The organism is Moorena sp. (assembly GCF_982860115.1).
In genome coordinates, this window is the sequence record NZ_CEYLVT010000016.1 from 1 (window position 1) to 41,856 (window position 41,856).

At 44.7% G+C, this 41,856-nt stretch carries 29 protein-coding genes and 2 pseudogenes; 8 read left to right on the top strand and 23 right to left on the bottom strand.

Translation table 11 applies throughout. The features are described from left to right. On the bottom strand, positions 1–1,281 hold a 1,281-nt coding region (locus AC4II3_RS04865; protein WP_488015867.1), incomplete at its 3' end, for an NF038122 family metalloprotease. Between the two features lie 288 nt (positions 1,282–1,569). On the opposite strand from AC4II3_RS04865, the gene AC4II3_RS04870 reads away from it, so the two are divergent. Both AC4II3_RS04870 and AC4II3_RS04875 read left to right on the top strand, forming a co-directional pair. Next, a complete protein-coding gene (locus tag AC4II3_RS04870) occupies positions 1,570–2,763 on the top strand; it encodes a DNA double-strand break repair nuclease NurA (RefSeq protein ID WP_488015865.1) in 1,194 nt (397 codons plus the stop codon). A gap of 39 nt (positions 2,764–2,802) precedes the next feature. Further along, complete coding sequence (locus AC4II3_RS04875; protein ID WP_488015863.1) at positions 2,803–3,411, top strand: hypothetical protein; 609 nt, start codon at positions 2,803–2,805, stop codon at positions 3,409–3,411. Between the two features lie 6 nt (positions 3,412–3,417). Here the strand turns inward: AC4II3_RS04875 and xseB are convergent, their stop codons facing one another. The 5 genes from xseB to AC4II3_RS04900 all read right to left on the bottom strand — a co-directional run bounded on the left by xseB (position 3,418) and on the right by AC4II3_RS04900 (position 10,700). Then, positions 3,418–3,681, bottom strand: a complete 264-nt coding sequence (gene xseB, locus AC4II3_RS04880) for an exodeoxyribonuclease VII small subunit (protein WP_488015861.1) — start codon at positions 3,679–3,681, stop codon at positions 3,418–3,420. Between the two features lie 21 nt (positions 3,682–3,702). Beyond that, positions 3,703–3,966: a hypothetical protein gene (locus AC4II3_RS04885; protein ID WP_488015859.1), complete on the bottom strand. Its 264-nt coding sequence runs from the start codon at positions 3,964–3,966 to the stop codon at positions 3,703–3,705. Beyond that, entirely contained in the window at positions 3,935–9,040 is a 5,106-nt protein-coding gene (locus tag AC4II3_RS04890; protein ID WP_488029227.1) for a WD40 domain-containing protein, read from the bottom strand. Before AC4II3_RS04890 ends, AC4II3_RS04885 begins: the two co-directional genes overlap by 32 nt. Continuing rightward, on the bottom strand, positions 8,986–10,347 hold the full coding sequence (locus AC4II3_RS04895) for a P-loop NTPase fold protein (protein WP_488007959.1): 1,362 nt from the start codon (positions 10,345–10,347) through the stop codon (positions 8,986–8,988). Before AC4II3_RS04895 ends, AC4II3_RS04890 begins: the two co-directional genes overlap by 55 nt. A gap of 77 nt (positions 10,348–10,424) precedes the next feature. Next, positions 10,425–10,700, bottom strand: a complete 276-nt coding sequence (locus AC4II3_RS04900) for a hypothetical protein (protein WP_488007961.1) — start codon at positions 10,698–10,700, stop codon at positions 10,425–10,427. Positions 10,701–10,914: 214 nt separating this feature from the next. Between AC4II3_RS04900 and AC4II3_RS04905 the strand changes: the two genes are divergently transcribed. Continuing rightward, entirely contained in the window at positions 10,915–12,420 is a 1,506-nt protein-coding gene (locus AC4II3_RS04905; protein ID WP_488007963.1) for a GTP-binding protein, read from the top strand. Between the two features lie 170 nt (positions 12,421–12,590). On the opposite strand, the gene AC4II3_RS04910 is transcribed toward AC4II3_RS04905, so the two are convergent. Beyond that, complete coding sequence (locus AC4II3_RS04910) at positions 12,591–14,198, bottom strand: mechanosensitive ion channel (protein WP_488007965.1); 1,608 nt, start codon at positions 14,196–14,198, stop codon at positions 12,591–12,593. Positions 14,199–15,171: 973 nt separating this feature from the next. Here AC4II3_RS04910 and AC4II3_RS04915 point away from each other — a divergent pair. Next, entirely contained in the window at positions 15,172–15,636 is a 465-nt protein-coding gene (locus tag AC4II3_RS04915) for an SRPBCC family protein (RefSeq protein ID WP_488007999.1), read from the top strand. A 132-nt stretch (positions 15,637–15,768) separates the two neighbouring features. Here the strand turns inward: AC4II3_RS04915 and AC4II3_RS04920 are convergent, their stop codons facing one another. After that, positions 15,769–17,154: an alkaline phosphatase family protein gene (locus tag AC4II3_RS04920; protein ID WP_488007967.1), complete on the bottom strand. Its 1,386-nt coding sequence runs from the start codon at positions 17,152–17,154 to the stop codon at positions 15,769–15,771. A gap of 42 nt (positions 17,155–17,196) precedes the next feature. On the opposite strand from AC4II3_RS04920, the gene AC4II3_RS04925 reads away from it, so the two are divergent. Beyond that, complete coding sequence (locus tag AC4II3_RS04925; protein WP_488007969.1) at positions 17,197–17,817, top strand: TVP38/TMEM64 family protein; 621 nt, start codon at positions 17,197–17,199, stop codon at positions 17,815–17,817. A 37-nt stretch (positions 17,818–17,854) separates the two neighbouring features. Here the strand turns inward: AC4II3_RS04925 and AC4II3_RS04930 are convergent, their stop codons facing one another. From AC4II3_RS04930 to AC4II3_RS04980, 11 genes and pseudogenes are all read right to left on the bottom strand, one after another. Next, on the bottom strand, positions 17,855–19,876 hold the full coding sequence (locus AC4II3_RS04930) for a hypothetical protein (RefSeq protein WP_488007971.1): 2,022 nt from the start codon (positions 19,874–19,876) through the stop codon (positions 17,855–17,857). A 59-nt stretch (positions 19,877–19,935) separates the two neighbouring features. Further along, positions 19,936–21,279, bottom strand: coding sequence for a hypothetical protein (locus AC4II3_RS04935; protein WP_488007973.1), 1,344 nt, complete (start codon positions 21,277–21,279; stop codon positions 19,936–19,938). 75 nt (positions 21,280–21,354) lie between these two features. Next, entirely contained in the window at positions 21,355–22,362 is a 1,008-nt protein-coding gene (locus AC4II3_RS04940) for a hypothetical protein (protein ID WP_488007975.1), read from the bottom strand. Between the two features lie 124 nt (positions 22,363–22,486). Then, positions 22,487–23,704: a metabolite traffic protein EboE gene (gene eboE, locus AC4II3_RS04945; protein WP_488007977.1), complete on the bottom strand. Its 1,218-nt coding sequence runs from the start codon at positions 23,702–23,704 to the stop codon at positions 22,487–22,489. A gap of 535 nt (positions 23,705–24,239) precedes the next feature. Continuing rightward, on the bottom strand, positions 24,240–25,436 hold the full coding sequence (locus AC4II3_RS04950; protein ID WP_488008001.1) for a 3-dehydroquinate synthase: 1,197 nt from the start codon (positions 25,434–25,436) through the stop codon (positions 24,240–24,242). A gap of 11 nt (positions 25,437–25,447) precedes the next feature. Then, positions 25,448–26,371, bottom strand: coding sequence for a UbiA-like protein EboC (gene eboC / locus AC4II3_RS04955; RefSeq protein ID WP_488007979.1), 924 nt, complete (start codon positions 26,369–26,371; stop codon positions 25,448–25,450). A gap of 2 nt (positions 26,372–26,373) precedes the next feature. Then, a complete protein-coding gene (locus AC4II3_RS04960; RefSeq protein WP_488007981.1) occupies positions 26,374–26,508 on the bottom strand; it encodes a hypothetical protein in 135 nt (44 codons plus the stop codon). 230 nt (positions 26,509–26,738) lie between these two features. After that, a complete protein-coding gene (locus AC4II3_RS04965) occupies positions 26,739–27,662 on the bottom strand; it encodes a TatD family hydrolase (RefSeq protein WP_488007983.1) in 924 nt (307 codons plus the stop codon). Positions 27,663–27,730: 68 nt separating this feature from the next. Continuing rightward, positions 27,731–28,755: pseudogene (locus AC4II3_RS04970) on the bottom strand (transposase); the annotation flags it as partial. A 231-nt stretch (positions 28,756–28,986) separates the two neighbouring features. Then, entirely contained in the window at positions 28,987–29,868 is an 882-nt protein-coding gene (locus AC4II3_RS04975) for an EboA family metabolite traffic protein (protein ID WP_488007985.1), read from the bottom strand. Between the two features lie 410 nt (positions 29,869–30,278). After that, entirely contained in the window at positions 30,279–31,100 is an 822-nt protein-coding gene (locus tag AC4II3_RS04980) for a SirB1 family protein (RefSeq protein WP_488007987.1), read from the bottom strand. A gap of 346 nt (positions 31,101–31,446) precedes the next feature. On the opposite strand from AC4II3_RS04980, the gene AC4II3_RS04985 reads away from it, so the two are divergent. Further along, complete coding sequence (locus AC4II3_RS04985) at positions 31,447–33,060, top strand: NHLP bacteriocin system secretion protein (protein ID WP_488007989.1); 1,614 nt, start codon at positions 31,447–31,449, stop codon at positions 33,058–33,060. A gap of 58 nt (positions 33,061–33,118) precedes the next feature. Further along, on the top strand, positions 33,119–35,344 hold the full coding sequence (locus tag AC4II3_RS04990; protein WP_488007991.1) for an NHLP family bacteriocin export ABC transporter peptidase/permease/ATPase subunit: 2,226 nt from the start codon (positions 33,119–33,121) through the stop codon (positions 35,342–35,344). Positions 35,345–35,692: 348 nt separating this feature from the next. Here AC4II3_RS04990 and AC4II3_RS04995 read toward each other — a convergent pair. Beyond that, a pseudogene (locus tag AC4II3_RS04995) lies at positions 35,693–35,815 on the bottom strand (formyltetrahydrofolate deformylase); the annotation flags it as partial. Positions 35,816–37,408: 1,593 nt separating this feature from the next. Here AC4II3_RS04995 and AC4II3_RS05000 point away from each other — a divergent pair. Beyond that, complete coding sequence (locus AC4II3_RS05000) at positions 37,409–38,395, top strand: aldo/keto reductase (protein WP_488007993.1); 987 nt, start codon at positions 37,409–37,411, stop codon at positions 38,393–38,395. Positions 38,396–38,621: 226 nt separating this feature from the next. On the opposite strand, the gene AC4II3_RS05005 is transcribed toward AC4II3_RS05000, so the two are convergent. The 3 genes from AC4II3_RS05005 to AC4II3_RS05015 all read right to left on the bottom strand — a co-directional run bounded on the left by AC4II3_RS05005 (position 38,622) and on the right by AC4II3_RS05015 (position 41,356). Beyond that, positions 38,622–39,863 carry an SH3 domain-containing protein gene (locus AC4II3_RS05005; protein WP_488007995.1) on the bottom strand — a complete coding sequence of 414 codons (1,242 nt, stop codon included), beginning with the start codon at positions 39,861–39,863 and terminating at the stop codon, positions 38,622–38,624. 84 nt (positions 39,864–39,947) lie between these two features. Further along, the gene (locus AC4II3_RS05010; protein WP_488007997.1) at positions 39,948–40,826 is read right to left on the bottom strand and encodes a universal stress protein; all 879 of its coding nucleotides are present in this window, start codon (positions 40,824–40,826) and stop codon (positions 39,948–39,950) included. Positions 40,827–41,179: 353 nt separating this feature from the next. Then, the gene (locus AC4II3_RS05015; protein WP_008178810.1) at positions 41,180–41,356 is read right to left on the bottom strand and encodes an NblA/ycf18 family protein; all 177 of its coding nucleotides are present in this window, start codon (positions 41,354–41,356) and stop codon (positions 41,180–41,182) included. Positions 41,357–41,856: the final 500 nt, after the last annotated feature.

Genomic DNA, 41,856 nt, shown 5'->3' on the forward strand with positions numbered 1-41,856 from the left:
GCCACTGCCGCCACTGCCACCACTGCTACCACCACCGCCACTGCTACCGCCACCACCACCGCCATTATGGCCCCATTCGTACATATCGATCACATCGTCGATCCGGTCTTCACTTAGCCAGGAGCCTGCTGCTTCGTTCTTAGTGGCGATATACCAGTCGATGGATGAGGCATTCACGCTAGGATTATTCAGATAGTTACCGATTTTGTCAGCTAAGGTATTCTTGGCGTTGTTGAGCAAGTTATTGAAATTTAAGGTCATATTGGAGTCACTAGGGCGTCCATCTGAGCCAAACACAACGGAGTTAAGGTCCCAGCCAATCACATCAAAGGCTCGTAAATCCATTGCTGAGATATCGGATCTCTCTCCCCAACCTAGGGCTGGCTTCATAACGCCCAAATCATTGCCCAGACCGTCCCAGTGGCTGGCTTGATAGCCATCACCTCCGAATCCTAAATTGGTATCCTTACCTTCGGAAAAGTATGCCAGTGCTGTATCACCCCCATCAATGGAAAAGAAGGCGTTGACACCATAGGCTAAGTCAATCTTGTTCTGATTTGCGCTCCAGTTAGTAAAGCGGTACATATCCAAGGAGGTAGTACGCATCAGACGGTCAATGTTCATCTGATAACTAGCGTCATTATCCGCGAGTATGGTCGAATCGACACCACTGACATAGCCCAAGATATGACCAATTTCATGGATGCCCACACTCAGAAAGTCTATGGCGTTTGATGGGGTTGAAGCGTTACGTAGGTAATCATAGCTCCAATTGAAGTCCCTATTCATGACGATATAGCCATCCAGCAGGGAGTTATTGCTGTGGTAATTGATGGCTTTGGCATTGGCACTGGTCAGAGCAATGTTTTTGTTGTACCATCCTTGTCCGCTTTCAAACACCGAATGATAGCGAGTATAGCCATCCTGATAATGATGGGCTTGCAGACTATCATAAGCCGTATAATCATCTACCGATGTTCTATCGTTATAGAGCTTATTCCGATAGGTGCCGTAGTTTTTATACTTTTCCAGACCAGGGAGTGCCCCACCCAGGATGTTTGAGGGCAAGGCGTCGGTCATCTCAACGTGAATTTTGACGGTGACATCATCGGTTAAATAGTAAGACCAAATCTCACCAGCCATTTGAAACCCCAGCATTTGTTCGAGGGACGTTCCTGGTTGATAGCTGAAGTCGAAGTCTATGGCTTGAGCTGGGGCGTTACCACCAATTACTGCTGCAGATGCTAGGGACAAGGACTTGATTAACTGGCGATTCTTCATAAAATCTTACCTCGTAGAAATTACTGACGAAATTACGGACATGGATACTGTCAGTATGAAAAGGTAATGTATGCAATCATGTTTGTGATCTGAGGCTGGTGTATAGAATCGCGTTTGTTATTGGAGCCTGATGTATGCAATTGTGTATATTTATTTATGGTTGTTTATGATCACTGAATGAGTCGTTTAGGATCACTGAATGAGTCGTTTAAGATCACAAGAAACCTGTGTTACAGATCACTAGTTTGAAATTCGTAAATCTACGGTAAATCTACTGATGAGCTCTCCATGCTTGATCTGGCAAAACTGGCAGGACAAATCCCTGGTATTAGTCAGCACCTGAGACTAGAAGCGGTGGCGTCTCGCCAACGCCTAGAACGGGCTGAACAATTACTGGCAAAGGCTAAAACACAACAAGAGAGTTTGGTCAAGTCTCATCAAGAATGGCGCGATCGCATGATCTTCACGGCGGCAACACCGGTAGAATCTCTGGATACTTGTGTTGATATCAGTATTCCCCCAGAAAGCCATAGTGTTTTCGCTACCGATGGGTCTCAAATTTCCCCGTCTCACCACGAAATCCTCTACTGTTATGTGATTAATGTGGGTCGGGTAATGTTGCACTATGGACAAAGTCTGTATCCTCTGTTGGATAGTATGCCGGAAGTATTCTACCGACCGGAAGACTTATATATTTCTCGTCAGTGGGGGATTCGCACGGAGGAGTGGATGGGACATCGGCGCACCATTTCCGAGGTATCGATGTTAGCAGAAATGGCTTGCCGTTGGGTGAATCCACCAGCTCCCCACAGGGATACTCCCAATTTAGCGATAGTAGATGGTTCCCTAATTTACTGGTTTCTTGATGGGATGCCAGGGGAAGCACGCGATCGCATCTTGCCTCCGATTCTAACAGCTTGGGAGCAGTTGCGTGCTGTTAATGTACCCCTGATCGGCTACCTGAGTGCTTCTCGTAGTGTAGAAATGGTTAATTTCCTGAGATTACCAGCTTGTCCCTATGAAACACCAAAATGTATCACCCAATGTGGTAATGTCACTGACAAGTTGCCCTGTCAGGTGATAGACCCCTTGCGGGATACGACTCTCTGGGCAAGTTTATTGCAACCAGGACAGCGTAGCCCTTTATTTCAGAGTTCGGCACGGATTCTGGAATTATACGACCATCACCGGATCTATTTCTGTTATGTCCATGTGGGTACAGAAATTGCTCGGATCGAGATGCCAGAATGGGTAGCCCAGAATTCCGCATTGCTCAATCAAGCCTTGAGTTTAATGCTGGGGCAGGTCTATAAAGGCTATGGTTATCCCATTGCTGTGTCTGAAGCTCATAATCAGGCCGTGATCAAGGCCGGTGACCGGAATCGCTTCTTTGCTTTGCTTGAACAACAAATGATTCGGGCAGGTGTCAAGAATGTGGGAATATCCTATAAGGAAGCTCGTAAACGGGGTAGTATTAGTTGATTTGTACCTTACCCAATAATTAAAAACCGGTATAGTGTCATGGCAAATGTATTAAGAATTCTGTTTAAGCAAGATAGCTATCTCAAGCAAGAGCCGATTCAATCGTCGCAATTGCCTGATAATAAACGTCAGATGATACCAGCAGGTACTATATTAGTACTTCGCTATTATGGTCAGGAATCTGGCAATCACCTTAAACTGGGTTTAAAAGATATTGCGTTTAAGGGGTTCAGTGGTGATTGGTATGCCTTTGAGGACCATGTAGCAATTATGATGGAGAGTATTCAACCGGTAGAGACTGTTAGTAATGTAGTCTCTAAACAAGAAGATCAGACTGTTTTCAACATTCCTATTTATCAGAATACCTTAGTCAATCAACCCGTTTTACTTAACCTTTTCTTTAATCAAGATACGGTAATTAAGCGAGCTCCTGTTCAATCTAATATGTTGAATGAAGCATCAAAGCAGGAAATTCCAGCAGGCACTGATTTGGTGATTGTGACAGAGCAATCTAATGCTGATAATACGGTTAAGTTTACTATGGAGGAGAATCACGTAAAATTTACCCTGAAAGATCTGGAATTCAAGGGCTTTAGTGAAGATTGGTATGCCTTTGGTGGACATGTTGGTATTCAAGGGATGGGGTAATTACTGTTAAAAATCCGCATCATTATTCAGCGTCTCAATCAACAAATCCATCTGTTGCTGTCGCTGATCGAGGAAATCTTCACATTGATGGAGATATTCGACAGCAGCAGAGAACTGATCAAACACGTCTGCTAATTCTAGTTCTCCCGTTTCTATTTGCCTAATAATAGTTTCCACTTTAGCCACCGTCGCTTCATAGTTCCAGGTTTCTCCAGAAGGGATTTTACTTAAGTTTGAATCAGTTAGGTTTGAATCAGTTTTAGTTTCCATAGATAGCAATTTTTTTTGATTTTAGGGAATCGGGAATTGGGAATCGGGAATTGGGAATCGGGAATCGGGAATCGGGAATCGGGAATCGGGAATCGGGAATCGGGAGAAGAGGCAATAGGCAATAGGCAAGAGGCAATAGACAATAGGCAATAGGCAATAGGCAAAAGTCAAGAGTTCATAAACTATAGCACTACTCCCTACTCCCGACTCCCGACTCCCGATTCCCGACTCCCTACTCCCTATTCCCTTGCAGTTAAAATCCACAAAGCTGATCCCTTTGAGCATCACGGTTATGATGCCAATAATCGTACAACCAACTACAACCGCGCTCTAGCAAATAATCCACATCCAAATTCCACAAAATCATTGTTTTGTCTTTACTAGCAGACGCTAGCCACTTGCCATCGGGACTGAAACTGACTCCAAATACCGAATCGTTGTGTCCCTTAAAGGTATTAATTAAATGTCCATCCCGACTCCAAAGATTAACTGTTGTATCACCACTAGCAGATGCGATTAAGGTTCCATCGGGACTAAAACTAACCCAATTCACGGCACCATTATGGCCTTTCAATGTATTGAGCAACTTGCCATCACGATTCCAGAGTTTTACCGTGCCATCACTACTAGCAGAGGCAATCATCTCGCCATCGGGACTGAAACTGACCCAATTAACACCATCATTATGCTCTTTCAAGGTATTGAGCAACTTGCCATCACGATTCCAGAGTTTTACCGTTCCATCATTACTAGCAGAGGCAATCTGCTTGCCGTCTGGGCTAAAACTGACTCCCCAAACTTTATCCTGATGCCCCTCTAAGGTCTTGACTAAGGTGCCATCTAAAAGCCAAAGTTTAACGGTTTCGTCAGCACTAGCAGAAGCAATTAACTTACTATCGGGACTAAAACTAACTCCCCAAACCTGATCCTGGTGTCCTTCTAGAGTATGAAGCAAGGAGCCATCTAAATTCCAGAGTTTCACCGTTTTATCTTCACTAGCGCTAGCCATAATCGTGCTATCAGGGCTGAAACTAATTTCAGTCAACCCTTCACCATGAGCCGAGAAGGCTTTTCTGCTACGATCCTTACGGTTCAACAGTTGAATGGTATTGTCTGCACTAGCAGTAGCAATCATTTCACCATCAGGGCTGAAACTTACACTCCTGACAGCTTGATTATGGCGGATCGGTGCCAGTATCCCCCCGTCACTGGCCCAGAGTCTAATAGTTTTGTCTACACTAGCCGATGCAATGGTCTTGTTGTCCGGACTAAAACTGACATCTACCACCATTTCGCTATGTCCAGCTAAGGTTTCGATTAATTCCCCATCACTGTTCCAGAGTTTGATGGTGTGATCAGCACTAGCCGTAGCTAGCCTCTTACCATCGGAGCTAAAACTGACATCGAGAACCCAATTACGATGACCTTCCAGGGTATCGATTAATTCGCCATTAGTTTGCCAGAGTTTGACAGTGTTGTCTGTACTGGTAGAGGCGATAGTTTTACCATCAGGACTAAAACGGACACTCACCACTGGTTTTGTATGAGCTTGCCAGGTTTTCAGCAGTGTTCCGTCCCTGCGCCAAAGTTTGATAGTTTTGTCCTTACTGGCGGAAGCAATTAACTGACCATTGGGAGAAATACTAACCCCCAACACTGAATCACTGTGACCGGTTAGAGTCTGGAGTAAAACACCATCTTTACGCCATAGTTTGACGGTTTTATCCTCACTAGCCGATGCGATCATTTCGCTATCAGCGCTAAACCTAACACAATGGACTGTTTTGGTATGCCCATCTGGCCCATCTAAGGTCATTACCAGGGATCCATCCTTACGCCACAGCTTCACAGTTTTGTCTTCACTACCACTAGCGATGATCTGACCATCTTGACTAAAACTGACACTGTGGATTCCAGCCCGATGACCTCGGAAACTTTTGAGCAAGGTACCGTTTTTGCGCCAAAGTTTGATAGTCTTGTCTCGACTCCCAGAGGCAATCAGCTTACCATCTGGGCTAAAACTGACACTACTGACCCAATCCCGATGTCCCTTTAAACGGTTACGTTCTCTGACCCCATAAACTGCCTGCTGTAGAGCAGTGACTACCCGTGTCTGGGTTTCTGGATTAACCCCAAGGGATTGCTGCAATTCCTGGGCTGCCTCTAAACTTAGGATGAGGGCATCAAAGGTTCTGTTGGCATCAACTAGAGCTTTTGAAGAGTAGCTCAGGTCACTCAAATGGTTGTTGGTTTTACTGATAGCGTAGCGAACCCCAAGTATACCGGTAATCACCATCAGACTAAAAAGTGCCATTCCTGCCAAACGTGCTTCTCGCAATCGTTGTCTGAGAATTCGATTCAGCTTTTCTTCGGTTTTTCTTTGTTTTTTAGTTATTTTGGTCAGTTGGTTTTGGAGTTCTTGTTCTTTAACCAGTTGCTCAATTTTATCCTGGCTCTGTTTGTCTTTCTGGCGGAGATTTTCTAATTCTGCTTGCAGTTTCGATTGCTTTTTCTGGCGGATAACGTCTACCAGGTAATCGTGAACCAGTTGATAGCGGTTGATCGTAACTTCTGGTAATATAAATACTAATCCTGATTTCTCAAAAATTTCTAATATTAAATCTAAGGTATAGTCTTCTAAGGATGATTCTATGGCTAGCTCCGAGCGATTCTTAAGGGGTCGATTTTTATTGTCATCAATGAGTAACGACAACACTAGCCAAGCTGCTGTTTCATTCTCAGGACCGCAATCTTTAATAACTTTTTCTAAAAACCGCTCCACCAGTTTGGCTTTGGGACCATGGTACTGGTACTGAGCTAAGGTAGTAATATTTTCAGCTTGGAGTTGAGCTCCTACTACTTGCAACTCAATGGGACGAACTTCTCCAATTTCAGCTCCTAATTCTCTGACTAATTCATCAATTAAAGCTGGCTCTAAATAAAAATTAGCCCGATGGGTTAAGCTTTGAATAACTGAATAAGCATCTTCTAAGGCAAAATTGACTAATGGATAACGAATCTTTTTATCTAAGATATTACTTTCTATAACTTCCCAAGTATAATGTTCTAGTTCTAGTAATTTATGTAAGGCGTTATCTCGGATAGAAAAAATGAGTTTTAAATAGGGTAAATTAAGACAATTTACTAAAAAACTATAAAACAGTTTTCGTTGGGATTGATGGGAATAAACGGAGAAAAACTCTTCAAACTGATCAAAAATTAAAACCGTTAACAAGTTATTGTCGGCGTTGTATTGTAATTGCTCCAGGACAGAATCAATTAGGGCGTTACCATTACCGTTACCATTAGAGTTTAGAAATTTTTCCCTGAGCAAGGGGTCTTCATTTCCATTTCCTGATAGTTGATCGGCCAAGTGTTTATGGAGTTCCCCCACCCAATCGGTGTAAACTTGCACCACAATCGGTAACCCAATGCGATCGCCAAGGGGTCTATTTTTGAGTGCTGGCACTAATCCGGCATGGACAATGGAACTTTTTCCAACCCCTGACTGACCATGAATCACTGTCAGTTTGTGGTCGGCACGGGTAATCCGTTCCATTAAGCGGTTTACATCTCGCTGACGTCCGGAAGCTGCCATTTCCTGGGGAATAAGGTCTTGTGGCTGTACCCCATGCCAGCTGGGATTGTTGGCTCCTCGTGGTGGCTGTAGACGACTAGCACCAATGAAGGCACGGAAGCCATACAGCTGCTCCACTGCCCGTTGTTCTTGTTTAATCCGAAATGCTTCTAGGTATTGCCCTTGTTCAAAGTAAAGGCTACGTAATCGTTCCAACAGGTGCAGGTAACGCTGAGGCTCATAGCGATAATTGCTGGATTCTATGGCATCTGCCAGTTTATCACTCGCTTTTTCCAGCTGCTTGACCGCTTCTGCTAAATTTCCCTGCTTTCCTTGGGATTTTACCAAAAATAATCGATAGAGCTGGGCTAATAGCAATGGATGCAAGCCTTGGTCATGGGGCTGATCATCAGCAGCAACAACCAAAATTAATAGAGCTTTCTCGGCTAATTGACCAGCATCGTTCCATCGGGATTGCTCAAGGGCTACTTCTGCCAGAAAACCGTAATCTTGGGCTAGTTGCACCTGAGTCCCATAGGTTTCATGAAGGGACAGAGCCTGTTGAGAGGTGGTTTGTAAGAATGACCACGCTTGTAGATGCTGCAGCAGTTCAGCTAGCTTACTAATAAAAATAGCCACCAGATCGTGACGCCCCGCTTGGGTGAAAATTCCCATACATCGATGCAGATACGGCCAAGCTTCTTCCCAATAGCGCTGTTTATGAGCTTGATTTTGGTCAGCCTGGCGACAGTAACACAAACCGAGATAAAACAATAATAACCCCTGCCGTTCTAAGTTATCCGTTTGCTGCCAAACTCTTAAGCTTTTACGAAACCGCTTCTTGGCTAGATTTATGCGATCGCGTTTATAGTCATCTAGACCCAAAACAAAGTCTAGACTGGCGTCTAATTCCTTATCTAAGGTAATGCCACGACTATGTAAATCTTTTAGGGCAAAATCCAGTTCAAATCGACGTTGGTTTTGGAGTGCTGAGTTCCTGGAATAGGTAATAGAAATATCGGGGTTGGGAGGTTGGAGGTTGGGAGGTTGGAGGTTGGGAGGTTGTTCGCGTAGCGTGGCCTTTTGGCCAAGGTTGGTTGAATGTTGGTTGGGATTTGGGATGTTTTGCGTGGTTGAGGGGGAAGGCTCTCCAGAGTTCAATAGACAGGCAAATACCATTTGAGCCTTTTGTCCGAGAAAATTGACTAACTCTGTGGTTGTCAGTTCAAACTTGAGGGGAGTGGCTGCCCAACTGGCAAAATCTGGTGCCAAGCGCATCAGTTTTTGCAGTACCTGGTCATTAACCCACAATATTAGAGGAAAGGTTAGGCGTTTACGAAACTCATCCCGGACTTGATTAGTAGAGGTAAGTAATTCCTCAATAGCAACTACTGACTCTAAACCAACAATCAGCAATGCGGAATGAGGGGGTGAGGAGGTAAGAGGCTCAGGGGATGAAGGGTCAATGGGGCTAGAACTCTGCCTGTTCTCGCATCTGTCTATCCCCTTGTCCTGTCCACGCCCCAATTCCCTGTGTTCGTAGTTTTGGATGGTGGTATAAAGGGTGGTAGCCGATGGCGGTATGATAAACTCCGTAATCGGGTATTGCGGCTGACACAGTGCTTTGAGGCGTTGCAGCATCTGTTGTTGCAAACCCTGGTAGTTACATCGCACGATCACAAGAGAAAATTCCCCTTGTGAAAATGCGATCGCTCTAGAGAGAGCCTTTAATGTACTATCGTTGTATTGGGCAGCGTCTGCTGGTGATTTTGTTTCAACCATGACTTAAACTGCGGTGCCTCTTCTAATGCTGGATTTATACCAAACCAATTTCCATCGCGATCGCGGTATTCAAAGACAAACATACTGCGCAATAGAGTTTGGTATTCCGTATCACCCCTGACTTTTTGCTGTTGCACCACCTGAAACAGCAATTCCCACTCCTCATCAGTAATTGATGAGATCAGATAATCCCGACGTTCGAGAATCACATTTTCTAAACACTCACTGGGAATCGGTGGGTTTTCTTGCCTGAGACAATCAAACAACAATCCTAGCAAGTTGCGCACATGACCACCACTAATTCGGCACAGGCGGTTTAAAGTATCTATATTATCAAATACCTCCGGGAGCAAAGCAAATCGTTCCTCAGTAGTTTGATTGGGGAAAGCTCTAACCAGCACCATTTCTCGTAGCAAGGCCATGCCATCGGGAAACTCTTTACCTGTGCGCAGTTTGACTGGCACCATCGGTAAGATTTTAGGAGTGAGTCCACCACCTAAGCGATTCTTCAGGGTTTCGCACTCATTGGAGAAAGTTAACGCCAAGGGAATTGTATACACAATATGGCAATTGAGTCGGCGTAACTGTTCACCCCGGTCAATGAATAAGTATTCTGGTTGCGATCGCCCAGAGGGTAAAGGGCGAATATCCACCCGATCCAGATTATCCACAATCACCACTAGTCCCGCCTTGCCCTTTTTCTTAAGGGTAGTGGTAGCAGGTCTTAGTAGTTCTTCATTAATCGAGTCTAAGATTCCACTAGTGCGAGGTTCGAGGTATTCCCGTAATCGACGCCGCAATTTAGGACTTTCCTTAGTTTTAGCCGTTATTTTGCCAATGCCTACCGACAATTCTGCTTCAGCACCTAATTCAATCGGTGTTCGCAAAAAATCGGTAATTTCTGTAAAAAGATTGACAAAATAGCTTGGTTTTATATTAATTTTAATTTTCTCCAGACTTTCACTGACTTGACCAGCTATACTCAGCAAAATATCGCTTAGATCAACATCAGCCATGTCTAAATCTTGAGACGACTCAAAATAAACCACATGAAATTTCTGTTGCTCTAACTCAGCTTTTAGTCTAAGTAATTCTGTGGATTTACCACAGCCAATATGCCCTGTAAACAGCTGACAAGTCGGCTCATCTGGAGAAATTAGGGTGATGGTTCGCTTGAGGGACTCAATAATTTTATTTCCTCTGACTGGGGAAAAATCAATATAGTATTTTATATCATTGACATCTCCCATGCTCAGGGGCTTGCTGGGATTACAAGCTTTGTAGAATCTTGGCAGATCTAGTACCATTATAGCGTAATTTTCCTTCCTGATTTAGTCGCAGGACAATGCTAATTCCTACGTTTTTGTAGCACCTAACTTACCTTTTAAAAAAGCGTTTTGCTAACCAATAAAGATGCCTCCCTAAATTCTGTACATATGTCTAGCCACTCGCATTTTTGTTCTTGGTCTTTTGCTTCATCCCGGCTGGCCAAGGATAACGAAGGTGGGTTTTGACTATTGAGTTTACCCTGAAAATTTCGACCTGTTGGTGTATAATTGTTAACTTTACCATAATTTAGGATTTGGGTATCCGTGAGACTCTGACCTAAGTTCAGTAGCATCGGCAAGGTTAAACTAACACTTAATAATTGGCTGATCATCTCATATCTCTCCTATGCTTTCCATCGAACCAATCGTGTAAGGTAATGATTAACTCTTCTACAGCTGTGGGTTGGAATCAGGAAGTCCCAAGGGATGAATAATGGATGTCAGCTGTGAAGCATTTAACTCTATGACGGGTGATTTCTCAAAAGTGATTCCTGAACTGATGCTCTAGGATCGAAACCAGACGTGTCTTAAGCAGGAGGTGCTGTTTTGACCGAATTCTCGCCTGAGTCTGACTCTGTTAACTCTCTAGATCTTGACCAGGATTTAGATAGCGCAATTTCAGGTTTTGAGGAAATCCAGGCAGAACTGAACTACAAACAGGCACAAGACTCGCTCAGGGATCTGGTAGCTAATCTTGACTTATCCCGTAGAGAAAAAGCTGGTTTAGATGCTCAAATCCAAGACTTGGGCAATCTGCTTGAGAAGCTGGAAAATACCTGTATCCAAATTGCTGCCTTTGGCATGGTGGGACGAGGGAAATCCTCTGTACTCAATGCCTTAGTCGGTCAACCTGTATTTGAAACTGGTGCCCTACATGGGGTGACCCAGAATGCTCAAACTGCCCATTGGCAGCCCGATAATCCAAGCCCTAGTCAAACCTCTAGTCAAGAAACCCATAAAGAAACCCATAAAGAAACCCATAACCAACAGGATATTCTACAGGTTGCCCTACCCAGTATTGGTAATTCCCAAATTCAGCTAATTGATACCCCAGGGATTGATGAAGTAGATGGGGAAACTCGGGAAGCCTTAGCCCTAGAGGTAGCTAAACAGGCAGATTTACTGCTGTTTATTATTGCTGGTGATATGACTAAGGTAGAGTACCAAGCTCTATCTCAGTTAAGAGCTAGTGGTAAACCGATGTTACTGGTGTTCAACAAGATTGACCAATATCCTGATGCTGATCGCATCGCAATTTACAGCAAAATTCGGGATGAACGGGTCAAGCAGTTGCTTTCACCAGCAGAAATTGTGATGGTTGCTGCTTCACCTTTGGTATCTGTAGCAGTGCGATCGCCTAATGGCAGCATTCAGGTCAAGCGCCGCCGAGGGAAACCCCAGATTGAAGATTTGAAACTAAAAATTCTGGAGATTTTACATCGGGAAGGTAAATCCCTTGTTGCTCTTAACACCATGCTTTACGCCGATGAGTTGAATGAAAACTTAGTCAACCGAAAAATGAAGATTCGGGATGACAGTGCTAATCAAATTATCTGGAAAGCAGTGATAACTAAAGCATTTGTGATTGCTCTCAATCCAGTTACTGTTGTGGATATCCTGACCGCTACTGTAGTTGATGTGGTAATGATTCTTACGTTATCCCGTCTCTATGGTATTGCTATGACTGAGCAGGGAGCTATTCAATTATTACAAAAAATCGCTATGAGTATGGGCGGTATTGGTGCTAGTGAACTCTTGGCTAATTTGGGATTGAGTAGCTTAAAAAGTATTTTAGGAATTTCTGCCCCTGTCACCGGTGGGGTTTCCCTAGCGCCATATATGTCCGTTGCCATCACCCAAGCTAGTGTTGCTGGAGTATCTGGCTATGGTATTGGACAAATTACCAAAACCTATTTAGCTAATGGCGCATCCTGGGGAGAAGATGGACCAAAAGCTGTTGTTAGACGAATTCTCTCTTCTTTAGACGAAACCTCAATTCTCCATCGTATTAAAGGAGAATTGAGGGCAAGATTATCAAAAGTTGAAGGTTGAAGGTTTAAGGTTAAAAGTTGTTCGCTTGTGTCAGAATGCAGAATTTAGAATGCAGAATTAAGAATTCTAAATTATAAATTCTTAATTCTTAATTCTAAATTCTTAATTCTTAATTCAAAAAGGGCGAACAACCTTGGCTAAAAGGCCACGGGTGCGCGTTCAACTTCGACTTACTTTTTCAAAGAATCTAGCCATTCTCTAACTTGCTCACCAGCAACATCGCGACCTCCGAGACCGAAGGCTAATGCGATCGCAACAGCGATTGCACCTAAGAGTAAACCAAAGGCTAAGTTCACAATATCAGGGGCAATGCCCATTTGTTGTAGACCTAGAGCTAAAGAAAAAGCAATAATCGCAATCCTAGCTACTTGTGCCAGGATATTGGATTGGCGAGCGCCAGAGCCAGTAATCAAGTTGAAGGCAAAATTAGCTAGGAACAGACCGATAGCAAGGACTACTAACCCGGACAGCACCCGAGCACCGATGAAACCAACCCCAGCCACAATGTCAGTTAAGGCGGGAATCTGTAATACATCAGTTGCTGCCACAATACCAGCGATCATGATACCGATCAGTAAAAGCAGTCCTGCTAGTTCAGAAGGAGTGCGACTGGTAAGTGGGTTCTGTGGTGTTTCTGATGCTGCTGTTTGATCAGTGGTGCTGCTGGAAAAACCTAGCCAGCTGAATAGATTGTTGAAGCCAACGTCTGTCAGGACGTTGGTGACCAGATCACTAACAAATTGTCCAATTACGTAGAAAACTGCCAGAATACCAGCCGCAGCAAAAAGTTTGGGGATGGTATTAGTAACCTGGCTTAACATTGCGATCGAAGGGCCAGATATGGCCTGGATCTGCAAGGCATTAAGGGCAGCGGTAGCAACGGGAATCAAAATCAGGACATAGACAATCGTACCGATAATCCCGGCTAGGGAGCGGCCACCAGAGGTACTCAGTCCAAACCGCTCCCCGATCTGATTCGCACCTGCTGCTGTCAAGAAACTTGTGACAAGACGTTGCACAAGTTGAGCAATAAACCAACCAATAGCACCAATTGCTATGGCTGCGCCAATATTGGGTACAATCCCCCAAATCTCACCCAGCATACTTAGTACTGGATCGAGAGTGCCCTGTAAGCCTAAGGTTTCTAATACCGATGGCAGAAACAGTAGGAATATTAAGTAGTACAGGGCATTGCCAATGGTTTGAGCCAGAGAGAACTGACTAGTGCCACCATCCCCGACTTGCTCACCCAAGCGCTGATCGATATTCAATGCATTGAGCGTCCGGACTACTATCATCTTGACGATAGTTCCTAGTAACCAGGCAACGCCCAAGAGAATCCCCGCACCAAAGACACTGGGGAGGAAGCCAAGGATGGTGTCTAGAAAACTATTCAGGGGTCCGGAAACCGTATCTAGCTTGAGGGTTTCTAGAACCGCCACTACCGTGAAAACGATGATAATCCAGAAAACCGCGCCAGATAACCATTCCTCAACTGCAGGTGGGCTTCCTGTCTGACCGCCAGTAGCCCACTGAGCAATGTTGTTGTCAATATTGGTGCGATTCAGTACTGCTTTGGTAATACCAGCAGCAATCTTAGCAAGGATAAGACCAATGACTAAGATTGCGATCGCTTTAACCACATTCAGTAAGGTGGTTCCCCCATCTGCCAAAACTTGGTCTAATGCGGGAACTCCTGTCTGGGCTAAAACCAGGTGTGCCGATGGCTGCACACCCACTCCTACAATTTGGAAGATACCTTCCCAAGTTCCATTCATAGTCTTTGTTCTTACTTAAATTGTCCAATGTCACAGGCAACCCTAAGTTTTTTAACTTCCTTAAGTTCCTTGTGACTACTGTGGTCTGGTGAGGAGCACGGTATTATCGTCTCAACTAGATAAGTTTGGCAGCGGGGAAGCTGTACGTCTGGTGACCCGATCAGGAACCGTGACGCGGCGCTATAGGCTGCCGTCCCAAAAAGAGCTGGACAACAAGAGGTGCAGTTGTTGTGCTTTCCAGTTCAAACCGGAATCGCCGATTCTGCACAAGGTTAAGGTTTGCCTGGCCAACGTTGTTGGTCGGTACTTTCCGAACCGCACTGTTTTACCCCTGGTCTAAGTGTTTAACGACTCGGTTCTAGAGCTTGGAGCGGGCATTCTACCCCAAGGTAGGAACTTTAACACTTGCCAACAACGTAGACCCAATACCAGAAGGGCAACCCCTTCGGTCAAGGTCTTAGGCTGGTCAGCTCCCTGAAGGGAGGCTATCTAAGCCTGGTCTCTTCACAGGAGAGTGCTGACTGAAAATAACCTTGAGCAGAAGGTACGACGAGAACATTTAAAAGTAAAGGTTGAGATGTTCATGGAGAACGTTTTACTCCTCAAATTTTCCACAGATGTGGCTTAATCTTGCCTAACTGACAAATCTTGACCCAGGAGTGCTGATAGAATTTACCCATAGTTGCCGACGCAGTCAACTAGTTAGCTTAGGGGGTCTTACTCCCTAAATTAGGCTGGGTAACTTGATGGAGTGTTGAATCGGCATTTCCCCCGATGTGACGTCGGACACTCGGGAGCTGAAAGATTTTTTGGTAGTTTTGTCAGTCACTCAAGACGTAACCCTTATATTTAGAGCCAATTGATGTACAAAAATCAAGTCTTGATTAATTTTTCCTCCTCACAACTCTAGTGGTCTGGTAGTGTGGCTAGCTGCCACGGTAATCAAGATAGTCCAATAATGTCGAAATTTTACATGCAAAACGCCCAATTTTTTGAACAATCCATTAAAATTAATGCGAGCGCCACCATTGTCGAGCGCTGTATCACTGACCAGAGCTTAATGCATCGCTGGCTCAACCCGATTTTGCGTTGTGAATCAGTGGGGCAGTGGAGTACTGATGTCGGGAGTCGCTCGCGGTTCATTATAAACATTCCCTGGTTGCAGCCCACTCTCAAGAGTGTGGTTATCGACCGCAAGCCAGGGTTAGTAGTTTGGCAGTTCCAGGGTTTTTTCAAAGGACGAGACCGCTGGGAGTGTCAGCCAGCTGAACAAGGCACCCGTTTGGTCAACCGTTTTGAATTTGAAATTCCCAACCCCATCGTTAGCTGGGGGTTCAACAGCTTTGCTGCCCAATGGACTCAGAATGATATGAAAGCCCAACTCAGACGCCTTAAGTTAGTAGCAGAGGAGATTTACCGACGTGAGTGTAGTGATTAGGGATTAGGGATGAAGGTTGGCACGTATCAGTGTTCCATCTACATAATGAACCTGCCAATAATGCTTTCCATCTTGATCTGCTTTGGTTTGGAGATATCTATTTGAATATTGTGTTGAATATTGTGTTGGCAGTCAATCCTTGCTGTCTACCTGGAGATGTCTTAGGAGCAACTCACAGACATCGGTAGCATCAATTGCTCTAGTTTTGGTCAGGTGTGTCTGCTGTGTGATGAACAGTGGACCTTCGGCGGCTGAGATAGTCATGGAACCGTGAGAACCCCGGACGAGTGTAGCATCCAGTGGAATCACCTCCATCAGGTAGCGAAACCCCAGTTGTTTTTTCAGTAGGGTCAAACCGATCTTCAGCTGAGGGAATTCCAGTTGTGGGTCAAGGAAAAGATCTACAGGATCGTAACCGGGTTTACGGTGGATATCCACAGTTCTGGCAAAGTCCGGGGCTAGAGAGTCCTCAAGCCAGTAGTAGTAGGTAAACCAGGTATCAGGTTGGGCGATCGCCACTAACTCCCCCGATCTAGGATGATCTAGATGATAGGCTTGTTTCCCTGCTTCATCCAATACCTGGGCAACTCCTTCGGTTGTTTCCAAAAGGGTACGAACTTGGGATGTACAATCTGGATCGTTGATATATATGTGAGCAATCTGGTGATCGGCTACAGCAAAAGCCTTACTTGCTCCGGCATCAAGCAGTTCTCGACCAAGTTCGGAGCGTACCGTAATTAAGCCGTTTTGTCGCAGTATCTGGTTGATGTGAATGGGTTTAGATACTGGGGTGATGCCGTATTCAGAGAGAACTATAATCTGGGCATTGCGGGTTTGGTAATATTCAATTAGATCGCCACAGACTGCATCAATTTGTTGCAAATCTTCTCCAACCAGTTTCTCCTCAGGACCCCATCGCTGAAAACAATAATCTAGATGGGGTAAATAAATCAGTGTCAGTGTCGGACTGTAACGTTGCTCGATCCATTTCGCCGACTGAGCAATCCACTCACTTGAGGCAATTGATGTATTAGGACCCCAAAAATTAAATAAGGGGAATTGACCTAATTCTGACTGAAGCTGGGGACGCAAAGCAATAGGTTTGGTATAAATATCCGGAAATTTCCGGCCATCAGCCGGGTACATGGGGCGAGGAGTTACAGCATAGTCCACCGACGAGTACATATTGTACCACCAGAAGAGGTTAGCTATGGTGAAGGAAGAATCTAGCGATCGCGCCATTTCCCACAGTTTAGGTGCCCGAACCAATTTGTTAGACTGTCGCCAGAATTTTACCTCGCATTCGTCTCGGAAATACCAGCCATTGCCAACAATTCCGTGCTCTTTAGGATATTTGCCCGTGAGATAGGTTGCTTGAGCAGTACAGGTAACCGCAGGTAAGACAGGCTTAATGGAAACCATTTTTCCAGCAGCAGCCCATTGTGATAGATAGGGAGTGTATTTCCCTAGCCAACGGGGTGTTAATCCTACTACATTGATAACAACCGTTTTACGCATAATTGATTATCATTAGCTGTTAAATCTGCCGGGATCGCGTTTATGAAGAAATACTTAACTATTATAGGTTGCTTGCTGCTGTTTTTTGTGTTTATGTTTTTGATTGTTGAGCAACTAAATTTACCGATTTTAACCGATCCAAGCTACTTAATGGAAACCAAGAGTATTAGCACTGCATTTGCAGGTCTTGCTTTACTCACATTAGATATATTTCTGCCAGTTCCTTCTAGTTTAATCATGATAGCCAACGGGGCACTATTTGGTATTGTTTTCGGTTCTCTGTTGTCTCTTGTTGGTAACTTAAGCGCTGCCCTGATCGGATTTTTTATTGGCAGAAGGGGGGGGTCATTACTAGATCAATTTATATCCCGATCGCAGCGATCGCAAGCTAATCGACTTCTGGAAAAATGGGGCTTATTAGCAATTATTGTCACACGTCCACTACCTCTACTAGCTGAGACAACTGTTATTATGGCTGGCACATCAGCAATAAGCTGGCAAAGGATGGCTTTAGCGTCGTTAGCGGGAGCTTTACCAGCTTCTCTACTCTATGCAATTACTGGGGCAACGGCTGCTAGTTTTAACAATAGCTTACTGACATTTGGATTAGTCTTGTTGATTGCCGGAGGATTCTGGCTGGTAGGTAAGATCGAATCAGTTTGATTACCTACCGCCAAAATTTGCTTAGTGAATTGGTACTCTAGGGTTGCGCGTCACGGGATACGAGATCGCACCAACGATCTAGTATCCGCCGCTTGCCCGCTGACAGGTCGCGGGTGACGGACATATAGAGGGTACTCTCGAACATATCATCAGCAGTTACTGCCTTGATTTGCATCCAAGCCCCCTCCACTAAGGTGCGATTGTCCATGGGAATAACCTCAGACATGTAGGGATAAATTAGGTTGTAGACGCGGAAAATGTTGTCGTACATGAACTCCCAGGTGAGTTCTTCATTAGGCTTGTCATCCAATTTGTTGTCAAAGGGCATAGCCCGAATTGTAATATAATTGTCATACTCGGTGTTTAGTTCTTCTGGAGGTTTCGGAGCTGTTTCACCAGAACCGAAAGGGAAAAGCCCAATATTGCAGCAACCTGGATTGATGGACTTGAGGTCAAGGCTTACTATGCCGTCAGCATCAACTTCCACAATCTTACCGGTGCAGATGTTTACGCGCCCCGACGTTATCTGCTCCTTTACCGTTGCCGATTGCTTGTTAGAAATGGCAGAGTTCGGTATTTTTCCTGCCCTGAACAAGATTGAGTTAACTGTGCTACCTCCACTGGTTAATCCAGGAGAGACGCTGCTAACAGCGTTATCAGCAGGCATTAGTCTCAAATTATTGTAATATTGGGCGAGAAGCAATTTTGTTCCAACAGGAGCCGGTTTTCCCTTATATTGAACTTGGATGAGGCAAGATTTAGTTTCATCCTCTTCGATATAAACTCCTCGGTCATCACTGAGGGCAGTGTAGGGCTTTTCCTCAAGTGCTCTGACACATTGCACTCCTTGATCTACTGACAGTGCTAGACGACCGTTCTCGATCTTCTCAACCAGGCTGTGATCATTGAGGTCAATGTCAATAATGCCTGCCCGACTCTCATAGGCTTGTTTATAATAGTCTTTGTAGTCAAGGGTAGCGATGTCAGTGACGGTTTCATCGTTGATAACTTGAACTTTTACAGGCCCAAAGTCTGCTTTATTAGCAGCTCGGTCGATTCCAGGGAATGTATCCAGAAAGTCAAAGCTCAAGGTCTGGCGATTGGAATCAAGTTCGGCGATCGCAGGTTTTAAGGAAATGGACTGAGTGAGATTTGGGGGTTTGATTGGCTGAGTTGCCACTAAGTAGCGGCCAGCGGGTGCAGTAGCTGGTTCACCTTGGTTCCAGATCCCAATAGAACCAGTCACGAGACTGTAAGCCGGATTAGCAACAAACTTACCCTGTAAATACAACTCGCTCAGTTCCTGGTTATCGATTGGTCGATAGGGATATTTGTTACGGATGGTATTTTGAAAGTAAAGGGTTCGATAGGTGCAGAAACGAATCATCAACCCCTTAGCGTTAGGCTGTTGCATCCCTTCCACTAGGGCTGCTAGCAGGGCGGAACTTTCTTGATTTTTGATAGTCAACTTGTCGAAGGGAATCGCTGTTTGCCAAACAACACTTAATCTACCGGCAGTCGGCAAGTCATCCTCAGCCGCCAAAGAGCTCTTTCCAATCCAGTAAGAATACATCCGCTGGTATCGTGGACCTGTAATTCCTGTCTCATCGTCTCCGATGGCTAAACTGTTAAAGAAGATCTGCGATGACCAGCTAGAGTAGGGATCGACATCAACTAGGCGGCAGGGTGGTAGGGTTGTTTGGGCATTGAAAGTATTGCCGAGAATTTGGACACCTTTACCAATAATGGGGTCTTCTGCCGTGACATCACGACCGTCAGGCAGAGTACCGCCAACTATTTTAGTTTTCCTGGCTAAGGTATCGTCATAGTTAACGAAGTTGCAGGCGTGGTCGCCGAAATAATTCCAATCACTAGGAAGTTTACCATTTTGATAAGTCATCATGTATCGCTTGTAGTTATCATAGGTAACCCCTTCTGGCAATGGCGTTGCTACGTTATTGGAAGATTCGTTATAGTTTTTATCACTATTGTTAGCTGTATCTGGATTCCAGAATATTTCTCCTGTGAAGTAGAGGCGAGGCAGAGATAGTATGCTCATTATTTTAGTCCTCTTAACTTATTACTTATTACTTCCGCGCATCAGCACTAGTTGAGTGTCTAACGCTGGCGCTTGGCTAGTCGCATTGACCAAATAAAATCCATGGGGATGAATTCCTTTTGTTGAATCTGGTCTAATGTCTCTTGAGGAAGGTCGCCGATGTAGTAGCCTAAGTTTCCCCCTGTTGTATCAACAAAAGACAGGCGAAGAGGTCCTGTATCTTTAGACGAAATGCTAGCAAAGGCATGACAAGTAATACAGGACGAATCGTGCTGAAAATCAGATTCGATTTGGGAATTTGCCAGTAGCGTCGGTTGGTTGAAATCAATTTGGGTACCGACTAATTGGTAATTGGCATATTTGGTTCCCTTCTCTTGCAATAGAGGTCGGATCTGCTCGTTGACTGCTTGCGCCGCTGCTGGAATTCCCAACTCAATAATGGAAGTGGTATATTTAGCGTTATTGACATTTTCAAAGGTTGTCCAGGCCCATTGTGGCAATGCTTTGCTGGTAATGTGCATACCTGTAAGAGCAGCGCGGCTTACTTGATAGACGGGTTTACCTTGATCATCGAGCACTGGCTGCCCGTTATTGTCGATTTCTTGATAATAAGCATTACTTGTTATGTAGGTATTGTTGATATCTTCGTAGTTAGGATTAGTTTCGTCTAGCCACAACCACGAGGTTTTTATTTCCTTCGCATTCCAATTAAATTTGATACAATCCCAGGCTGAAGTATCACTCTTTTCTTTACAAGATTTTGCGACTGTTTCCTGGCCGTTAATATTGTAAAGTCCTGTTTTGTAGGGATTGTGACCAAAGATATAGTCGAAGGTGCTTTCGTTCATCGCTAATTCATAGCGAATCGGTTTACCTTGATCGTCTTCGTTAGACTTGAAGACTAGACCAGATACCTGTTGGATTAAACCGATATTTTGAAAGGGTTCATCAAGAGGTAATTCCATCTCTTCTGCCTTTTCCAGTACCTCTGGGGGGACTTGCTTCTCGGTTCCCCAAGGTTGAGGTTGAGCGCCTTGTGGTAAGTAGACTTCGCTGGTTGTTTTCCAATCTTCCCAGACCACTGCACCGGGGTCGCCAATTTCTTTTGTAGGATCGGGTAACCAAGGTTCATCTTGCTTTCCTGGCCAGTTCAAGGCGATGAACAGATCCCAGGCGTAGCAATCTGTCTGATTTTTCGCAAATTCTTCAGATAGTTCTTGGCTAGCCAGAATCTCCGAAATATTCTCAATATTTAGTCCTTGACAAGCTGACTCTATTTCAGAATCGGCACTGCTGGCTGTTGAGGCATAGCTATAGGTATAGCTACTCAGGAGAAAACAGAAGCCGACAATCGTCACGAATAGGAATCTCCCTAGCAGCGAGGGCGATTTTGATTTATTCATTAGTTTTTCAATCCTATTTAGCTTGAAAATTTTTAATCAACAACTTAGATACTGCTCGTAAAGAGCATTTGGGATTTATTTGGGGTTCGTTTTTGTGTTAGGAGCGGAATATGTTAGCGCGTCCCAGCTAGCAGCTTGCGAACTATTGCTTGAACTTGTTTCAGGACAGTCGTCCTGAAACAAGCAGCACAATGGAGGATTGGGCGGTAACATCTTGGCCACTTCACTCCAAATCTCTGAACTCGGCTGTTCCATCCGGAAATTGGTATAGTTCTGACTTACAATGGGAGCGTCAGGTGGAGTCCCCGGATATCCGGAAAAATAAAAGGACTGTGGGTGGCGATAGGGTTTAGCAGTGGAGTCAAAGCTGTTCGGGGTCGGATTCTTATTAAAGGCATACCCAAACAGAATTTCTTGTTCATCGAAGCGTTCGGAGTACGCTTGCAAAGAGTTATGGACATGAGCGCTATCCGTTGGGTTATAGGGTAAATGCTTGATGAAATCCGTGCGTGGAGGATGGTTTTCAGGGGAGAACAGGCAGATACTGGGATTCTCTTTCAAGTCTTTGTTGTCGTAACGCAGAAAATAAGCTTTGTTGCCGAGGGACACAAATGAACAGGTGTATTTGTTGTCCTGCGGGAAGATAGGCAAACACCGCTTTTCATAATACTCCTTCATCGCACCCTCCCCGTCTCCATCGTCAGGAATGTAGGTGGAATCGTAGTATGTTATACCATAGGAAACCTCATAATCACTAGGAGTCAAACCCTCTGGTGGCGAGTCGTAGGGAGGGGGGAACTCTTCGTAATTTTGAAATACCCGATACATTGTCCAGTCGCTAATCCACCACTTTGGATATTGTGGATCGCTGGGATCGCTTGGAGCTCGTGATGGTGTACAATCAATACCTGGTTCGTCACAGCAATAGTCGTTATGTACGCCATTGGAGAAGTATAGGTGTCGGCTGACGTTCCCGGCAATAGCGTTACCCATGCCTAGAAAGATCGTAGAAAATAAAAGGCAAGCCAAAAAAGAAAGTATCAATCGCTTTCCCACACTTAGCATCCCACTTGAATCCTTCATAACAGCCTCTTTACTAATTACTAATTTGCTAAATACTGGTCAAAATTGCGACACGAGGTGCCGACCGAGGAGTAACAACGATCGAGGTTTCCAGTTTTTATGATCGCTCACTGGGATCTAGGGTTTATGCGATCGCTCCTAATACCCACTTATACTCCCGCTCAATAGAAGCCAACACATCCATCTTCATCTGAGGTGGCAGAACCTCCCAGGTGTAGGTTTCAATCTCCAGATGTTGGCAAGCATGGTTTTCTTGCAACAATTCTAGAACAGTGACAATATCTGCTTGGGTAGATTGCAAGATCTGGTAATCTCGGATGAAGATAGGAACGTGAAAATGAGTACGCCATTCCTGAGCCTGAGTTTTCTCTAGGTATGGTAATGCACTCACCAAATCCGGATAGTGATGTAAAGTGCCATCAGCATGACGCTCAATCACTTGGTGCAGATAGGTAGATTCGGCAAAAGGACGCAATCTCTCCGCCACCATGGGCCGCCGTTGAAGATCCAAGGGCAATTTCATCTGCAATGCTGCACTGAGCTGAATTTTGCCAATCCCAATCCCAGCAGCTTGCAGCCGAGGAAAGACTGACACCGGATCTTCATACTCCACGGAAAAATGGCAGGTATCGTAACACACCTTTACATGTTCTCGTAACAGAGACTCTGCTGAGTCTGGGGAAATTCCTAGGCGTTCTGCTAAATACGCTCCTCCTTGGGGCAATAACCACTCTTGGAAGAAATCAATGACTTCAGCGGCATTTTCTATCAAGCCATCTGGTTCTGGTTCTAAGTCTACATGGAGCAGTTTCCCTGTCTGTTCTCGAATGCGTACCATCTCTGCTGCTACTGTAGCAAGGTTGAGGCTGCACTCGCGCATCAGTGATTTCCTAGCTGTGTCAGTTGTCCACCAAGGTTTATAGGACAAGGGTACGGTAGAAATTCCACCGTCCATACCTGCTGGTAATAGTGCTGCCAAAATTCTGACTAACCGCAATGTGTATTCTACCCGCTCCGGTTTTGACCAATCTGGGGCATAAACTTTGTCTTTGACTACCTGGCGGTGAAATCCCCCATAGGGAAAACCATTCAAGGTAAATACGTATAAATCCTGCTGGTTGAGCCAAGTTTGGAACTGAGCTAAGGTATCTCCTGCGAGCAATTCCCGCGCCGCCATATCTGCCAACCGCAGTCCAATTCCAAAAGGTTGCTCTGGTGACAGCCTTGCTTTGAGAACCCGAAGATACTGCTGTAGGTTGGCAAAGACTTCACTCCAGCTTTCGCCGGGGTGAATATTGCTGCAATAGGTCAAGTGGAAACTGCCGTTTGTGCTAATTTTCATTAAAGTAAATTTCCATGCTGCAGTAAGCGTGAAACTTCACCCTTTGCCCATGGCATTGAGGTAACTTTTAACAGCGGGGGGTTGCGTTGATAAGAGCACTCCCCATAGCACCAAAACAAACCACTCGAAGGCGGCAAAACCTGCAAACAATGGGCGCAGTTCAACTAAGATTTGCTCGACTCGACGATATAGAGCAATAATCTAACTGGCTGAGTTTGGCTGATGCAGCCAGTTTGGAACATTTTCGTCCCTAGGCGCGATCGGGGTGTTCTTTTCTTAGGGGTAATTCAACCACTCAACCGACCACAGAACTTCGCACTGTCCACTACAATAAGGAATTTATCAGAAATTGCAACATGCATTTAACCAAGGAAGTTCAAAATTTATAATACTTAACAATAGTAAGTAGGTGGGTGTGTGGGGCTCGTTTTAGCTTGTTTTGATTTAAAATCGCCGTAATCCAGGCAGACTAAGGGTTTTGACAAGTTTAAAGCCTATTTCCCAACAAGTCTATGTATAAATTAAATGGCCATGGTTAAAGCTTTTCCAGCAGAGAAATGGCTTGTTCGTACAATGGGATTTCCACCTCGTATACCTCAATTCCCTGGCCAATTCCTCGCAATAGGGTGATGGTTAGTTCTCCCCCCAAATGCTCTCGAAACTCAGCAAGCCCCCTAAAAATGCATCGGGGATGGTCTGGTTGATCTAATTGCTCTGCTAATTCCGGCACGTATAATGAAAAGCCTAATCCCTTGAGCGTTTCCAGCACCCGCTGCCAATCTGAGTGCAAGAGCAGCCCTGCTAGGTAGGAATAAGTAATGTCCAGCGCCATGCCAATTGCTACCGCTTCCCCATGTCGCAGGCTATAGTTCGTTAACTGTTCCAGTTTGTGAGCGGCCCAGTGACCGAAATCTAGGGGTCGTGACGAACCCATTTCAAAGGGGTCACCGCTGGTGGCAATGTGTTCCATGTGTAACTGAGCACAGCAGTAAATTAGCTGTTTCATGGCATCCAGGTTGCCAGTGGCGATCGCCCTGGCATTTGTTGCTATAAAATCGAAGAAGTCGGCATCTTTAATCAGGGCCACCTTCACCGCCTCTGCGGTTCCTGCTCGCCAATCCCGCTTTTCTAGGGTAGTCAGGAAGTCAAAGTCATTGAATACGACATAGGGAGGGGCGAAGGTGCCCAGAAAGTTCTTTTTGCCGAAGGCATTAATCCCGTTCTTGACCCCCACACCGGAATCATTTTGCGCCAATACTGTTGTTGGCACCCTAATCAATCGAATTCCTCGGTGAGCCGTTGCTGCGGCATATCCTGCCATATCCAGCACAGCACCACCCCCAATCGCCAACACATAGGAATGTCGGCATAACCCCGCTTCATTAATTATCTTGTGAATTGAGTCTACTAAAGTTGGATCGTTCTTAGCTGCTTCCCCACCGGTTACAATCAGCGGCTCAACCTTAAGGGTAAGTATATCTTGGTACTGCTGGGCATAGGCGGCTAATTGCTCTAGCAAACCATCCCAGTGCTGCAGAAATCCTGCATCCACTACTGCTACTACTTGCTTTGGGCCTTTCTCCCCAACTGCTGCGATTGCTTGGGCGAGTAAAGGATTGTTCAACTGGAATAAACCAGTGGTGAAGTGAACATCATATGTGAAAGTAACGGGGACAGATTGGTGGAGCGGTTGCAGTTTGAATGCGGTCTTTTGTTTGATGCTAATTACCATAGCAAAGCCTGTCAAGTTACAGCGAACAGTGGAGCCAATGCCGTGGAAATTGGCAGCAGACTCAGAACTAGCAATCCATAAGGCCAACCAGCAAAACCGGCAGCAACCGCCGCATCCAACGCGATTAGTGACAATACGCCAGCCTTGACCGCACCTCGGATTAGGTCTGGACTTGGTTCGCGGGCAGCTTTGACAAAAGCAGGCAATACCCGCCCAGCCAAGAAACCAGCGAAGGGTAAAGCGGCAAGCACTTGATAATCTCTCAACAGCCCCAGCGCTAAAACTCCGCTAATCACTGCCCCGATCAGCAGCAGTGCTGCTACTCCCGTGCTGCTTTTTCCCCCATGTACTTCACCCTGACTGATAGCAGTAATCGCAGCGATGTAGGCGATGGGAATTAAGGCTAAAAACCACCGCTGCTCTATTATCTCTGGCAGGACACTCACCCCCAGCAACAAGTTTCCGCCCCGACACAAGCCCATGTTGAGCGGACCAAGCCAAGGGTGGTGTTTGGCAACCCGATCATAGAGCAAAGCAGCCAGGGCAATGATGGCAGCCAGGGCAAAACTTAACAGCGTGACTTGAGAAGCTGCTGCCACCCCGATGATTAGCAGCAGACTCCCCAGCCAAGTAGCCCCCTGAGGGGAAACCCGTCCACTGGGAATCGGGCGTTCTGGCCGCTCTTGGGCATCTATTTGGGCATCGAACAGATCATTGAAGACGACACCGCCGCCATAAAGCCCAGTTGTGGACAGCAGCAACCAGGCAAGTGGTACTAAACTTATAGGTTCTGTCTGCACTTGAGCTAGAACCAGGAAAAATCCAGAAGCAGCATAGCCAGCCAATATATCCGCCCAAGCGGTAATGATGTTAGCTGGTCGCATCAGTTGCAGATAAGCCCACAAAGGTTGGGACTTCAAACTGGCAGTATTCACTTCTATACCTCGAATTCTTTGACACTCCCCGCCGTAGAAGGACGGGGATTCTTGCTTCCACGGGGTGACTTGTTATCCTCTAAGTACCACTCGACAATGAAAGCGCGAGTTAGCGCACCGCCATAAAGTTTTAGCATCGGTTGTCACCTAATTCCTACCTCCTTCCCCAACCAACGGGATCGCTCCTACTGTAGAACCCGTGCTCATCTTACCAGTTTTAACCTTGCTGTCCTTGAAGGACTTTGCTGGAAGAAATAGTAACATGCATTTAACCAGGAAGTTCAAAATTTATAAGACTTAACAAAACTGGTTGTTGTATAAACTAGTTACAGCCTATGCCTTACCTGTCAATAGCTTTGGCAGACAACTACTCGATAATTAAAGACTCGCGCTCAGCATCCAATACTGGCTGTTGCCCCCGCAGCACAGAATTACCGTTGAACAGCTGGCGCTGATCGATGGGTGACGGATTGAGCCAGTCATCTTCGTGCATCTGACCACTCTGGCTATACGCTTTCAGAGCATTCTCATAACAAACAGCCCGCACTTTGTCATCTGGGATGCCCCTCGACCGCATCAACTGAGCCGTCTTCGGCACGGCTAAGGGATCGCTGATGCCCCAATCAGCGGCACTATCCACAATGATGCGCTCGTCACCATACTGGCGCACAATCTCTACCATTCGCTCGTTTCCCATTTTCGTCTGGGGATAAATGGAGAATGCTGCCCAGAAACCTCGCTCCAGAGTTTCTTTAACAGTTTCCTCGTTGACATGATCCACAATCACTCGCGATGGGTCTAACCCATGCTCAAGACAGACATCCATGCTGCGGGTCGTGCCCTCCTTCTTGTTGCGGTGGGGCGTGTGGATCAACACCAACATGTCCAGTTCCTTAGCCAGCTCTAGCTGTTGGCGGAAGTACTTGTCTTCAGCTTCCGTCATTTCGTCATAGCCCACCTCGCCAATGGCTACCACCCCCTCCTTACAGGCGTAAAGGGGCAACAGTTCCATCACTTGTTCTGCCAATGCCTCATTATTGGCTTCTTTGGGGTTCAAGGAAATCGTGCAGTAATGCCGGATGCCAAACTGACCCGCCCGGAAACGCTCCCAGCCGACCAGACTACTGAAGTAGTCCTTGAACGTCCCCAGGCTAGTGCGGGGTTGTCCTACCCAGAAGGAAGGCTCAATCAAAGCAACAATGCCATACTCTCGCATCACCATGTAATCGTAGGTGGTACGGGCTGTCATGTGAATGTGTGGGTCAATGAAAATCATCTCGTTTGCGGTCATGGTTGCTTCCTCAAATTAATGGTGGACAAGAGTTCACAAGCTGCTTGCTAACGGTAATTAAACAAAAATTATGCCCAAACAAATCCAAAACTCACTTTATAATAAGCAGCAAACACATCACGATGTCTTGATGCAGCCACGTCATAAAACGATAAGATATCGCTGTACGAAATGCCTCCTATGCCTCTGGAAAGGTATTTAAAGGTTTATTAGCCCAACGCCTTATCAAACCCCCCGTTAGCTTATGCCAAAGGAGAAAAGTATAAGCACAAAACACCAAAATTAAATGCCTTGTCTTGATCCAGTCGCTTTTAGGCTTCTTTTACCCCTGAATTGGTATTTCCCTAATCCTAAGGTTCGCTTTCCGCATCTAATTATTAAATTCGCCACGGGTCGCACCTAAATAACATTTCGCCTCTCGGCAAAATACTTCTATCCAATTCCTCTGGCTATAAGTTTATACTCCCCAATTTGGTGTTGCTAATGAGGCTTCCACATTGGTCAGTAAATAATCAATATCCTCTGCCTCTTCAAAGCTAGGTGCATTCATGAGGATAGCTACTATCGAATTTCCTTCTAGACCATTTAGTTCTACTTTTACTGTTGCTACATATACTGGCTTGGGATTTTGTTTGTTAATTGTGATTGACTTAAAACCTTATGGTGGCAAAGTTTTGGCTAACTCATCTAATCTTAGTTCTTCGGTTTTATCTAAGTCATTAATAACTTTTACTTTTCGTTCGCGTAGCCTGTGCCTTTGGCGCATTTTTGGCCACTCCTCCTAAGTAGTTTAATTTTCTTGATTCTAATTCCCTCAGCTAGGCTGTATTATTTCCATAACCGGCATCTATTAATACTATGCCCGGTCTGTATCCTCTCTTAAGACTCTTATCTATTAACTCTAAGGATAGCTATGGTTTTTTATTGATTTATAGGTCATTTTTTTCTGACGGTAATGAGTCTTTGTGTTGATATAATTCACTATCTAAAGGTAGGATTTTTTTTCATCATACAGATGAGTTGTTATCACTAAATTTCCATTATCTGTTTTCCCAATTTCTCCTATGTACTGTTTTCCTACTCCCAGGGTAAATGCATCTAATTTGCTGATTCATATATAGTGTTTTTTAAAAATTAAATAAACATTATATATAGAAAATCGATTGTCAAGAAGCGCAATATTTATTAAAGCAGGGTGGCATGGCTGCACAGGTGGTTTCTTTCATGGGAGCGAGCCCTTAAGTATGACAACGTGAAAGCTATGTATATTATAATATAATATGCTTTATTTTTAGCTAAATACTTGTTTAAGTACCGCTAACCGCTATTGGCTGAAGCTGTTCCAAGTCAGACGACCCTCCTGAATCAAGGCGTGCAAGTCTGGGCGGCACTCAAGTAGGGCTTGAACTTGGGGCGAGGGAGATTGAGAACAGGCTAAAGCGGCTGCTTCTTGTTGGGCGGCATCGGGTTCATTGAGGACTTTTTCTAAATCAGCGATGATGTCAGCATCGGCAAATGGTCCCACAAGCCGCCAAAGTTCAGGAGTGACAGGACGTTTAGCTGCCCAACGTTCGTGAGCATAGTCTATCAACATGCGAGCTAGTTCTGAATTAGCCCGGCGCTCGAGACCCCAAATCAGATACAATGGACTCCCCACAAACACTGCCTTAAGTATCATCTGGTTCCAGACAAGGTCGTCGAAATAATCGTTAGGATAAGGATTGCGCAGTGCTACAGCATTGAAAACTACACTCATATTACTACGAATTCCCTCGGCAGCGCGGGCAAGGTGCCGCTCTGGATAGGGCAATAGTGGCAAACTTTGATAGAGAGCAACTAACTCGCCAACGTCGGCGGTAGTGAAGAGTTGTTCGAGCATTCGCAGATATTGCTCAGCATCATCCGGCGGGAGAGCAAGTATTAGTAGCGTGCGAGCAGCTTGCTCCACGCTCCAATGACCGGGAGCCCAACCTGTCACGACCTCAGCCGCTTGCCAGTCTTCTAGCGTTAGCTCAAGGTCTTTTTTGCCTGTATAGCGAGGCACAGCGCTGAAAGCAGTGAAGAACACTCGCGCAGTGCCACCTCCAGCAATCTGAGAGCGCTTCTCATCCAGCCAGGTGAGACCTTCAGAGGCAACATGTCGTGAAAGCCAGCAATGCAGTAGGTCGGTGATGCCGGTCAAGTCAACATGAATTGAAGAAGACATAATATCAAATCCGGTTAAATAGTTATCGTTAAGCCTTGGCTGCAACTTAGGGGAGTAAGAAGGCAGAAATTCCACATGTCATCCTTCTGGCCATTTCACTTGCTCACGCTTTGTGCCACCCCCCTCGGTCTATAGTCAACAAAACCTGTTTGTGTTGCCCATTACCAAAATATCGTAAGATATCTCCAAGCCAAAGCAGATGAAGATGGAAAGCATTATTGGCAGGTTCATTATGTAGATGGAACAGTGATACGTGCCAACCTTCATGCAGCCGGTGGGAAAAAAGGGGTGAAGAAGACGAATTACGGTAGATGAAACCGTGGTGGGTTCAGCTACATTAATACACATACCCTTGTGTTGGGGTTAGGGATTAGGTATTGGTGATTAGTCATGCCCATGCATGGAAGCCTTTACCCATTTGCGATCTGTTGAAGTAACTTACGAATAATATCAGCATCCTCAGCTTGGGGCAGGATTTCTAAATAACGTTCCAAATCCTGGCATGCTTGTGATAGATATCCCAACTGGGAGTAAATCAGCCCCCGATCCCGCAGTTCTCCGGGTGCATTAGGAAACAGCAACAAAATGCGCTCAACTGCAGCCAGTGCTCTACGTAAGTCTTGGCGATTGAGATATATTAATTTAAGATTCATCAGCATCCGTCCCAACAGCTGCCGATTACTCACCGGTGCTAGGAAACGTGGTTCTAGGGTTACCGGATGCCCATAAATTTGGGTTAGTCGTTCCTCGCAGTCTTGTTCAAATAAAATCTCACCACCATCGAAAGCATCTACAAAGATACCCACCTGCTCAAACTGTGGGCGAATTAGGAAATGCCCTGGCATCCCAATACCAACCATGGGAAAATCAAGGCGTCGAGCGACTTCCAGGTACACTACCGAAAGGCTAATCGGGATACCTGTGCGCCGATCAATGACCTGATTGAGAAAACTATTACGGGGATCATAGTAATCACTCCTATTACCCGAATACCCTAGGTCATCATAGAAATACTGATTCAGAGTCTTAATCACTCGCAGGGGATAGCGTTGCTCAGGCAAACGCTCCTCTACTTCGGATGCCATGGTATCTAAGGCATTTAGGTAATCATCAATAGCCAGATCCGGGTATTCTTCGTGAGCGATATAAAGCGCTGCTTTTGCCAAATTAATTTGGTCATCAGGCTGATTGGTTTCTGTGTAAAACCCTTGACGCCCTAAAGTAAAGTCCATCTAAAAGTCCGTCAGCTACTCTGACTATATAGTATTTTTATTTGATATCTAAACATAATATTTATCTAAAAAATTAACAGGTAATAGAGAACATTGTAAAGATACAGTTTAAAGATATATGAGATTTTTTTAGTGTTATGATAAAACTCATAATCTCGTTGTTATTTTAGTTTCTTGTTTCCTTCTCTTGATGCAGTCGCTCATGGGGGTTTCCCCCAAGACCGCGCTGCATCGCTTAAACACAATTGATATATACTAGTATAGTATTATTTTTTCTATTTCATAGAAGTATCACTGTTGACAATTTAAATAGGATTGCTATATAACTCCAAAAATTGTTCTAAAAATGTTGAAGAACAAGAAAAGTCTGTTTCGCCAAGAATCACTTGAACGGCTATCTTCCCCAGAACGGCTGGATCAGTTGATGCAAGTGGTTAATCCTAGGGATTGGCTACCAATAGCCGCTTTGGGGGGTTTGGTGTTTTTGGCTGTGATTTGGAGTATTTTTGGACGGATTCCCATCACTGTCACCGGTCAAGGAGTACTAATCCGTCCCCGGCGGCTAGTACAGTTTCAGTCCACTATATCTGGACAGTTGGACTCTCTAAATGTCGGGGAGGGGCAATGCTTTGAGAAAAATTATGTCCTGGCAACCATTGACCCATCTGAACTCAAAAAGCAGTTACAGCTGCAACGGAGGAAACTAAGTCAATTGCAGGTACAGGATAGGGATAGCAATTTAATTTCAACTCAGTTAACCGCACTGGAAACGGATGCGATCGCAAAGCAGCGAGCTAGCTTAGAGCAACGGTTGCAAGATGCCACGGCTCTGACTCCTGTACTAAAAGAGAAAAACTTAACTGCGATCGCTCGACAGCGTCAAAGTCTAAACCAACAGCTGCGGGATGCCATGGCTCTGACTCCAGTATTACAGGATAAGGGATTGAAAGCGATCGCACAGCAGCGCCAAAGCTTAGAACAACGGCTAAGGGATGTAAAAGCTCAAGTCCCAGTTTTCAAACGGAGATGGCAAAAGCGTCAGGAACTGTCAGCGGTAGGGGGAATTGCTGAAGATGCCGTTTTACAAGCGGAACAAGAGTATCGCCAAGCCGTGCAGAGTATCTCGGAGCTGGAAGCACAGTTGAAGCAACTGGATTTTAGTGAAACTGAAACAGAAGGGACATACGTACAGAATCTCAGTACAATTAGTGAGATTCAAGTAAAGTTAGAGGAACTCAGTGTTCGAGAAACTGAGGCCCAACAAAAGTATTTGGATAACCTCAGTAATATATCCCAAATCAGAGCACAGTTACAAGAGTTGGATACCAAGGAAAAACGTTTAGACCAACAGAATTTGGAAAGTTCTAATCAACGAAACAATCAGATTCAGGACGTGAAGCTGGAAATTGCTCGACTGGAAAAGCAACTGGCAGACAAGAGTAAAATTCTGAGTCCTTACGCTGGGTGCGTTATCGAAATTGCTGCTGCTAGGGGACAAGTGGTTCAACCCGGAACCAAGCTCGGCACCATGACAGTTAAGGGAAAAAGTCATGGCATGGAGGGCATTACCTATTTCTCGGTCAAGGACGGGAAAAAGATTCAACCAGGAATGCTGATTCAAATTACACCGGATACAGTGAAGCGGCAACGATTTGGTGGCATTGTGGGTAAAATTACCTCAGTTTCACCCTATCCTGTAACTCGTGAGGGAGCAGCTAGTGTAGTGGGGAATCCAGAAGTAGTAGATAATCTGATCGGTCAGGGGGGAGCAATGATAGAAGTCTACGCTCAATTAGAACCAAATAATACCACGTTTAGTGGCTACCAGTGGTCATCTTCTGATGGTCCAGACTTGAAAATTTCTGCCGGAACTACTACCACCGCTAGGGTGAGAGTGAAAGAGCGTGTGCCGATTACCTTTGTCTTGCCGATTTTGCGGGAATGGAGTGGGATTTATTGAAGGTTTAAAGGTTTAAAGTTGAAGGTTTAAGGTTTGAAGTTTAAAGTTTAAAGTTTGAATGAAACAAAAACGAATCAAAACCCCCACTCTATTGCAAATGGAAGCAGTAGAATGTGGTGCCGCTGCTCTAGGAATTATTCTGAGTTACTATGGTCGGATTGTGCCGTTAGAGGAACTTAGGGTTAGTTGTGGTGTGTCCCGCGATGGCTCTAAAGCATCTAATTTGGTTAAAGCTGCTAGGCGTTATGGAATGCAAGCCAAGGGTTATAAAAAATCCCTGGCTAACCTTAAAAAATTGCATCCTCCGTTTATTGTGTTTTGGAATTTTAATCATTTCCTAGTAGTAGAAGGATTTAGGAAAAAAATCGTCTTTATCAATGATCCAGCTGCTGGTCCAAGACGGGTCACCAGCGATGAATTTGATCAGGGTTACACGGGGGTAGTGCTGGTAATTGAACCAGGACCAGAGTTTAAAAAAGGGGGTCAAAAACCCAGTATTACATTAGCGCTATGGTTACGACTCAAAGGGTCTATTCCTGCAATTACATACTGTATAATAGTAGGATTTTTATTAGTTTTTCCTGGCTTAGTTATTCCCGTCTTTAATCAAATTTTTGTAGATAATGTGTTAGTCGAAAGTCGCACTGATTGGCTACGTCCCTTGATTTTAGCCATGGCAATTACGGTAATCCTACAAGGGGTGCTTACCCTGTTACAATTGCGATATTTGAGACAACTAAAAATTAAGTTATCCGTAGGAATGTCCAGCCAATTTCTCTGGCACATCCTGCGATTACCAGCAAGATTTTATGCCCAGCGGTTTGCTGGAGAAATTAGTAATCGGGTTAAGCTAAATGACAAAGTGGCTGACGTGCTTTCGGGTCAGTTGGCAACAACAGTGATTAATTCCGTAATGGTAATCTTTTATGCCCTGGTGATGTTTGCCTATGATGGGGTACTCACTGTAATTGGTATCGTTTTTGCCTTGGTAAATGTCTTGACCTTACAATGGCTGGCTCGTAAGCGGGTGGACAGCTATATGCAATTAGCCCTAGACCGGGGCAAGGCAGCTGGGGTAGCGATCGCTGGACTACAGGGCATAGAAAGTGTCAAGGCATCCGCAACAGAGTCGGATTTCTTTGCGAGGTGGTCCGGTTACTATGCTAAAGGGGTTAATGGTCAGCAGAAACTGGAAGTAGCAAACCAGGTTTTAGGGGTTTTGCCGCCTTTGCTAACCTCTTTAACCTCTATGCTGATTTTGGCGGTTGGCGGTCTAAGGGTGATGGAAGGATCTCTCAGTATTGGGATGTTAGTGGCTTTTCAAAGCTTGATGAACAGTTTTCAGAAGCCTGTCAACCAGTTAGTCAGTTTTGGCAGTACTCTCCAGGAACTCGATGGTGACCTCAATCGCTTGGATGATGTATTGGGCAACCCGATTGACCCCCAGTTGAGGGAAGGGTTAGCTCAAACCGCTCATTCCCCTAACCAGTCCCAAGATTCGGTAGCAGGTCAAAGGGGAGATCAAGCAGAATCTGATTCATTCCCCACTCTCCAGGTCTGCCTTCAAGGTCATATAGAATTACGCAATATTACCTTTGGCTATTCCCAGATAGATGGACCGTTAATTGAGAACTTTAATCTGAGCCTGAAACCTGGTCAAAGGGTAGCACTAGTAGGGGGTAGTGGTTCGGGGAAGTCTACCATAGCAAAGATAGTAACTGGTCTATACCAACCTTGGTCAGGGCAGATTCTATTTGATGGCATTCCAAAAGAGCAGATTCCCAGGTTGGTGTTGACGAATTCCTTAGCAATGGTAGAACAGGAAATCTTTCTGTTTGGCGGTACAGTGCGGGATAATCTGACATTGTGGGATAAGACGGTACCCCTGTCTGAGATAGTGCGCTCTTGTCAGGATGCGGCAATTCACGAGGTGATTCAGGCACTACCTGGGGGATATGAAGCCCAACTGATGGAAGGAGCTGGAAATTTAAGTGGGGGTCAGCGTCAACGTCTGGAAATTGCTAGAGCGTTGGTTAATGACCCAGCGATTTTGGTGATGGATGAGGCAACTAGTGCCTTGGATGGGTCAACGGAAACGATTATTGACCAGAATCTCAGGCGTCGGGGTATTTCTTGTATTATTGTAGCCCACCGCTTGAGTACGATTCGAGATTGTGATGAGATTATTGTTCTGGAGCGGGGTAAGGTGGTGCAGCGGGGTACCCATGAGGAATTGTGGCAGCAAGGGGGAGTTTATGGGCAGTTGATTAGTTCTAGTTATTAGCTAAGAGGATATCTGAAAAGTTTTTTGATACTGAATTTTGCCCCCCTAGCCCCCCAACTTTGGGGGGAAAAAGAGTTAATTTTATTCTAAAAGTCCCCCAAAATTGGGGGATTTAGGGGGCTTGGATGTAGCAAATGAGACTTCTCAGACAACCTCTAAGCATTCAGCCTACCGCTGTCAGCAGTCAGCTTAAAATAAACCTCATTTGGGAGAATTTAAGAGTTCGAGATTTTATCGAATTGAAAGTCTGGGGATTTGCCCATCTAAGCATTAGCTGATAGCTTACATTAAAAAGCTATTCATTTTGAATTTTGTCTTTTGTATTTTGAATTCAAAAATGGTCATCTATTCAATTCGGATTAAAAAGATTCCACTGGCAAAATCTGTATGTTGATCGGCGTGGATAATATTTCCACCATTGGAATAAATAAAGTTAGCAATCTTAGCCACAAGCCCTGGGAGCAGGTCAATTTTGTAAGAACACTTGAACTACAAACGCTTGAACTAGAGTGTTTTCGGGACTTGAGCAGGAATTATGAGTTATTTTAGTACATTTGTTCTGCGAATTTGACATGCTCTCTTTTGCATAGACCATGTTCCGTTATTTTCTAAGTTATGGTTGAGGAGTAAGTTTAATCCTGCTGTGGGAATGCCCCCTGGTTGGTTTTTTTTGGGGAATTTAAGGCGATCACCCTTGTAGGAATTAAAGAGTGGCACAATAGTCTAAGACAAACACCGTCTGAGTACTAAGCGTATGGATGATATCAGAACAATTACCTCGGTAATTGCGCTCTTTTTATCGCTTCTGAGTTTGCAATGGAGTAGGCGGCGTCCAAAGCTTGAGGTTACGTATGAAGACAAGAGTCCTTTTAAAAAGCACGCTCAAATTATCGAGACATGGGAGTCAAGTGTTTTTGTTCGGGTTCGAGTCCGTAACCGGGGGAGTAATATTGCAAAAGGATGCACAGGAAAAGTCGTGAGCTGGTGTGCAGGGAAAGAAGAGACAGATGACTTTGATCCAGTTCGAGTTCATTGGGTGTCTAATCCCCCGGACGATGATGGCCCCATTAGCCTTGCTGTAGGGGAGTTCGAGTACTTAGATGTCTTCAGGGTTAATATCGGCGGGGGGCGACTAGACCTTTATACGAACTCTCACCCGAGAGCCACTTCAATGAGCTTTGCCTGGCCTCAGGCATTCGTTCTAAAAGTGGTCGTGTATTGCGAGGATAGTCCAGCTTCTTCGATTCGGCTAAGAGTCTCTTATGATGAGAAAAATAACCCCATAGTCCAGTGCATAAAAGGTAGCCCCTTGTAATAAATCGGCCAAGCTCGTTTCGACCAAATTACGCTGACCATAAATAAGTTGTATTGCTTCCATTGAGTTCTATCAAGAGCAATAAATAGACGTTTAGATTGAAGGCAATGAGTCTGAATTAGATATTTAATAATTGGAAACCATAGTAAAGTTACACTCAGTTGAGGGAGTTTGAGGAATCTTTGTAAGTAACGGCGACGACTCTCAAATAATATCGGTTAAGGAAACAAAGCTGCTAAGCGTTCAATCCGGAAGCAGGTCAATTTTGTAAGAACACTTGAACTAGAAACGCTTGAACTAGAGTGTTTTCGGGGCTTGAGCAGGAATCATGAGTTATTTTAGTACATTTGTTCTTCGAATTTGACATGCTCCCCAAGCCCTTGTTGATCGGGACAAGATAAAAGTAGTGTTGCAGTGGGTAAATTCATTTTAACTTATGAACTAACAATTATTTTGAATGAATCTAATAGATAAATAACCATTAAGTAGTCGGACAAAAGTTTTGGGTGCTATATAAAGTTTTGCAAATATCGACAAAACCTTTTGGTGTAAAGGTTACAAGGCTTTGACAGTTTTTGAGACAGTACCGTTTATTTATGTCCGACTACTTATATAAAATAATATCTGATTCGTCTAGACTCAACATCAAGGTAATTTTCGTAAGCTTAATACCTAAGCATTTAGCTGAATGCTTACCTTTTAAAAACCACGCTAAAATATGGGCAAAGCTACTGTAGAATAGGCGAGCCATGACACGTAAAACAAATCGACGTAAGTTTATCGTGACCAGTGTTGCTGCTGCGGGTGGTATTGTCGGAAGTGCAGCATGGCATAAACAGCAGTCTAAACTCTCAGCAAAAGCAGCTATTCAACTGCCAACAGCAGCTACAATGCCAGAACGAGTGTTAGGGAAAACGGGGGTTAAAGTTCCAATCTTTGGGTTGGGAGGTGCAGGACAAACGCCTTTATCGAAGATGAATCGAGAAGCTGATGCCGTCGCTCAAATTGAAGCAGCATTACAGTTTGGAATTCGTTATTTTGATACGGCAGCTAGTTATGGCCCCAGCGAATACTATATGGGTAAGGTATTACCTGCTTATCGCTCTAATCTATTTTTAGCAACAAAAACAGCACAACGAGATCGAGATGGGGCTTGGCGAGAGTTAGAGCGATCGCTTAAACGCCTTCAAACTGATTCTATCGATTTATGGCAATTACACCATGTTTCTTTTCACGAAACGTTAGATCAGATTTTTAGTCCCAATGGCGCTATCAAAGCCTTTGAAGAAGCAAAAGAACAAGGAATTGTAAAATATTTAGGTATTACCGGACATCACGAACCGGATGTGATTGCAGAGGGGTTGCGGCGCTATCCCTTTGATACTACCTTAATTTCTCTCAATGCAGCAGATGTTCACCATCCTCGTCCTTTTGCCAAAACTGTTTTACCAGTGGCGCGAGAGAAAAATGTAGGAGTGATTGCTATGAAAGTTCCGGCTTATGGCAGGTTATTCAAAAATGGTGTCTTAGATGGAATGGAGCAAGCCATGGGTTATGTATTGTCTTTAGAGGGAGTACATTGTTGTATTATTGCTGCCGAATCCGTCAAGCAATTAGAATCTAATTTTAAAGTAGCCCAAGCATTTCAATCGTTGAGTTCAGAACAAATGACTGCTATTGAAGCACGCACAGCTTCTGCTTGGCAAGACAATACATTTTTCCGACGGTGGACGTGAAACTGTAGCAACCTATACCCTCGATACCTAAATATCAACACTAGGGTGCGTCATTGACGCACCCTACAATCTTAGCTGCATCGCCTATCAACAATGCTGCGAGATCTAGCAGTCGCCAGGGCAGGCGCGGACATGACAAAAGTCTCAAACCTAAGTAAGCGCAAGAGTTTCACTTCTGACTTCTGACTTCTGACTTCTGACTTCTGACTTCTGCTAGATCTAAGGCTTAACCTACTGGTCCTGACGGCTCTTGTGCCTTAAACTCAGGACAATAGATCAGATACTTGCCAGTAACATAACCTTGTAAGGGGGCAGAAATAGGAACCCAGCCATTACTACCACGATTAACAATCGTTACCTTAGAACCATCAGCAATAATCCCAATAATATCACCGTCAAATGATGGTGATTTGCGGACATTTAAACCCTGTGGTGCTGAAACTTCCCGACAATTCTCTTCCGATGGTGGTGGTGTTGGACAAGGTTTTATTTTAATAAACTTGCCAGACACATAACCGATTATGGGTTCTGAAATCTTCACCCAGCCATCTGCACGTATACTCTCAATCTTGACCTCAGTACCATTTTTTAATGTACCGATACTGGGACCACCAGGAGTTGAACGCACCATCAGGTCACTACCACTAGTGGTAACTGTACCACACTCTTTTTTGACGGTGGGACAGGGTTGAAGATACGCCTCAGACACATAACCTTTCTGGGGAGAAACAATCGGTACCCAACCATCACTACTAGTACCCTTGATAGTGATTTTAGTACCATTTTCTACAACACCGACAATGGTACCACCAGGGGTCGCACGGACATTGAGCGGGTTACCCTTAGTCGATACTAGACGACATTCTTCTTTGGGAGGAGGTGGTGGACAAGGTTTGAGATACCGGTCGGAAACATAACCCTTTTGGGGAGAGACAAGCTGTACCCAACCATTAGTACTGCTATTGATAATCGTGACTTTAGTGCCATTGTCCAAGTCACCAATAATCCTACCACCAGGACTCTGACGTACATTCAGACCCTTGCCAGTATTGGTCGAAACTATACGACATTCCTGCTTAGGTGGTGGTGGACAGGATTGGAGATACTGCTGAGAAATATAACCTGACAAGGGAGAAGAAATTTTTGCCCAGTCTTGGTTTACTATTTGCTCAAGGGTAACCTCAGACCCGTTTTTGACGACACCGATAATCCGGTAATTGCTACCGGGTCCACTGCGGACATTGAGATCACTGCCTCTAGTCACTACTTTGCGGCATTTGTCTGTAGCCGCAGCTAGTTGGAATTTTGCTTGGTTCTCAAATGAGATGTTTTCTAAGCGAGAGGATGGGGTAAATTGAGCGATCGCAGGACTAGTAGCATAAGATGGCGCAGGAAAAGCTGTAAACGCTAGCGCCACAGAGATGCACACCACTAGTAATTTTCGCCAACCACTAATCTTTGTGATCATATGTTGGATTAATTATTCACTATTAAAAAAGTGGAATGGCTTTATTCTATTAGAACTTCCGATAAAACCCCATACTCTCGATTCCTAGCTTTGTGGTGGCAAGAATAGAACAGGGTGCCAGCTGCTGCGCATTAAATCACCGGCTAAGCTACGCACTGACCAATCTAAGAATTTTCCTTTGTGATCGGAAGAGATTGCGATCGCAGTAATATCAAATTCTAAGGCTGTGTCTAAAATCTCTTCACGGGCATTTCCCACTCGTACGTCCGTATTGACCTGTAAGCCAAGCTGTTCTAACTCTGCTTTTACTGGTTCTAGCTTGTCTTGAGCTTTTTGTAACTGAGGCTCCTTAGATAATTCTCTGCGCCCCCCTTCGCTGACTACCCACAACAGCATACACTGCTTTAGTGAGTCATCTGGTGCTTGTTTAGCATACTCTTTGACCCTTTCCACGACAGATTGAGACGCTGTAGTGCCGTCATAGGGAATTAGCAAATACCGGAATAGATGTTTGCAGCGTAGATCGAGTTCTTCGCAGGTGTAAGCTGAAATCAGTTGTGGTCGCAGCATTAGCAAAGGTGTACTACATTCCTTGCTCAAGGTTGCTGTAGTGCTACCGAAAAGCTTTTCTTGTAATAAGCTGCGCACTGGGGTGCCAATCAGTATGACATCAGCATCGTAACGTTTGGCGATTTTAGGAATACTGTCACTAGGACGACCTGACATCACTTCGATGTGAACCTCTACCCCTTCAGGTATATTGGTCAAACCTTTTTCAAAGCGCTGACGAGCTTGTTCTATTCCTTCTTCATCAATGCGAGGTATTTCTCCCTCTTCCCAAAGCGGAACAAAGTGGCAGAAGATGATTTTCTTAAGCCCACCAGCCGCTAAACTGGGGACAAACTCTACTAGCCGATATAAACCGTCAGAGAAATCGGTGCAGATTAGGCAATGCTGAAACATATGCAGGGAGGATGGCTTTTTCTTAGAGTTTCTTCGAGACTAGATCAATTTACAATTACTTTGGATAGTTTTGCATTAATTTATACAATTTTATAAACTATTGTTCCTGACTTGCCTAGAGTGAATTAGGTTATTCCCAATCTTATTTCCTTTAAGCAAGCTTGCGGTGATATTATTTAAGATTATCTTTAGCTAACAATAAGTTGAATCAATTAATTCTAATTTTAATTAAATCTTAATATAATTCGAGTTGACGCCCCAGCATCCCCAGCTCCTTTCCTACCTACGGAATTGAGCAAGAGAAGGAGGTCGCGACTCAATTAAGGTGAATAACAATCAGACTAGGGGTTTAGCTATAATCCCCACTCGTGTTTTAGGACTTCTTTGTACATTGTTTCACGCATCATCATTTGCTCATAGAGTTTGATTAGGAATTCTTGAGCTTGCTCACGGCTCATTTTCTGGACCTGAGATTCAAAGGACCGCAGGTTAAATTTTTGTTCTAGGGAAAGTTCTACTGGTTTAGACATAGTTGAGCTCCTTAAAAACTAATGATGGGTTTTGGCTGGCTAGAGCAGCCCTAGTTTAGATCAGGCTAGGTATCGGTAAATGTATCAACCGTTAACCTATCTGACCTTTAATGAAGAATCGTAACAATTATTTGACAAAATGACCAGGCTTTGATCCATTATGACGTTATATATGACCTAGACTCTTTCTAGCAAGTTCCCTGGCTAGGATTGATGCTCTCCAATTCGGTATATAACGCTACGCTTAGCGTCAGAAGTTAGAAGTCAGAAGTCAGAAGTCAGCTAGACTAACGTTTCGGAGTTTATGAATGTCAAACATCTGAATGCGTAGTGCTATAACTGTTTCTTATACTCGATAAAACACAATTCGATAAAACACAATAGGTGCGCCCCTCCAAGGCCGCGAACAATCCCTCGCGGCCTTGGGTCGCACCTGTAGAATAGGCATCAGGGGTGGAACTGGCATCTTGTGTAGAACTGGCATCTTGCCAGTTTCCTCC

Bases quoted from the DNA above. Each gene is read 5' to 3' on its own strand.
- AC4II3_RS04890 (WP_488029227.1), bottom strand. From the start codon at position 9,040: ATGGTTGAAACAAAATCACCAGCAGACGCTGCCCAATACAACGATAGT.
- AC4II3_RS05015 (WP_008178810.1), bottom strand. From the start codon at position 41,356: ATGTCTAAACCAGTAGAACTTTCCCTAGAACAAAAATTTAACCTGCGG.
- AC4II3_RS04895 (WP_488007959.1), bottom strand. From the start codon at position 10,347: ATGGTACTAGATCTGCCAAGATTCTACAAAGCTTGTAATCCCAGCAAG.
- AC4II3_RS05005 (WP_488007995.1), bottom strand. From the start codon at position 39,863: ATGATCACAAAGATTAGTGGTTGGCGAAAATTACTAGTGGTGTGCATC.
- eboE (WP_488007977.1), bottom strand. From the start codon at position 23,704: ATGAAAATTAGCACAAACGGCAGTTTCCACTTGACCTATTGCAGCAAT.
- AC4II3_RS04875 (WP_488015863.1), top strand. From the start codon at position 2,803: ATGGCAAATGTATTAAGAATTCTGTTTAAGCAAGATAGCTATCTCAAG.
- AC4II3_RS04920 (WP_488007967.1), bottom strand. From the start codon at position 17,154: ATGCGTAAAACGGTTGTTATCAATGTAGTAGGATTAACACCCCGTTGG.
- AC4II3_RS04940 (WP_488007975.1), bottom strand. From the start codon at position 22,362: ATGAAGGATTCAAGTGGGATGCTAAGTGTGGGAAAGCGATTGATACTT.
- AC4II3_RS04915 (WP_488007999.1), top strand. From the start codon at position 15,172: ATGCAAAACGCCCAATTTTTTGAACAATCCATTAAAATTAATGCGAGC.
- AC4II3_RS04910 (WP_488007965.1), bottom strand. From the start codon at position 14,198: ATGAATGGAACTTGGGAAGGTATCTTCCAAATTGTAGGAGTGGGTGTG.
- AC4II3_RS05010 (WP_488007997.1), bottom strand. From the start codon at position 40,826: ATGTTTCAGCATTGCCTAATCTGCACCGATTTCTCTGACGGTTTATAT.
- AC4II3_RS04990 (WP_488007991.1), top strand. From the start codon at position 33,119: ATGAAACAAAAACGAATCAAAACCCCCACTCTATTGCAAATGGAAGCA.
- AC4II3_RS04975 (WP_488007985.1), bottom strand. From the start codon at position 29,868: ATGTCTTCTTCAATTCATGTTGACTTGACCGGCATCACCGACCTACTG.
- AC4II3_RS04960 (WP_488007981.1), bottom strand. From the start codon at position 26,508: ATGCTAAAACTTTATGGCGGTGCGCTAACTCGCGCTTTCATTGTCGAG.
- AC4II3_RS04900 (WP_488007961.1), bottom strand. From the start codon at position 10,700: ATGATCAGCCAATTATTAAGTGTTAGTTTAACCTTGCCGATGCTACTG.
- AC4II3_RS04935 (WP_488007973.1), bottom strand. From the start codon at position 21,279: ATGAATAAATCAAAATCGCCCTCGCTGCTAGGGAGATTCCTATTCGTG.
- AC4II3_RS04930 (WP_488007971.1), bottom strand. From the start codon at position 19,876: ATGAGCATACTATCTCTGCCTCGCCTCTACTTCACAGGAGAAATATTC.
- AC4II3_RS04965 (WP_488007983.1), bottom strand. From the start codon at position 27,662: ATGACCGCAAACGAGATGATTTTCATTGACCCACACATTCACATGACA.
- AC4II3_RS04950 (WP_488008001.1), bottom strand. From the start codon at position 25,436: ATGGTAATTAGCATCAAACAAAAGACCGCATTCAAACTGCAACCGCTC.
- xseB (WP_488015861.1), bottom strand. From the start codon at position 3,681: ATGGAAACTAAAACTGATTCAAACCTAACTGATTCAAACTTAAGTAAA.
- AC4II3_RS04925 (WP_488007969.1), top strand. From the start codon at position 17,197: ATGAAGAAATACTTAACTATTATAGGTTGCTTGCTGCTGTTTTTTGTG.
- AC4II3_RS04985 (WP_488007989.1), top strand. From the start codon at position 31,447: ATGTTGAAGAACAAGAAAAGTCTGTTTCGCCAAGAATCACTTGAACGG.
- AC4II3_RS04980 (WP_488007987.1), bottom strand. From the start codon at position 31,100: ATGGACTTTACTTTAGGGCGTCAAGGGTTTTACACAGAAACCAATCAG.
- AC4II3_RS04870 (WP_488015865.1), top strand. From the start codon at position 1,570: ATGCTTGATCTGGCAAAACTGGCAGGACAAATCCCTGGTATTAGTCAG.
- AC4II3_RS05000 (WP_488007993.1), top strand. From the start codon at position 37,409: ATGACACGTAAAACAAATCGACGTAAGTTTATCGTGACCAGTGTTGCT.
- AC4II3_RS04885 (WP_488015859.1), bottom strand. From the start codon at position 3,966: ATGCTCAAAGGGATCAGCTTTGTGGATTTTAACTGCAAGGGAATAGGG.